This window comes from Saccharopolyspora sp. NPDC050642 (genome assembly GCF_040654735.1).
In the GTDB taxonomy this organism is placed as follows: Bacteria; Actinomycetota; Actinomycetes; order Mycobacteriales; family Pseudonocardiaceae; genus Saccharopolyspora; species Saccharopolyspora elongata.
Genome location: NZ_JBFAIN010000013.1, coordinates 1 through 55,808, shown reverse-complemented (window position 1 = coordinate 55,808; position 55,808 = coordinate 1). Strand labels below are relative to the sequence as shown.

Below are 55,808 nucleotides of genomic sequence, written 5' to 3'. Positions count from 1 at the left end.
TCTGTGCAGTCGGCTTCGGGCGACGCTTCGGTGTTCGTCTTTCGCATGTGGCGGCGCGATCTTGCGGCTGTGGAGTGGAAACCAGGACCTCGGCTGCTGGTGCACATCGCCGAAGACGGGAGCGCGGTGCCGGAGCAGCTGTCCTGGGTCACGCGGGACGGCGCGGAGTCCTCACTCGCCTTCGCGCCGGACATGAGCGATCGCTTCGGCCACCGCCGAGCGGACAGCGCCCACCTGATCCAGGTTCGCGGCGAGCTCGAAGGCCGGGAGGTCCTCGAGGACGCCGACGGTGTCCACGGGTTCGAGTTCACCACCGAAACCCTGAGCAAGGGGTGGCACCCGGCGGGACAGCTGCGGTTCCTCATCAACGACGGCGAGGAGTCGCCGCTGCAGTGGGTGGCGTGGCGAGACCGGTCGGGCGACGCGTACTCGGTCGGACTGTGGAAGCCCGGTTGGTCCGGCGAGTCCGAGGAATTCACGGTCGCCAGCTTGACCCTCAAGAAAACCGCCGCCGAATTCATGGGCTACCGCCAGCCGGCGGGCCACGACCCGGTCGCCTACCGGGGCACGCTCGTGGAGCCCCCCGGAATCGCCGCTGTTCGAGGAGGCGCGCGAACCGGTGGCGCTGGAGGAGGTTCCGGCCGGCACGCCGCACGTCTCCGCTACCGACGCGCTGACGACGCTGATGGACTCCGTCTCCTTCGCCAGTGGGTGCTGCCTACTCTGCGACGAGGTAGGGCACCTCTATGAGGAAGCGCTTCACCTCTACCGGCGCAGGGAGGCAGCGGACATCTCGTGCTGACCGCAGGGGTCAGGTGACCCGCTTCCAAACCAGCATCGGACCGTCGTCCCGCTGGATCTCGCCGGTGTTCACGAAACCCAACTTCTCCGCGACGCGCTGGGAAGGCTTGTTGTCGAGGTCGGTCAGGATCACCACTGCGCGCCCTGTCTCCGCCCGGTCCGCCCAGCCGACGGCCGCCCGCGCCATCTCCGGGGCATAGCCCAGGCCCCAGTGCTCGGGCCTGAACCGGTAGAACAGGTTGAGCATCGGCTCCTCGGCCACGACGTGGTGGCGCAGCCCGCCGAAGCCGATGACCTCGCCGTTCTCCGGCAGCACCACCGCCCAGTACCCGATGCCGTCCCGCTCCCAATGCTCCTGCCACTGGGCCAGCATCTCGGCCGCCTCCGCCGGGGACGGCGGCCCGACCGGGTTGAAGCGGTTGGTATCCGGATCGGACAGGATCGCCACTGCGGCCTGCAGGTCTTCCGCCTCCACCCGCCTGAGCAGCAGCCGGTCGGTGCGGATCTCCTCCGGTTTCGCGGTCATGGCCGCGACGGTAGCGATGAGGACCGACATCCGTGCGCGATCACCTTCGCCGACCGTTGGCCGGCCGCTGAAACCTACTGCTGGAAACAGCCGGAAACACCGTTAACGGAATAGACCCTCAGTGCACGTAGCAGGCGTGGGATCGCAAGCACGCCCATGAGAGCGAAGAGACCCACCCGTACCTCGTTGGCAAGCGGACTTGCGTCAGGAACGCAGGCCGAGCCCGTGCATCCGGGGCACACCTTGCACGAGTTCGCCGTGAACTTCGATGGGCTCTGCCCCTACCCGCGAACCCTGGAGAGGTTCGACAGGGAGCTGGAATCACTGCCGATTCGTTCGCCGTACCGAGCAACGGCGGCTCAGATCGCCGAGAAGCTGGCGCGCAGCAATCGTGATCCGCGGTGCAAGGTCTGCCAGCCGCCCCTACCTGGAGCATGGACCTCGGAGACGTCTGGGCACCCGGGAGCCGCAGCAGCCACGTCCTGATCGAGGATCACTTTGCGTTAACCAGACCCGTTGGCCGCGACAACACCGGCGACGTCATCCCTCCGCCCGAGGCTTGTGAATCGGACTCACTACCCCCAGCGATGACGGCTTCCCTGATCGGCCTCCCGGCGTGCCGGTGAACCCCGACTTCCAACGTCTCGTTGAGAGCCACCAGCGTCGGCAATCAGCCGATCAACAGCGCAGGCAGGACGCAGAGGACGAGCGGCAGCGCGAGAAGGCGGAGCGCACCTGGCGCGAACGTTGGTCGTTAGTTCGTGGGGCCACGAGTCGTACCACTCGAGCGCGGTCCCGACGAACGCGGCGAAGGCGATCCGCCGCGCCTCGGCATCGGTGACACGCGGTTCGTCGCGCATAGCAGCACTTCTCATCGGAACTCCGTTGCACAGTGGGAACCCGGTGATCCTGTGCGGTCAGCGTGCTCGCACCGACACCTCGGCACAATGACGAAATGCCGCTACTTCCCGGGAGCGGCTTGGGCAAATGCACACGAGCACCAGCGGCCAGTGATCGCCACGCAGGCCGCCGATGAGCACTCCCCCCGGTCGGCCGCTCGCACCGCACAATGAGGCGGACGACCTGGAAGATCGCGACGGAATGGGCGAACACACATGTCGGACGTCGATATCGCGCCGGGCGGCCCGCTGCGCGGCCTGGTGCACGCGTGCCTGGACGACCTGGACGAGCTGGTCGACGACTTCATCGCGGAGCTGAGCGCGATCGAGCCCTACGCCAGCGGCGCGGTGCCGAACGAGGAGCTGCGCGAGGACGCCGAAGCCAGCATCGAACTGCTCCTGCGCACCGCCGCGGGGCTGCCCGTGCCGCAGCGGCTCGGCGACACCTGCGAACGGATCGGGCGCAGGCGCGCGCACCTCGGCGTCCCGCTGGAAGTCCTGCTCCGCGCGGTGCGACTGGACTTCCGGGTGATGTGGTCGGCGTTCCTGCGCCGGGTGGACCGGTCCGAACTCCCGCTCCTCGTGCACAACACCGTTCGCGTCTGGGACGTGGTCGAGGAGTACAGCGCCCGGGTGCACCTGGCCTACGAGAACGAGGCCGCCGTGCTGGCCAGGGAACGCGACGACGAACGAAACCGCCTGGTGGATTCGCTGCTGGCCGCCGAGGGACGTGATCCGCAGGTCGTCGAGCAGGTCGCGCAGGCGCTCGGCATGAACGCGAAGGGCGACTTCCTGGTCGCGGCCGCCCCCGTCGACGCGCCGCGCCCGCTGCGCCAGGCGGCCGACCGGTTGCGGGCCACGTCCGTTCCGGCCCACCTGCAGGACGTCGACCGGCGCCAGGTGCTCATCGCCGAGCTGCCGAACCGGGCGCCGGGGACACCGGGGCGGTGGCTCGACTCCGTGCCGTGCGGCGTCGGGCCGATTGCGAACGGGCTCGCCGACGTGCCCCGGGCGCTGCGGATCAGCGTGGAAGTGGCCGCGACGATCAGCGGCGAGGACGGCCGGCCGCACCACCTCGTCGAACGGTGGCCGCATGTCGTCGGCGCCCGCCTGGGCGAGGTCGCGGCAGCCTTGCGGGACGAGGTGCTCCCCGCACCGGCCGCCGGCACGCCGCACGAGCGGGCTCGCATGCTGGAGACCGTGCGGGCATATCTCCGGTCCGGTTCGATCAACGCGGTCGCGAACGAGGTCTTCTGCCATCGCAACACCGTGCTCAACCGGCTGCACCGGTTCGCCGAACTCACCGGGCACGACGTGACCCGGCCGGAGCACGCCGCCGCGGTCCTGGTCGCCCTGGCCTGCCGGGAACGCGCGGACGGCGAGGTCGCCCCTGGCTGATCGGCTGCGCCGCGGCTTGTGCATACGCCCAAGGAAATCGCCGATTCCGGCGGCGGGCAGCAATTCCCCACGAGCCCGGGTTCGGGTCGAATGGACGGCACGAACGAGCCCCACCGACGATCACGACAACAGCGACGACTGGGATCCGGCCGATCGAGGATCCGAGGAGCCGCGAACCCGCCCAGAAGGACCTGATCATGAGAAGCGCCTCCGCCTCGCCGGCCCCGGACGAGCAGAACACCGCACTGCTGAAGGACTTCGCGACGCTCTCGGCATTCGGAGCCACACCGGGCGGCGGAGTCGATCGCCAGGCCGCCACCGCTGCCGACGGCGAACAGCGCGCCTGGCTGCACCGGTGGCTGACCAGCCACGGCTTCGAAGTGCACTACGACGGCGTGGGCAACCAGTTCGGCCTGTTCACCTTCACGCCGGGCGCGCCGTACGTCCTCAGCGGTTCGCACCTGGACAGCCAGCCGCTCGGAGGCCGATACGACGGTGCCTACGGTGTTCTGGCGGCAGCCCACGCCGCGCACCGAGCCGTCGAGCGCTGGAGGGCCTCCGGCGATTCCCCGCGCTACAACGTCGCCGTCGTCAACTGGTTCAACGAGGAAGGTTCCCGGTTCAAGCCGAGCATGATGGGCAGCGCGGTCTTCGCCGGGAAGCTGCCCGCCGAGACGGCGCTCGCCACGACCGACCCGGCGGGGACCTCGGTGCGGGCCGCGCTCCGCGAGATCGGGACGATCGGCGACTACGCCGGGCCGGAGTTGGCCGCATACGCCGAAATCCACATCGAGCAGGGGCGAGAACTCGAGAACGCGGGCACCACGATCGGACTCGTCGGCTCGACCTGGGCGGCGCGCAAGTACCAGGTGATCGTCCGCGGCGAGCAGTCGCACACCGGATCGACGATCATGGCGGACCGGCGCGACGCGCTGTTCGGCGCTTCCCTCCTGGTAGTGGCCGTGCGCGAACTGGCGGAGCGGGCCGCGGCCGTGCCGCTGCACACCTCGGTGAGCGAGATGTACATCGAGCCCAACTCGCCGGTGGTGGTGGCCCGCGAGGTGCGGATGCACGTCGACCTGCGATCCCCCGACGAGGCATTCCTCGACGACGCGGCCAAAGAGCTCGCCGAGTCCATCCCCGGCATCGAGGAGCGCGCGGCGGTCGACATCGAGGTCGTGCAGACGCACGGATGGGGTGTGGCGCCCTTCCCCCAGGCCGGGGTGGATCTCGCCGCCGAGGTGGCCGACGAGCTGGGGCTCCAGCACCGGACCATGATGACCATCGCCGGTCATGATTCGGTGAACATGAAGGACGTCACGCCCGCGGTCATGCTCTTCGTCCCCAGCGCCGACGGCATTTCCCACAACGAAGGCGAATTCACCCCCGATCACGACATCTGCGCGGGCGCCGACCTGCTGACCGAGGTGATCCACCGCCTCATGTCGGGCGCCCTGGAATCCCAGCGGTAGCGCCGGAAACGGCGAGACCCCGTCCTGGTGGACGGGGTCTCGCTGTCCTCTTCGGACCGGTTCAGCTCGTCAGAGGCGAGCTGACGCGGTCGGGATCAGGCGAGGTCGAACCGGTCGAGGTTCATGACCTTGTCCCACGCGGCGACGAAGTCGCGCACGAACTTCTCCTTCGCGTCGTCGCTCGCGTAGACCTCCGCGAGCGCCCGCAGCTCGGAGTTCGAGCCGAAGACGAGGTCGGCGCGGCTGCCGGTCCACTTGACCTCGCCGGAGTCGTCCCGGGCCTCGAAGGTCTGGGCGTCCTCCGACACCGGCTTCCACGTGGTGCCCAGGTCGAGCAGGTTCACGAAGAAGTCGTTGGTCAGCTCGCCCGGGGTGCCGGTGAGGACACCGAGCGCCGAGCCGTCGTAGTTCGCGCCGAGGACGCGGAGACCACCGACGAGCACGGTCGTCTCCGGGGCGCTCAGCGTGAGCAGGTTCGCCTTGTCCAGCAGCAGGTACTCGGCCGGCAGCCGGTTGCCCTTGCCCTGGTAGTTGCGGAACCCGTCCGCAGCAGGCTCGAGCGCGGCGAACGACTCCGCGTCGGTCTGCTCCTGCGACGCGTCGACGCGGCCCGGCGTGAACGGCACCTCGACGTCGTAGCCCGCGGCCTTGGCGGCCTGCTCGACGGCCGCAGCCCCACCGAGGACGATCAGGTCGGCCAGCGAGACCTTCTTGCCACCGGTCTGCGCGGCGTTGAACGACTCCTGGACGCCCTCCAGGGTGCTCAGCACCTTCGCCAGCTCGTCGGGGTTGTTGACCTCCCAGCCCTTCTGCGGCTCCAAGCGGATGCGCGCGCCGTTGGCGCCACCGCGCTTGTCGCTGCCGCGGAACGTCGAGGCCGACGCCCACGCGGCCGAGACCAGCTGCGAGACGCTCAGGTCCGAGTCGAGGATCCGGGCCTTCAGGGCGGCGATGTCCTCGGCACCGATGACCTCGTGGTCGACCTCGGGGAGCGGGTCCTGCCACAGCAGGGTCTCCTCGGGCACCTCCGGGCCGAGGTAGAGCGACTTCGGCCCCAGGTCGCGGTGGGTCAGCTTGAACCACGCCCGGGCGAACGCGTCGGCGAACTCGTCGGGGTTCTCCATGAAGCGCCGCGCGATCGGCTCGTAGACCGGGTCGTACCGCAGCGAGAGGTCGGTGGTCAGCATGCTCGGCGCGATCCGCTTCGACGAATCGTGGGCGTGCGGCACCGTGCCTTCGCCCGCGCCGCCCTTCGGCTTCCACTGCTTCGCGCCGGCCGGGCTTTCGGTCAGCTCCCACTCGAAGCTGAAGAGGTTCCAGAGGAAGTTGGTGGTCCACCTCGTCGGCGTCGAGGTCCACGTGACCTCGAGACCGCTGGTGATGGTGTCGGCGCCCTTGCCGGTGCCGAAGGAGTTCTTCCAGCCCAGGCCCTGCTCCTCGAGCGCGGCGCCTTCGGGGTCGGCGGCCAGGTTGCTGTCCGGCGCCGCGCCGTGGGTCTTGCCGAAGGTGTGACCACCGGCGATCAGCGCGACGGTCTCCTCGTCGTTCATCGCCATGCGGCGGAAGGTCTCGCGGATGTCGCGGGCCGCGGCGATCGGGTCCGGGTTGCCGTTGGGGCCCTCCGGGTTGACGTAGATGAGTCCCATCTGGACTGCGGCCAGCGGGTTCTCGAGTTCCCGGTCACCGCTGTAGCGCTCGTCGTCGAGCCACGTGGTCTCGGGGCCCCAGTAGACGTCCTCGTCGGGCTCCCAGACGTCCACTCGACCACCGGCGAAGCCGAAGGTCTTGAAGCCCATCGACTCCAGCGCGACGTTGCCGGCCAGGATCAGCAGGTCGGCCCACGAGATCTTCTGGCCGTACTTCTTCTTGACCGGCCACAGCAGGCGGCGGGCCTTGTCGAGGTTGACGTTGTCCGGCCAGCTGTTCAGCGGCGCGAAGCGCTGCTGACCGGCGCCGGCGCCACCGCGGCCATCGCTGATGCGGTAGGTGCCCGCGCTGTGCCACGCCATCCGGATGATGAGCGGCCCGTAGTGACCGAAGTCGGCCGGCCACCAGTCCTGCGAGGTGGTCAGGACCTCTTCGATGTCCCGCTTGACGGCGGGCAGGTCGAGGGTCTTGAACTCCTCGGCGTAGTCGAACTCCTCACCCAGCGGGTTGGCCACCGGGGGATTCTTCGCGAGGATCTTGAGGTTGAGCCGGTTCGGCCACCACTGGCGGTTCCCCCCGCCCTGGGTCGGGTGCGGCGCGCGCCCGTGCGCGACCGGGCACTTGCCTGCGCTCGCCTCCTTGTTGTCTCCAACAACGGCGTCAGGGCTGTCAGTCACGGGAGTTCCCTTTCAGGTTCAGCTGTTCTGTTCAGCGGCGGGGTCGGGCGAGCAGGAGGAGCACAGTCCCCAGTAGATGACCTCGGCCTCGTCGATCGTGAAGCCGTGGGCATCGGAGGCGGCCAAGCAGGGGGCCGCCCCCACCGCGCAATCGACATCGACGATGGCACCGCACGACCGGCACGCGAGATGGTGGTGGTTGTCCCCGACTCGCGCCTCGTAGCGGGCCACGGACCCCATCGGCTGGATGCGGCGCAGCAAACCCGCTTCGGTCAGCGCGCGCAGCACGTCGTAGACGGCCTGGCGGGAAACCTTCGGGAGTTCTCTGCGCACTACACCGACGATGGAGTCCGTATCGGCATGCGGATGCTCACGCACCGCGGACAGCACCGCGACCCGAGGCCGGGTCACGCGCAGCGCGGTCTTGCGCAACATGCGCTCAAGATCCGCCGTGGTCGTTGGCACGCGCAGAGCCTGCCGCATTTTCTGGAACTAATCAAGAGTGAGTCCCGCCTCGCCCACGGATCTCCGAAGCACCCGGACACCGGGAGTGGTCGAGATCATGCAAATCGCCCAGCCCGGCCGCCCCGCGAGGCGATCATCGCATCATTCCTAGCTCAGGAAGCAGGCATAGGCCTGTTCCGGGCAGCGGCTCGCGGGGATATGGCCACGACAAGTACCGCACGCAGGCCCGAAAGGTCGGAATCACACCGGTGATCGCTCGCCGCGGCGCGGAGCACGGCTCCGGGCTGGGCGTGTACCGGCGGGTGGTCGAGCAGACCTTCGCGCTGCTGCCCTGGTTCCGCCGATTTCCTACGCCTGGCGCGCGCAATCATCTGCTTCCGCCGACTGGTCGACCTGTCACTTCGCCAGGAGCTCCAAGAGCCTGTTGGCCCGGCCTGCTGCCGGCACCGCGGTTCGTCGACACGAACGGCGTCCGCCTCGCCGTCTACGAGGCGAAGCCGGAGCGGGTCGCCCGGGACGTCTGCGTCGTGCTCTGCCACGGCTTCCCGGAGCTGGCCGCCTCCTGGCGGCACCAGCTCCGGCCGCTGGCGGACGCCGGATTCCACGTGCTCGCGCCCGATCTGCGCGGCTACGGCCGCTCGACCGGCCCGGCCGACCCGACTGCGTACAGCATCGCGGAGACGACCACCGACGTCGCCGGGCTGATCGCGGACGCCGGCTACGACCGCGCGGTGGTGGTCGGCCACGACTTCGGCGGCATGATCTCGTGGTGGATGCCGCACCTGCACCCCGAGCGCGTGGCCGGCGTCATCACGCTCAACACGCCGTTCGGGTACTCCCGGGAGAACCCGCTGGAGAAGTACCTGGAGGCCTACGGGCCGCGCAACTACGTCGCGCACTTCCAGACCCCGGAGCTGCAGGCGCTCATGGAGCGCGACCCGGCGCGGACGCTCCGGTTCTTCTTCCGCCGCGACACCGGCGCCGGCACCACCCTCTCGCGCACCGGCCGGCACGATGCGGAGTCGATGAGCTTCAGCCACCTGCTCGCCGACGACGAGGCCACCTGGCCCGGCGAGGTGCTGGTCGGCGACGAGGAGCCGACCACTACGCCGAAGCCTTCGCGCGCACGGGGTTCGGCGGACCGCTGGGCTGGTACCGCAGCATCCCGGGGAACTGGCGGGTGCAGTCCGAGGTGTTCCCGGAGGGCGCCATCGCGAAGCTGACCGTGCCGGCGCTGATGATCGCCGCTCGCCGGGACGCGATCTGCCACCCGGACCTGAGCGACAACCTGCTCCAGTACGTCGAGACCCTCGAGCGCCGCATGCTCGACACCGGTCACTGGACGCAGCAGGAGGATCCGGAGGGCACCAACGAGATCCTCCTGGAGTGGCTCACCCGCCACTTCTGAACCGACGCCCCAGGGGTGAGCGCGCGGCACCGGACGGCGAGACCGGCCGGCGCCGCGCGCCAGGTCTCCAGTGAGCTCGAACGGCGCTGCAGCAGCACGCCACGCCACGCCACGCCACGCCACGCCACGCCACGCCGAAAAGTGTTGCGCTACAACAGAACAACGACCCGCGCCGTCGCCGAAAACGCCCGCGTCACCAACGTCGCGACCCCATGCGGCTAGGCCAGGAGCTCCCTGGCAAGCACTCCGCCCCACCACTGCTCGACTTGATCGGGCGACCAGCCGCGTTCCGCGGTGAGCGTGGTGTAGACGTCGACGTTGCACAGGGCCCCGTACACGTCGACGGCGGACTGCACGTCCAGGCCCTGCCGAAGGGTGCCGTCCGGCCAGGCGGAGAACGCCTGGATGCGGGTCTCGTCGCCGCGCCGGCGCCCCTCGCCGTAGGCCTCCGCCAGCTCGGGTTCGGTGCGCCCCGCCTCGCGTAGCAGCACGATGACGTCGCCCGCGCGCTCGAACAGCCGCCTGTCGTACGCCGCCATCGCCGCGAGCTGCCGCGCGTAGTCCTCCCCTGCGGCGTCGAGCTCGGCGACCATCTGGCCCACGTCGGCCGACATGTCCGCCGCATCCGCCAGGGCTCGGGTCAGCCCGGACTTGTTCCCGTACGCCGAATAGACCGTCGGCGCGGAGACTCCCGCCTCGCGCGCCACGTCCCGCACGGTGGTCGCCGCCCAGCCGCGCGCGACGAACAGCCTGCGTGCGGCGCGTGCGATCTCGGCCCGCGTCTCGTGCGCTTGCGCGGTGCGGCGCAACGAGTCGTACCGGCGCCGGCCTGGTTCTGGATCCATGGTGACCCTCGTCGTTTGTCGCTGTCTATATTGATTATATGTTGCGTAAAACCAATTCGTTCGCACGGGTCGGCGGCGTCGCCGGCATCGGCTTCGCCGCCACCATCGTTGGCAGCAACGCGATCGCCGCGCCCGCCGGCCTGCCGCTGACCGGCGCCGACATCGGCGAGGTCAACGCGTTCTTCGGTACGAAGACCGGCATCGTCGGGATCTCGTCCGCGCTCACGCCCACCGCTTGGGTCTTGGCCACGTTGTTCGGCGCGAGCGTGGTCGCTGCACTGCGTCGGTCCGAGCACGACCGGGGCGAAGCCTGGTCGCTGGTCGGACTGGCCGGCCTGATCCTGCAGAACGCCACGTTCGCCGGCGTTATAGCGATACGCCTCGCACTCGGAGCGACAACCGCGCAGGACAGCACGGCCAACTCGGGGCTGTGGGCGTTGCACGACGCGTTGTTCACCCTCAACGGCACCTTCCTGGCGCTTGGGCTGGTCGGTCTGTCCATCGCCGGGCTGCACGCCGGCCTCGTCCGGCCTTGGCACGGGGCGCTGGGCCTGTTGTCCGCCGCACTGCTGTTCAGCTCCGCGAGCCTCACGCCGGTGATCATGACCCAAGGCGGCCCGCTCGCCCTGCTCGGCCTGGCCGGGTGGCTGATGTGGGTCGGCTGGATCGTCCTCTACGGCGTCGAGCTCATCCGCCTCGCCCCGGCTCGCGTGCCCGCCTGACCTGCCCGGCGGGCGACCTCTCCGGCGAAGGCGAGATGACCCTCACCCCGTGCCCCGCTCGAGTTCCGGCCCCCGGGCCATCGTGCCGTCCTCGGCCATCACCTCGACCAGCACGCCGGCCGGGAAGCGGCCCGCGAGGACGGCGAGGTCGTGGGATGCCTCGGTGTGTCCGGAACGCTGCAGGGCGCCGCCCGGCCGCACGGCGAGCGGGAAGATGTGGGCCGGGCGGGCGAGGTCGTCCGGGCGGGTCGCCGGATCGCACAGGGCCTGGATCGTGTCCGCGCGGTCGAAGGCGCTGATCCCGGTCCGGCCCTCGCCGGGGAGGTCCACCGAGACGGTGAAGGCGGTGTCGTGCACGGCCGTCGAGTTGGCGTCCATGCGCGGCAGGGCGAGCTGGGCGATGCGCTCCTCCGACAGGGAGACGCAGATCAGGCCGCGGGCGTGCGTCGCCATGAAGTTGATGTCCTGGGCGGTCACCAGGTCCGCGGCCATGATCAGATCGCCCTCGTTCTCGCGATCCTCGTCATCGACCACGACGATCATCCGGCCGGCTGCGATCTCGGAAATGGCGTGCTCGACGCTGGAATTAGACATGGCCGAACATTGATACCGACCAGTTTGGTTTGTCAATTGACCGAACAGCGACCGGAATGCTTTTCGAAACGGGAATCCGAAGCCGGAGATCCTCCTCCGCGCATTGCCGCGAGCGGACACCGGACCGCGCTGCGCCGACAGGCGCGCTTCACCCCGACGCCGTCAGAATTCCGCCGACGGCGGGAAAACGCCGAACGCGGCCCGATCCGGGCCGCGCGGCACTAGACCATCACGCGCGCAGGCCGTCGACCACCATGCGCCCGAACTGCTCGCCGATCTGCCGCGGCGTGAGCCGGCCCTCGCCGCCCACTTCGAGCCACGTGTAGCTCCAGGCGCACATGCCGATGATGCCGAACGCCGTGATCCGCGCGGGGCCCACGTCCTTGAACACGCCCGCGTCGATGCCCCGCTGCACCAGGTCGACGACGGCGTTCTCGAACTCGTCGCGCTTCTGCCGGATCTCGCCGAACGACTTCTCGGACAGGAAGCGCTGCTCCTGCAGGAAGATCGAGATCTCGGACTTGTAGATGCCCAGCGGCTCCATCAGCACTTCGGTCACCATCTGCGCCAGCAGCTCGTCGAGCGGCGCGTCCCTGGCCAGCACCGCACGCGCGCGGTCCAGCTGGAAGTCGATGAACTTGTCGTGGATGCTGTGGAGCAGATCTTCCTTGGTCTGGAAGTAGTAGTAGAACGCACCCTTCGTGCGCCCGGCGGCGTCGACGATGTGCTGCACCGAAGTCGCGTCGTAGCCGTACTTCTCGAACAGCGCCACGGCGGTGTTCAGCAGCAGGGTCCGCGTGTTGTCCACGTCGCGGCGAACCTGCGAACCGCCGCCCGCGGCCCCACTCCCCCTGCGCGTTGCCATTACCCCGGGTCACTCCTCGTGCCGCTCCGCATCGACCACAACAAGCTCGCAGTTCACGACCGCGTTCCGAATGCCTGCAGCAGTTACATGCTAATCGGTCGGTATCCAAGGGACCAAAGCAGGTCCGGACCAGGCCATTCCTGGCACATGAAGTCGCGATCAGCGCCCGATCAGTCCCCGCACCCGCGCAAATCCGCCGGAAGCGCGCGGGCCACCGAATAGTCCGCGCAGCGGAATTCCCCTGCCGCGCGGGTCGCGGTCGGTCGGGCGGCGCGGCCCCGGTGACCAGCGATCACCACGGGCCGCCCGCCGTCGCGGCATTGCGGAGAACGCCGGCCGGAACAATTCCCGGGCGCGGGCCGGAATCAAACCAGGTTCTGGTTGTACCCGCGCGCGGAGCAGCGGGAGCACGTGCTCGCGCACCTGCTGCACGCCCTTGTGGGGGTCGAAGAAGCACAGGGCGACCTGCTCCACCCCCGCCTCCCAGCCGGTCGCGCCGCCGTACCCGCTCCACATGCCGGGAGAAAGAGAAACCATCGCGCGAGCCCGGCCGCGCTCCCCCAGCGGTTGTCACTCGTGCACAAACGGTCCGCCGATCTTGTGCCCGCGAGCCGTGGAACGGCGCGGAGCCGCGCCGTAGGCTTGTGCACCAGTTCACAGAGCAGGCCCGGAGGTGACAGCGTTGTCCCCACCTGCGTCGAGCGCGTTGTCCGCGATGACGAGCGACGCCGATCCGGAGATCAGGTCGCTGGTTTCCGAGACCGCGCGGCGGCTCAACGACCAGCTGCCCGGTCTCGCGCTGGACATGAGCGATCTGCTCGCGCACCGCATCGACAAGCTGGATTCCGACGGCTACCTCGTGCAGCTGCTGCTGGCCAGCGTCGATGCCAACATCAAGACGATCGTGCACGTGCTCACCAACCACATCCCGATCGAGCACCTGCAGCCGACCACGGCGGCGGTGGAGTACGCGCTTCGCCTGGCGCAGCGCGACATCCCCGGAAACTCGCTGGTGCGCGCCTACCACATGGGGCAGGACTACCTCATCCAGCGCGTCTACGACGAGGTGCGACGGCTCGACTGCTCCGCCGACACCCAATTGCTGGTGCTGCACCACATCTCGCGCGTGGTCTACCGGTACATCGACTGGATCTCGCTGTACGTCGTCGACGCCTACGAGGAGGAGCGCAAGCGCTGGAACAACACGCGCGGCAGCGTCCAGTCCTCGCTGGTGCACAAGATCCTCAGCGACGATCCCGTGCCCGCGGCGGCCTTCGAAGCCGAAACGGCCTACCGGCTGGGGCAGTTCCACATCGCCGCGATCATCTGGAGCCCCGACTCCTCCACCGATCAGCTGCGCACCCTGGGAGAACGCGCGCGAACCCTCGCGGTCCGCTGGAACTCGTGCGGTCCGCCGATCGTCACCGCGATCGATCGCGCCACGGTGTGGGCGTGGATTCCGCGCGGGAGGAACGCGGAGGCGATCGACATGGCCGATGTTCGCCGTTTCGCCGAGGAGGCGGGCGGTTGCCGCATCGCGCTCGGCCTGCCCGGCTGCGGAACCGCCGGATTCCGGCGCTCGCACGCGCAGGCCCAGGCCGCCCGCTCGGTGGCGTTGGCCTCGCCGGACGACCGGACGCCGCCGGCGGTCGGGTTCGGCGACCAGGGCGTCGCGATCGTGTCCATGCTCGCCAAGGACATCGACGAGACCCGGCAATGGGTGCGCGACGTCCTCGGCCACCTCGCCGTCGCCAACGAGCACGCCGCCACGCTGCGCGAGACGATGCGCATCTTCTTCCGCACCGGCGAGAACTACGCCCGGACCGCAGAACTGATGCACCTGCACCGGAACACGGTGAAGTACCGGATGAACAAGGTCTTCGGCGAGGGCAGCACGCCGACCTCCTACGACCGGATGGACGTCGCCCTCGCCCTGGAGGTCTGCCACTTCCTGGGAGAACGCGTCCTCCACCAGCCCGACCACCCCTGACTCCCCCAGGGCCGACTCCCCCGGGGTGCGGTCCTCCCGCAATTTCCATTGAAATTGAAGGTCCAATTTCAATGGAAATTGCGGGGGAACGACGGGCGGAGGGTCAGCGGCGGAGGTGGCGCAGTGCGCGGGCGGCCGCGTGCGCGCCGCACATGCCGTGGGCGCCCGGGCCCGGCGGGGTCGCCGCCGAGCACTGGAAGTGGCCCGGCAGCCCGACGTCGTAGGGTTGCAGGGTGGTGCGGGGACCGAAGGTCAGCTGCCGGACGTCCATCGCACCCGTCAGGATGTTGCCGCCGACGAAATTGGCGTTCTCCCGGGCGAATCCGGCCGGGGTGCGGACCGCGGTGCCGACGATCCGGTCGCGGAACCCGGGGGCGAACCGCTCGATCTGCGTGATGATCGCTTCGGTCGCGTCGCCGGTGTAGCCGTGCGGGACGTGCGCATACGTCCACAGTGGATGCACATCGCCCACCGAGCGCGTCGGGTCGGCGAGGTACTGCTGGCCGGTCAGCACGAACGGCCGGTCGGGCAGCCGCCCGGCGTGCACCGCCCGCTCGGCCGCGGCCACCTCGGCCGCCGTGCCGCAGACGTGCACCGAACCGGCCCGCCGGGCCTGCTCGGCGGTCCAGGGCACGCCGCCCGCGACCGCGAAGTCGACCTTGAAAGCGGCGGGCCCGTACCGGAACCGGCGGTAGGCGCGGGAGATCCGCGCGGGCAGCCGGTCGCCCAGCGCGTCGGCCACCGTGGTCGGCGCGACGTCCCACACCACGACGTCCGACGGCGGGAGCTGCGCCGCCGAGCGGACCGTGACCCCGGTCTCGATCTTCCCGCCGTGGTCGCGCAGCAGCGCGGCCAGCGCGTCCGAGATGGCGCGCGAACCTCCCTCGGCGACCGCCCAGCCGTTGCGGTGACCGGCGGTCAGGACGCCGAGCCCGATCGCCGAGGACAGCGGCAGGTCCAGCGGCCGGAACGCATGCGCGGCCACGCCGAGCCACAACGCTCGCGCCTGCTCGGTGCGGAACAGCCGCGCCAGCGCCGTGGCAGGCAGGAGCGTCGGGATGCCGAACCGGGCGAACCGCAGCGGATGCCGCGGCAGGCGCAGGAGCGGACGCAGGATGTCCTCGCTCAGCGCGTCGTAGCCGCGGGCCGGTCGCTCGAACAGCGCGCGCCAGCGGCGGCCGTCGGGCCCCAGTCCGCGGGCCGTCTCGGCCACCGAGCGGTGCAGGACGCCGGCGGTGCCATCGTCGAGCGGGTGCACGCAGTCGATCTCCGGCAGGCGCCAGCGCAGGCCGTAGCGGTCGAGTCCCAGATCGCGCAGGACGTGCGAGCCGACGGCCATCGGGTGGGTCGCCGAGCAGTGGTCGTGCAGCAGGCCGGGCACGATCGCCTCGTCGGTGCGAGTGCCGCCGCCGATCTCGTCGGCCGCCTCCAGCACGGTGACCTCAACGCCCGCCCTGGCCAGGACTGCGGCTGCGGTGAGCCCGTTGGGGCCACTGCCGATCACGATCGCGGTGCTCATCGGGGTTCCCTCCCGGGGTCGGTGTCGTGCGCTTCCTGGGCGGGCGGAGGGCGGGCCGGTCTCGCCCTCCGCCCCGGAGTCTTCCAGCCGGAAGACCGATCGGCCCGGCTGCGGTCAGGCGGTCGTGCGGAGCGCCGGGCCGGGCTCGCGGGTCCACGCGACGTCCAGCGGGATCGGCCCGTCCGGCAGCCACGGCTGGGCGGCCACCGCGTCGGAGACCTTCCAGGTGCCGCGCTCGATCACGCCGAGCGCGGCGTCGATCACCTTGTAGTGCTGGACCTTCGAGTGAATCGCCTGCGACTCCACCCACACCACGAGCCATTCGCCGGGGGCGAACCCGACGCGGGACTGCACCGCGCGGATCAGGTCCTCGTCGTGCAGGTGGCCGTCGCCGAAGTTGAAGCCGATCAGCGAGTTGCAGGCGAACTCGGCCTCGCGCACCGTGCGCCGGTCCAGATCGGGCACGTTCTTCAGCAGCACCGAGAACAGGCCGCGGCCCTGGCTGTGCATCGACCGCCAGGCGATCGTCTGCTGCATCGTGATCTCCGCGACGACCGGCGGATAGCCCATCGCCCGCAGCTGGTCGACCTGGTTCTCCGTCGGCCGGTGCGGCAGCGAGTTGAGCTTCTCCTCCGCGCCCGGCGCGAACACCCACAGCGCCGAGGCCCAGTTGCCCGCGTACTGCCGCATCGACGGCAGGAACGAGACCAGGTCGGGGCGCAGGTTGCCCAGGACCGGGAAGAACACCAGGGCGGCGACGATCGCGGCGGTCAGCCACGGCGAGGACATGTCGCCGACGCCGTAACCGTCCCAGGACGGGAAGCCGAGGAACAGGAAGATAGCGAGGTAGCCGAAGAGGATGTTCCACTCCAGCGGCACGGCCAGCGGGAACGTCGAGGTGATGAACAGGTGGAACACCACCATCAGCGCCACCCCGGCGAGCGTGAGCCAGTAGTTCGTGGACAGCAGCAGCACCAGCGGCGTGATGACCTCCACGGTGGTGCCGCCGACGTGCGCCATGAACGTCGCGAGGCCCGAGGGCCGGATGTCCCGCGGGAAGTCGCGGTAGTGCGCGCGCTTGACCCACTTGGCCGGCACGCACGGGCTGTTGGACACCATCGGCGGCACGACGTTGGTGAAGTGCAGGCCGAACTTCGACACGCCCGCGCCGATCCACACCGCGCAGATCAGCAGCTTCGCCGCGATGATCAGGTCGGTGAACGGCAGCGCGGCGAAGAACACCAGGGCCGGCAGGTACTGCTCGCCCCGCGCGGCCAGGAAAATCGTCTTGTCCCGCAACCCATTCAGCACGTAGAGCACGATCGGCGCGATCAGCAGCGCCGGGGCGACCAGGCCGGAGGTGTTGTCCGGGAGCACCGCGCTCAACGACGCGCTCGGCGCTCCGGGCAGCACGACGGCCGCCAGCACGCTCGCGAGGAACGCCAGGTACAGGGCGACGTCGAACGCCGTCCGGCGGTCACCACCGGTGAACGGCACCCGCCGCCACGGGCGCAGCCGGATCGTGCCCGGTCTCGCCCAGAAGAGCGCGCCGCCGGTCATCGGCTTGAACTTGCCGGCGATCGGGCCCCAGGACCCGGCGACTCCGAGCGCTTCGAGGAACACCGTCCACAGCACCAGCTTCTGGTAGACGATCGGCTCGTTCCACCAGTTCCCCACGTCCCAGAACGGCCCGACCCCGGAGGTCCAGGTCGCCACCGCCGTGCCGGCCAGGACATGCAGGAAGACCAGCTTGACCACGTAGGTCGCCGGGATCATCTTCGGCGACCCGAAGCCGAACTGCACCCAGTGCAGGGCCAGCGCCTTCAACCGCTCCCGGAGGGGCTTGTCCAGGAAGGTCTCCAGGTCCACGGGCGGGAAATCGCCTGTCTTGAACCCCATTGTTCTCACCTCTCAAGCGAACTCGTCCGGGCACGACGGATCGCGCCCGGAAACCGCGTTCGGGCGGGGAATGCCGACTGGGAATCGCCTACGCGCGCATGGCCAGCTCGCGGAGGCGCGGCTTGTCGACCTTGCCGACCGGGTTCTTCGGCAGCTCGTCGACCAGGTGGATCTCCACCGGGTGCTTGACCTTGGTGAGGTCTCGCCGGCAGCGTTCGAAGAGGTCCTCGGCGGTCGGGGACGTGCCCGGGTAGGCGACGACCCACGCCACCGGCACCTCGCCGTAGACGGGGTGCGGCGCCCCGACGACGGCCGCTTCGAGGACGTCCGGGTGCCCGTGCAGGACCGCTTCGATCTCCTTGGGGTACAGGTTCTCCCCGCCGCGGATGATCATGTCCTTGATCCGGTCGACCAAGGTGAGGTAGCCGTCCTCGTCGATCCGCCCGACGTCGCCGGTGCGCAGCCAGCCGCCGACGAGCGTCGCCGCGGTGTCCTCGGGGCGGTTCAGGTAGCCGTCCATGACGTTCGGGCCGGAGATGACGACCTCGCCCACCTCTCCGGTGGGCAGCGGCTCGCCGTCGGGGCCGAGCACCGCGATCCGCTGACCGGGCAGCGCCGGGCCGACCGTGCCCGGCTTCCGCACGCCGTCGACCGGGTTGCACGTCGACGCGCACGTCCCCTCGGTCAGCCCGTAGCCCTCGACCAGCACGAGGCCGAACCGCTGCTCGGTGCGTTCGAGCAGCTCCTGCGACACCGGCGCGGCGCCGCAGACGGCGAAGCGCAGCGAGCTCGTGTCGACGTGCACGGACTCCGGCAGCTCCGCCAGCCGCGCGTAAATCGTTGGCACGGCGGCGAAGTAGGTGGGCCGGTGGTGCTCGACGGCAGCCAGGAACGGCTCCGGGCCGAACCGTTCGAGCACGGTGAGCTGCCCGCCGGCCAGCATGCTGGCGAGGAAGCTCACGCAGATCGCGTTGACGTGGAACAGCGGCAGCACCAGCAGGCAGTGGTCGGCGTCGGTCAGTCCGAAGTGGTCGACCATCATCGACGCCATCGCGTGCAGGTTCGCGTGCGTCAGCATCACGCCCTTGGGCCGCCCGGTGGAGCCGCTGGTGTAGACGAGCAGCGCGAGGTCCTCGCCCCGCGGATCGTGCTGCGGGGGCTCGACCTCGGTGCCCGGCCGGGCGAGGTCGTCCACCGCGATCGACGGCAGCCCGCCCGATGGGGAGTCCGGCCCGGCGTTGACGACGAGCTTCGCACCCGAATCGGTCAGCTGGAACTCGGCCTCGTTCGCGGTGAAGGCGGGGTTGAGCGGGGTCGCGGCCGCGCCGAGCCGCCAGGCGGCCAGGAGCACCAGGAGCAGCTCGATGCGGTTGGGCAGCATCACGGCGACCACGTCCCCGACCCCGATCCCCCTACCCGCGAGCTGATCCGCGACCGCGTCGACCCGGCGCACGACCTCGGCGTAGCTGTGCTCGTGGCGCGCGTCGCGCATGCACGGACGCGTCGCGTCCCGGCCAGGCCGGGTCCAGGGCAGATATCCGAAAGTCACCATTCACCTCGCCATTGCGGTGTACGTGACCCGGAACACTAGGAGCGCCGCGGAGCCGCGCCCATATCCAGCGTCGCCGAAGACCCCCGGCGCCGTTGTGCACGATCGACAACCGGCCGCGCCCGTCCCGTCGGCGGTAGACAGTATTGTGCACAAGATATTATGTTGTCTGTCACGCTGCTGCGGGTGACGATGAGGTGGTCCAGCGTGCACAGCACTTCGCCGCGTCCCTCCGCGCCACCGCGACCCGACCGAACTCACCTACACCGGCCAGACCGCCATCTGCAACGGCGGCCCGCAAGCCCGCGCCACGCTGGAGGCCGCAGTCCAGTGATCGCGAACGATCCCCGACGCACGCGACGTGCGGCGGTCGTCGTCCGACGGCCACCGCCTGACGACGACCGCCCGGGCCCCCGGCTCCACCGCGCAGGGGGCCCGGACTCATTCCCGAATCCTGTTGAGCCGCAACGAGATCACGACCGCGGGCTGAGCCCCGTCACGGCGAGCCGGAACAGCCGGTCCGCTTGGGCCGCCGGGTCCGGATAGTGTTCGGTGGCCAAGGCGATGCCGACGATCAGGGTGATCAGGTCCGCAACGGAGACCCCGGACGTCACCGAGCCGTCCTGCACGGCGCGGCGCAGCAGCGGACCTGCCGCCTCTTCCAGCGCCGCCGAGCAGGCGTTCTCGTGCGCCGGGTCGGTCCCGGCACCGTCGTAGGCCAGCGCGGCCGCCAGCCCTCGGGCGGAGACGCAGTAGGCGACGACCTCGCCCAGCCACTCCAGCAGCGCGTCGCGACCGTCGCCTTCACCGGTCAGTTCCCGGGCCCGGACGCGCAGGGCCTCGATCCGTTCCCGGGAGACCGCCTCCAGCAGCGCGCGGCGGGTCGGGAAGTGCCGGCGCACGGTCGCCGAGCCGACCCCCGCGGTGCGGGCGATCTGTTCCAGGGAGGCGCCAGCGCCCTGGGCGGCGACCTCTTCCTCGGCCACGGCGAGGATGCGCGCGTAGTTGCGCCGAGCGTCCGCGCGCTGGTGCTCGGACATGGCATCACCTCCGTGCTTGCTAAGTGGCGGGCCCCGCCGTATCGTACCCGAGCGAAAACGGCGGGCCCCGCCGTTTAAGTTCCGAGCAGCCGAGGAGCACCATGTCCGCAGCTTCTGCACCCGTCCTGGTCACCGGCGCCACCGGCAGGCAGGGCGGGGCCACCGCCCGCGCCCTGCTGGCGGCAGGCGTTCCCGTCCGCGCCCTGGTGCGCGACCCGGCCACTGACCGGGCCAAGGCCGTCGAAGCGCTCGGCGCCGAACTGGTCACCGGCGATCTCCACGACCGCGATTCCGCGGCCCGGGCAGCCGATGGTGTTCGCGCCGTCTTCTCCGTGCAGATGCCCGGCATCACCGCGGAAGGCTTCGACTACGACGGGGAGATAGCCCAGGGCGTCAACCTCATCGAAGGCGCGAAGGCCGCCGGAGTGCCGCAGTTCGTGCACACGTCCGTCACCGGCGCAGGCCAGCACACCGGAACTCCCGGCTGGGCCGAAGGCCGCTGGGCGTCGATGGAACCCGTCCTGGGCGCCAAGAGCGCGATCCAGGACCACCTCCGCGCGGCCGGTTTCTCCCGCTGGACGCTGCTCAAGCCGGGCTTCTTCATGGAGAACTTCCTCCCGTCCGCGGCATTCCTGTTCCCGCGCGGCGTCGAGGGCGGACTGGTGAGCGTCCTGAACCCTGAAACCCGGCTGTCCCTGGTCGCGGTGGACGACATCGGCGCGGCGGCCGCCGCGGCCATCGCCGCGCCGGAGCGATTCCACGAGGTCGAGCTGGAACTGGCCGGCGACCACCTGTCGATGGCGGAGATCGCCGAGGTCCTCTCCCGCGCGCTGGGCACGCCGCTGTCCGCGCCGGACATGACCGAGCAGGAGGCACTCGCCGCCGGAATGCCGGCGATGGGCGCCTCGCACGAGTGGCTCAACGTGGCCGGTCAGCCGGGCCGGCCCGAGTACGCCAGGAACCTCGGCATCCCGCTCACCGGCTTCGAGCGGTGGGCGCACGAGCACATGCGAGCCGATGCCTGACGCGGTCGAGTGTCCAACTTCTTGGACAGTCGGGAATCCCGATCTCCCCTAGCGTCCACGACATGTCGCAGACGACCAACGAGGTACTCGCCCGGGGCTGGATCCGCGCGCTGTCGAACGTCGATGAGTTCTACGAGCTGTGCGCGCCGGGATGCGAGGTCTGGCACAGCAACGACGACAGGTGGATCACCGTCGAGGAGGCGGTCGACGCCGTTCACGGGCGCGGCGGCCTCCCCGAGTTCGACGACTCCCGCTACACGCTGACGGAGAAGGGCTTCTTCGTGCAGACCTCGGCGACGCCGGAAGCCGCGGGCGTGCGGGTCCACGTCGTCCAGGCGGTGGCGACGAAGGACGGAAAGGCGATCTCCGTCGAGGAATACGTCGGTCCCGAGATGGACATCGCCGCCTAGCCGGCCGGCGGTCGAGCACGACCGTCTTCGTCTCGAGGAAGGGCGGCAGGCCTTCGGTTCCGCCCTCCTGGCCGACGCCGACTGCTTGAAACCGCCGAAGGCGATGGAGAAGTCGGTTCGCGGCGGTCGTCCCGCCGAATCATGTTCTCTCCTCGGGCTTTCAGGTCGAGCGTGTTGCTGCGGACGGTTCGATGCGCGCGGCGTGCGGCACGTGCGACTGGACCGCAGGCTGGTGCTGATCCTGCTCGGCGTCGTCGCGATCACCGTGACCGCCGACCCGGCGCTCACCCTGGCGCCTGCCATCGCCGAGGCCCGCGGCGGCGGCACGGCCGCTGTGGGCGTCTTCGCGTCGGCGTTCGGCATCGGAGCCGCGCTCGGAGTGGTGCTGATGGGCCTGCTGGAGCGCTGGTTCCGGCTGCCTCAGCTGGTCACCGCGGGCCTGTGCGTGCTGGGCGCGTCCACGGCGGCGCTGGCGGTGCCGCTGCCCGTCGCGGCCCTCGTCGGCGCGTTCGCCGGCGCCGGGGCGGGGATGTCCGTGGCACTCACCGGCTTGACGGCGCTTCTCCAGGTCGCTGTGCCGGACTCGCTGCGCGGGCGCGTGATGAGCCTCTGGATGGCCGCCTTCGTCGGCACGCGCCCCTTCGCCGCCCTGCTCAACGGCGGCCTGGCGGACGCGATCTCCGTCCCGGCCGCACTGCTGGTCGCCGCCGCACTGGTCGCGGCAACCGCCTGGGCGTGCCGCCCCGGCCGCCTGCACGACGCCTCGGGGGCATGAGCGGACGGCGGATCGTCCCGGAGTCCGAGCCGCAACAGGGCTTCTCGGCACCGCGTCAGCTCCCGGTCCACAAGAGACGGTCATCGAAGGTCGTGCGCATCGGATTCCGCGCTGCACAGTGGACGGTCGGATCGGTGCGAGTCCGGCGCGCGTGTCGAGCGGGCGATGCGCGGCGAGTCCGATTACCCTGACCGGCGACAGATCAACGACACGCACCTGGCACGAGGCCGTTGCGATCCCGCCCGTCCGGGATCGGGTGTGCGGCGGCGCCGCGTTCCGAAGGTGGCGGATCCACCGTCCGCCACGACCGCCCGCACAGCACCAGCACGCCGGCGTCGCACGACGATTCCAAGCGGAGGGAACGTGCTCGAGATATCCACGCTGACCTGGGTGCTCACCATCGCGGTGATCGTCGGGCTGCTGGCGATCGACCTGATCATGGCGGCCGCGCGCCCGCACCGGGTCGGCTTCGCCGAGGCGAGCGCGTGGTCGGTTGCCTACGTCCTGGTGGCGGTCGTCTTCGGCGTCTGGTTCGCGATGCAGTACGGCGGCCAGGCCAGCACCGAGTACTTCGCCGGCTACATCGTCGAGAAGAGCCTCTCGGTCGACAACCTGTTCGTCTTCGTGATCATCATGACCACGTTCGCGGTCCCCGAGGAGCACCAGCACAAGGTGCTGACCTTCGGAATCGTGCTGGCGTTGATCATGCGTGGCATCTTCATCGCGGTCGGCGCGGCGCTGCTGTCGCTGTTCTCCTTCATGTTCCTGGTCTTCGGTCTGCTGCTGATCTACACCGCCGTGCAGCTGTTCCGGCACCGCGACGAGAATCCCGATGTCGAGGACAACGCCGTGGTCAAGGCGGCCCGCCGGGTGCTGCCGGTCTCGGACGAGTACGTGGGCGGCAAGCTCGTGGCGCGCGTCGGCGGGCGGCGGGTGGTCACGCCGATGTTCATCGTGCTGATCGCGATCGGCAGCGTCGACCTGCTGTTCGCCCTCGACTCCATCCCGGCGGTCTTCGGCATCACCGCGGAGCCCTACATCGTCTTCACCGCCAACGCCTTCGCCCTCCTCGGCCTGCGCGCGCTGTTCTTCCTGGTGAAGGGCCTGCTGGAGCGCCTGGTCTACCTCTCGGCGGGACTGTCGCTGATCCTCGCGTTCATCGGCGTCAAGCTGATCCTGCACTGGTTGCACGTGGACATCGACGAGCGCGTCCCCGAGATCCCGACGCCCCTCAGCCTCGGGGTGATCGTCGCGGTGCTGCTGGTCGTGACCGTGGCGAGCCTGATCAAGACCCGGCGCGACCCGTCCGCGAAGGCCCACCCCGGTTCCCTCCGGGCACACCGCACCAAGGCACCGGACGCGGACACCCCGACCGACCGGTGATGGGCCGCTGTCCCGGAATTCTCGGTACTTCCACCGGATTTCGGGGCAACCGTCCTTCCCGGTCACGGATTCTGAAGCGCCGGGAAGGCATCCTGCGTCATCCGGATCCGGGCCACCGGTGCGGTCGCACGGTGCGCTAGAGGGTCTGGGTGGCGAAGAGGAAGGCGGGCGGCTCTCCCCCGCCGTGGCATTCGACCGAGGCGCCGCTGACGTACGAGGCGAGGTCCGAGGCCAGGAAGAGCGCGACGTTGGCGACCTCCTCCGGCCACGCCATCCGCCCCAGCGGAATGGTGCGCTCGATGGCCTCGACGCTTCCGTCGTCGCCGTAGTGACCACCGGTCAGCTCGGTGCGGCACAGGCCGACGTTGATGGAGTTCAGCCGCACCTTCGGCGCCCACTCCACGGCCAGCGAGCGGGTGAGCGAGTCCAGCCCGGCCTTCGCCGCGCCGTAGGCCGCCGTGCCGGGCGAGGGCCGGAGGGCGCTGACGGAGGAGATGTTCACGATCGAGCCGCCGGCGTCCTGCTGCTGCATGGCGGCGTTCGCGACCTGGGCGACCAGCAGCGGCCCGAAGAAGTTGAGGTCCATGATCTTGCCGTGGAAGCGCGGTGACGCGTCCGCCGCCAGGGCGTACGGCGCGCCGCCGGCGTTGTTCACCGCCACGTCGATCCGGCCGTGCCGCGCGAGCAAGTCGGCCATCATCGCCCGGACCGACTCCTCGTCCCGCACATCGCACCGCAGGTGCGTCGTGCCCGCGGCCGGCTCGTCCGCTTCGGACCGCGCGCACGTCACCACCTGCGCGCCGGCCGCGACGAAGGCCGCGGCGATGGCCCGCCCGATGCCCTTGGTGCCCCCGGTCACCAGGACCACCCGTCCCGTCATGTCCAGCTGAACCGCCACGCGTCTCTCCGATGGGTCGAGTACCAAGCAGATGTTAGGGTACCAAGCAAATGATAGGTCAAGTAGCCCCGGAAGGTGGCACATGGGCATCACCTCGGACTTGCGTGACGACGGCATCCGCGTCGTCACGGTCGACTACCCGCCTGTCAACGCGCTCCCCGTTCGGGGCTGGTTCGACCTCGCCGCGGCGCTCGACGAAGCGGGCGCGGACCTGAACACCCACGTCGTCGTGCTGCGCGCGGAGGGCAAGGGCTTCAACGCGGGCGTCGACATCAAGGAAATGCAGCACACCGAAGGATTCGACGCCCTGATCGGCGCGAACCGGGGCTGCTACGCCGCGTTCAAGGCGGTCTACGAGTGCGCCGTGCCGGTCATCGCCGCCGTCAACGGGTTCTGCCTGGGCGGCGGCGTCGGCCTGGTCGGCAACGCCGACACGATCGTCGGCTCCGAAGACGCCTACTTCGGGGTGCCGGAGGTGGACCGCGGTGCCCTCGGCGCCGCGACCCACCTCGCCCGCCTCGTCCCGCCGCACCTGCTGCGCACCCTCTACTTCACCGGCCGCAACATCCCCGCCACCGACCTCGTCGGGCACGGCTCCGTCCTCGAAGTCGTCCCGCGCGACCGCCTCGACGAGGCGGCCCTCTCCGTCGCGGCCGAGATCGCCGCGAAGGACACCCGGGTCATCCGAATGGCCAAGGAGGCCATCAACGGCATCGACCCCGTCGACGTCAACCGCAGCTACCGGTTCGAGCAGGGCTTCACCATGGAGCTCAACCTCGCCGGGGTGGCGGACGAGCACCGGGACCGGTTCGCCGGCACCGAGAAAGCGAGGAGCGAATGAGCAAGCCCCGCGACAAGCGCATGACCGCGGACGACGTGGTCGCCCGGCTCGAAGACGGCATGACCATCGGCATCGGCGGCTGGGGCCCGCGGCGCAAGCCGATGGCGCTGGTCCGCGCGATCCTGCGCTCGAACCTGACCGACCTCACCCTGGTCTCCTGGGGCGGCGCCGACGTCGGGCTCCTCGCCCGCGCGGGCCGGATCCGCAAGCTGGTGTACGCGTTCGTCTCGCTCGACTCCGTGCCGCTCGAACCGAACTTCCAGCAGGCGCGGCAGAACCGGACGATCCCCGAGGTCGTCGAGCTCGACGAGGGCATGTTCCAGGCCGGGCTGCGCGCCGCCGCCCAGCGCCTGCCGTTCCTGCCCATGCGCGCCGGGCTCGGCTCCGACGTCATGGTGAACAACCCCGGCCTGCGCACCGTGACCAGCCCGTACCCCGCCGCGGACGGCGTCTTCGAGGAACTCGTCGCCGTTCCGGCGCTGCACCTCGACGCCGCGCTGGTGCACATGAACCGCGCGGACCCGCACGGCAACGCCACCTACCTCGGCCCGGATCCCTACTTCGACGACCTGTTCTGCATGGCGGCCGACAAGGCGTTCGTGACCTGCGAGCGCATCGTCGACACCGCGGAGCTCACCCGCGAAGCCGCCGTCCAGCGCCTGCTGATCAGCCGGATGATGGTCGACGGCGTCGTCGAAACGCCCAACGGGGCCCACTTCACCACGTGCACCCCGGACTACGAGCGGGACGAGAAGTTCCAGCGCGCCTACGCCGCCGCGGCCGCCGACCCGTCGGCCTGGGAAGCCTTCGAACGGCGCTTCCTGAGCGGCACCGAGGACGACTACCAGGCCGCCGTGAAGGCGTTCCACGAAGAGCAGGAGGCGTGAGGATGTCCGACGTGACGCGTGCCGAGATCTGCGCGGCGGCCATCGCCGACGCGTTCGCCGACGACGGCGAGATCTTCGGCAGCCCGATGGGACTGCTGCCCACCCTGGGCGTGCGGCTGGCCAAGCTGACGAGCAATCCCGATCTGGTGATCTCCGACGGCGAATCCCGCTTCCTCGCCGAGGTTCCCGCGCTCGGGGCCGGATCCGATGCGGTGGAGGGCTGGATCCCGTTCCGGAAGGTCTTCGACGTGGTCGCCTACGGCAAGCGGCACGTCATGATGGGCGCCACCCAGATCGACCGGCACGGCAACCAGAACATCTCGGCGATCGGCGACTTCGCGCAGCCGAAGCGCCAGCTGCTCGGTTCCCGCGGCGCCCCCGGCAACACCGCGAACAACCGCACCTCGTACTGGGTTCCGAAGCACGCCCCCCGGGTCTTCGTGGAACGGGTGGACATCGTCTCCGGCATCGGCCCGAAGCTGGCCGAGCAGGCCGGACCGGCCGCGGCCCGGTACAACGACATCCACCGCATCGTCTCGAACCTCGCGGTCCTCGACCTGGGCGGCCCCGACCGCACGTTGCGGCTGCGCTCGGTGCACCCGGGCGTGACCGTCGACGACGTGCGGGCGGCCAGCGGGTGCGAGATCCACGCCGACGACGAGGTTCCGGAGACCCGCACGCCCACCGACGCGGAGCTGACGCTCATCCGCGAGGTGATCGACCCGAAGAACCTGCGCGACCGCGAGGTCAAGCCGGAGGCCGCCCGATGAGCACCGAGCAGCTCCTGCGCACCCCGCTCAACGACCTGGTCGGCATCCGGCATCCGGTCGTGCAGACCGGCATGGGCTGGGTGGCCGGGCCGAGCCTGGTCGGCGGCACGGCGAACGCCGGCGGCCTGGGCATCCTGGCCAGCGCGACGATGAGCCTGGCAGAGCTGGAGCGGGCGATCATCGCGGTCAAGCGCCGCACCGACCAGCCCTTCGGCGTCAACCTCCGGGCCGACGCCGGCGACGCGCCGCAGCGCGTCGACCTGCTGATCCAGCACGGGGTGAAGGTCGCGTCATTCGCGCTGGCGCCGAAGAAGGAACTGATCGCCAAGCTCAAGGACCACGGCATCGTCGTGATGCCTTCGGTCGGCGCGCCCCGCCATGCCGAGAAGGTGGCGGCGTGGGGGGCCGACGCGGTCATGGTCCAGGGCGGCGAGGGCGGCGGTCACACCGGCTCGGTGCCCACCACGCTGCTCCTGCCGAGCGTGCTCGATGCGGTCGGCATCCCCGTCGTCGCGGCGGGCGGCTTCTTCGACGGCCGCGGCCTCGCGGCGGCTTTGTCCTACGGCGCGGCGGGAATCGGCATGGGCACCCGCTTCCTGCTCACCAAGGACAGTGCCGTTCCCGATGCTGTGAAGCGGCTGTACCTCTCCCACGACGTCAACGGGACCGTCGTCACCGACAAGGTCGACGGCATGCCGCACCGCATGCTGCGCACCCGGTTCGTGGAGGAACTGCAGGAGACGAGCATCCTGAAGCGGCTGGGGCCGACCATCCGGCGGACCCTGAAGTTCAAGAAGCTGAGCGGGATGACCTGGCGCGGGCTCGCCGCCGACGGCCGGTCGATGAAGCACGGCAGCGGCCGCTCCTGGTCGCAGATGGTGCTCGCGGCCAACACCCCGATGATGCTCAAGGCCGGCCTCGTCGAAGGCGACACGAACGCCGGCGTGCTCGCCGCCGGTCAGGTGGTCGGCGTCCTGGACGACCTGCCGACCTGCGAGGAGCTGATCGACCGGGTGATCACCGAGGCCGCCGAATGCCTGCGGAGGACCCAGAAATACGCGCTCTGAGAACCAGAGGCGGTGCCCACGGCTCAGTGGGCACCGCCTTCTTCGGGAACGCTCATCCGAAGGTGCCTTCGGCCCGGATTCCGACCTGCCGATCGGTTCAGCTGGGCCGGCTGATGGCCATCTTGGCGGCGAAGAAGCCCAGCAGGGTGCCGGATGCGAAACGCTGTGCCTGGAGCATGCGGGGGTGGCGGGCCAGATACCCGGCGAGCGCAGCGGCGGTGAGAACGATGAGGCCATTGATGGTCACGCCGACCACGATCTGCGCGGTTCCGAGTTGGAGGAACTGCCACCACGTCGCGCCCAGCGCGGGATCGACGAACTGAGGGATCAGCGCGGCGTACAGGAGCGCGATCTTGGGATTCAAGAGGTTCGTCAGCAGCCCCATGCCGAACAGGCGGGCCGCCGAGTGCGGGACCAGTTCGCGCGGTTCGAACGGCGACCCGCCACCGGGACGCAGGATCTGCCAGGCCATCCACGCGAGGTACGCCGCGCCCAGGATCTTCACCACGTGGTAGGCCTCAGGTACGGCCACGAAGAGGGCGGATAGACCGGCGGCGGCTGCGACGAGGTAGACGACGAATCCGAGGGCGACCCCGGCGAGCGACACGAGTCCGGCACGCCGCCCCTGCGAGATGGCTCGCGATGCCAGGTAGACCATGTTGGGCCCGGGGGTCAGCACCATGCCCAACTCCACCACCACGACGCCGAGCAACGAGGCGAGCGGTACGAGTTCCATGGAGCGAACGTATCGGGCGGGCAATCGCCTTGCCCAGCCGGCGTCTCGCCGCTCTTCGAGCGCCCAGTTCGCAGTTTCAATTGAAACTGCGACTTGATCACAGTTTCAATTGAAACTGCGAACCGACCGCGGGGAATTCGCCGGTACGGGCGGAAGATCCTCTGCAATCCGCCTGGATCAGGCGTTGCGGACGGTCAGGCCGCCGTCGACCGCGAGCACCGCGCCGGTGACGAACGAGGCCGCGGGCAGCAGCAGGGATACCGTGACGTGGGCGACCTCCTCCGGCTCTCCGTACCGCCGCAGCGCTGTGCGCCGCCGCGCGAAGACGGCCTTGTCCTCGTCCTGGATCCGCGCGGTCATGCCGGTGTTGATCGGGCCGGGGCAGACGCAGTTCACCGTGACTCCACTGGGCCCCAGCTCCACGGCGAGCGACCGCGTCAGGCCGATCACGCCGTGCTTGGAAGCGGTGTAGGCCGTGATCCCGGCCGTCGCGCCGAGCCCCTCGGTGGAGGCGATGTTCACGACCCGGCCCGCACTGTTGCGGCGCAGGTCCGGAAGGGCCGCCCGGACGAACCTGGGATACGCGGTCAGGTTGATCGCGAGCGTGGTCGCCCACGCATCGTCGAAGCCCTCATCCGCCAAACCGGCGTGGATGCTGACCCCGGCGTTGTTGACCAGGGCGTCGATCGGGCCGAGCGCCTCGCGGACCTCCGACACCGCGGCCGCGGGCGCGCTGGGATCTGCGACGTCCGCGACCACGGCGTGCACCTCAGCGCCTGCGCCGCGGATCTCTTCGGCAACCGCCGCCAGCCCGTCGGCGTCGCGGTCGACGATGCCGACGGCGGCGCCCTCGTCGGCGAGCAGGTGGGCCGTCGCCCGCCCCATCCCGCTCGCCGCTCCGGTCACGAGGGCGACGCTGCCAGCGACAGAACGGCTCAATCTGGTCAGTCGGGACATCGATGTCCTTCCGGTCGGGCGGGCGTCAGGATCGCTGCCGCGTGGCGAGCACCCGCTTCGTCTCGTCGGAGACCGGTGCGGCGAGCACCGCGGCCACCAGGTCGGTGAGGTAGTGGGTGAACAGGGTTTGTTCGCTGCGCGGGTCGTCCTTGGCGCGGCGGCTCAGTTCGAGGTGCGCGAAGTGGATGGCCGCGAACCGACGGTGCAGCGGCGGGCCGACCGCCTCGGGCGGCAGCATCGGCGCCACCAGTTCGAGCCAGCGGGCCAGGCTGCCCCCGGGGTCGTCGAGCACGATCGCGGCAGGTTCCCCCGGCTCGACCATCCGGTTGGTGCGGCCGAGCAGTTCCGCGGTGATCTGCAGGTACTCGCGGCCGCCTGCGGGATCCGACAGCTTCGCGATCAGGGGCAGGACCAGTGCGGACGCCAGCGCGCGCAGGTCGTCGCGGCCGGTCAGCTCGTACTGGTCGAGCAGCGTGTTGCGGCGTGCCCCGACGTCCCGCCCGTGCTCGATCAGCACCTCCCGGAGCAGGCCTTCCCGGTTGGTGAAGTGGTACTGCAGCGCAGTGGTGTTGCGCTGCCCGGCGGCGCGGGTGATCTCCCGCAGCGACACCGCGTAGATCCCGCGTTCGGCGAAGAGCCGGGTGGCCGCTCGGGTCAGTGCCGAACGCGCGTCCGCCGCGGGTTCGGCATCGCGTGTCGAGGTGTGGGTCATGGCGAGAACCTATCCGTGCCGCGATTCGCCGGCCGTGACCGCGCGGATCAGCTCGGTGCGGATCTGCCGCTTGAGGATCTTCCCGGAAGCGTTGCGCGGCAGCTCGTCCTCCTGCACCCAAACGTGCGCGGGGATCTTGAACCGCGCTATCCGCCCGTCCAGGAACGCGCGCAGTGCCTCGGCGGTCAGGGTGGTCCCGTCGAGGACCTGGACCAGCACCCCCACCTCTTCGCCCAGGATGTCGTCCGGGATGCCGATCACGGCGCAGTCGGCCACTGCGGGATGCTCGTGGATTGCGGCCTCGACCTCGGCGCAGTAGACGTTCTCCCCGCCGCGGATCAGCATGTCCTTGGCCCGGTCGACGATGTAGACGAACCCCTCTTCGTCGATCCGGGCGAGGTCGCCGGAGCGCAGCCAGCCGTCGGTGATCGCGTCGGCCGTGGCGTCCGGCCGGTTCCAGTAGCCCTTGACCACGTTCGCGCCCTTGATCCGCAGCTCGCCGATCTCGTCCGCGGGCAACCGCTGCTCGGTGACCGGGTCCACCACCTCGACGTCGCAGATCGCGACCGCGAGCCCGATGCTGTCCGGCTTGGTCAGGTAATCGAGTCCGCGGTTGGCCGTGGTCATCGAGGACGTCTCGGTGAGGCCGTAGCCGTTGGCCGGCGCCGCGCCGGGCAGGAGCTCGGTGGAGCGCTGCACGAGCGCCGGTGGCGCAGCCGCTCCGCCGGTTCCGACCGCGGTAAGGCTGGTCAGGTCGCGCCGCGCGAACTCGGGGTGCGCATAGAGTTGCGCGAGCATCGCCGGCACGCCGGTGAATTGCGTGACGCGCTCGCGCTCGATGAGTTCGAGCGCGGTGCCGGCGTCCCACTTGTGCATCAGGACCAGGGTGGCGCCTCGGTGGAAGGCACCGAGCAGCACCGAGTGGCAGCCGGTGCCGTGGAAGAACGGAACTGCCACCAGTGCCGTCGCCGGCACCGCCTGCGCCGCGGCCAGATCGGCGAGCGACCCGCCCTGCCGGAGCAGGGCCCGGGCCGCCGCGTATCCCACGCTGGTCACGTTGCCGCAGATGTTGCGGTGCGTGCCGAACGCGCCTTTGGGAGTGCCGGTGGTCCCGGACGTGTAGAAGATCGTGGCGTCGTCCTCGGGGTCGAGGTCGACATCGGGAAGCTCCGCGGCGGCGGGCACATCGCGGATGTCGCGGCTGCCGGCGGGCAGCGGCCCGGCCGGCCGCGCCACGATCGCGGCGATCCCTAGGCCCGGTAGCACGTCCCGCAGCCGGTCCATCCGTTCCTGGTCCGCGATCAGCACCTTCGCCCCGGAGTCGCGCAGCCCGAACTCCAGCTCGCTCGCCGACCACCAAGCGTTCAACGGCACCACGACAGCACCAGCGCACGCGGCGGCGAAGAAGGCGACCGGCCATTCGGGGAAGTTGCGCATGGCGATGGCGACCCGGTCGCCCTTCCGGATGCCGTGCTCGTCGACGAGCTGCCCCGCCAACCCGGCCACCTGCTGGAAGTGCTCGCGGTAGGTGACCCGCTCATCGCCGTGGACGAGGAAATCCCGCTCGGCGAAGGCCCGGGAGCTCTCGACCATGGCCCGCAAGCTGGCAGGCGCGTTCCGCCAGGCACGCACTCGCACACCGCGGATGTCGACCTCGACGGTCTCGAAAGGCGCGCCCGGAGCGGTCAGCTCTGCGCGGATGTCCTCGTGGTTCCTCATCGTTTCCACGTCCCCACCCTCGCCGGCTCGAACATTCCGTGAGATGGCTCGAATCTGCCTCGCCCGCAACGGAAAATCAAGTGCTTGTGCATCTAAGGCAGTCGCATTACGTTGGCGCCCGGCACCGAAACCCGCACCGGAGGAGACCGCCGTGGCCTGGGAATTCGAGACCGACCCCGAGTTCCAGCGGGAACTCGACTGGATCGAGGAGTTCGTCCGCGAGGAGATCGAACCGCTCGACCACATCATCGACCACCCCTACGACCTCGACGACCCGATCCGCGCGGAGCTGATCCCGCCGTTGCAGGAAACGGTCCGCGAACGCGGCCTGTGGGCCTGCCACCTCGGCCCGGACCTGGGCGGACCCGGGTACGGGCAGGTCAAGCTCGCCCTGATGAACGAGATCCTCGGCCGGGCGCGCTGCGCCCCGATCGTCTTCGGCGCCCAAGCCCCCGACAGCGGCAACAGCGAGATCCTCGCCCACTTCGGCACGCCGGCGCAGAAGGAGCGCTGGCTGCAGCCGCTGCTCGCCAACGAGATCGTCTCGGCGTTCTCGATGACCGAGCCGCAAGGTGGCGCCGACCCGAAGGTGTTCACCACCAGCGCGGTTCGCGATGGAGGGGGCACCTCCCGCTCGAGCGAAGCCGAGAGTGGGGGAGAATGGGTGATCAACGGGGAGAAGTGGTTCTCCTCCAACGCCCGCTACGCGGCGTTCCTCATCGTCATGGCGGTCACCGACCCGGACAACCCGCCCTACCGGCAGCAGTCGATGCTGATCGTCCCGACCGACGCTCCGGGCGTGGAGATCATCCGCAACGTCGGGCTCGGCGGTGACCCCGAAGGTGCGGGCTCGCACGCCTACATCCGCTACCGCAACGTCCGCGTTCCGGCCGACGCACTGCTCGGCCCGCGCGGCGAGGCGTTCATGGTGGCGCAGACCCGCCTCGGCGGTGGGCGCATCCACCACGCCATGCGCACCGTCGGGCTGATCAGGCGGAGCCTCGACATGATGGCCGAGCGAGCGCTCTCCCGCACCACCCAGGGCGAGCAGCTCGCACGCAAGCAGATGGTGCAGGAGATGATCGCGGATTCCTGGCTGGACCTGGAGACCTACCGGCTCCTGGTGCTGCGCACCGCGTGGCGCATCGACAAGTACCAGGACTACCGCAAGGTGCGCGCCGACATCTCCGCGGTCAAGGCGATGATGCCGCGCGTCTTGCGCGATGTGGCCTCCCGCGCGCTGCAGGTCCACGGCTCGCTCGGCGTCTCCAACGAGATGCCGTTCGCCGGGTACGTCACCCAGTCCTTCCACATGGGGCTCGCCGACGGCCCGACCGAGGTCCACAAGGCCACCCTGGCCCGGCAGGTGCTGCACGACTACGAGCCGTCCGACGACCTGTTCCCGACCCGCCACGAGCCGAAGTTGCGCGACCAAGCCCGCCAGAAGTACGCCGACGTGCTCAAGCGGCACGGACGGCTCCCGGCGTGAGCGCATCCCGACCATCCACAGTGGATCCCGCGCTGGTCGATTTCACCGCGCTCGCACGGTGGATGGACGACCAGGGCCTGCCGCCGGGCGACTTCACCGAAATCACGGAACTGACCGGCGGCACGCAGAACGTCATGCTGCGGCTGTGCAGAGGCGACCAGGTGTACGTGCTGCGCCGCCCGCCGCGACATCTGCGCAAGCGCAGCAACGACGCGCTGATCCGCGAGATGAGGGTGCTCGCGGCGCTCGCACCGACACCGGTCCGCGCCCCTGCGATCGTCGCCGGCTGCCCCGACCCGGAAGTCCTCGGCGGAGCGGTGTTCTACCTGATGGAGCACGTGGACGGTTTCAACGCAACGGTGTCGCTGCCGCCCCGCCACGCCGCCGATGCGGCCATCCGGCACGAGATGGGACTGGGTGCCGCCAGGGCCATCGCCGAGCTCGGCGAAGTCGACCACGTCGCGGTCGGCCTGGGCGACGTCGGGAACCCCACCGGGTTCCTCGACCGCCAGGTCGGCCGTTGGCTGGGCGAGCTCGACTCCTACGCGGCGTTCGACGGCTACCCCGGCCCGAACCTCCCGGGCGTCGCAGAAGTCGCCGACTGGCTGGACCGCAACCGCCCGTCGACCTGGCGCCCCGGTCTCATGCACGGCGACTACCACCTGGCCAACATCATGTATTCGCACGCGGGACCGGAGGTGGCGGCGATCGTCGACTGGGAGATGGTGACGGTCGGCGACCCGCTGCTCGACCTCGGGTGGCTGCTGGCCACCTGGCCGGAAACCGACGGCGGCCTGATCCGACCCTCCGCGATCGCGGACGCGGGGGGCCTGCCCAGCCGCGCCGAACTCATCGCCTGCTACGCCGAGCACACCAGCCGCGACCTAGCCGCCATCACCTGGTACCGCGTCCTGGCCTGCTTCAAGCTCGGCATCGTCCTGGAAGGAACCCACGCCCGCGCCTGCGCGGGCAAGGCACCGGCCGGCATCGGCGACCGCCTGCACGCGCACGCCATCGGCCTGCTCACCCAAGCCCGATCGCTGATATGAACCCCGGTTGGAGCGCGATCCCATGACCGACACGACCTTCGACCTGACCGGCAAGATCGCCCTCGTCACCGGTGGCAGCCGAGGCATGGGCCGCGCGATGGCCCACGCCTTCGCGGCCAAGGGGGCGGACGTGATCATCGCCAGCCGCAAGCTGGAAGCCTGCGAAAGCACGGCACGGGAGATCGAGGAGGAGCACGGCGTCCGCGCGCTCCCCGTGGCCTGCAACGTCAGCCACTGGGACCAGTGCGATGCCCTGGTCGAACGCGCCTACGCCGAGTTCGGCCGAGTCGACGTGCTGGTCAACAACGCCGGCCTCTCGCCGCTCTACCCCAGCCTCGACCAGGTCGGCGAAGCCCTGTGGGACAAGGTGCTCGCCGTCAACCTCAAGGGCCCGTTCCGGCTCACCGCACTGATCGGCACCCGGATGGCCGAGGGCGACGGCGGCGCGGTCATCAACATCTCGTCGATAGCCGCGATCCGACCGGCACCGATCGAACTCCCCTACGCCGCGGCGAAAGCCGGCCTGAACACCCTCACCGAAGGCTTCGCCCGCGCCTTCGGCCCCAAGGTCCGGGTCAACGCCATCCAAGCCGGGCCGTTCCTCACCGACATCTCCCACGCCTGGGACCTCGACGCCTTCGCCGAACGGGCCAGAACCTCGATCGCGCTGGGCCGCGGAGGCGAGCCCGACGAGGTCGTGGGAGCAGCTCTCTACTTCGCCAGTGCCGCGTCTTCCTTCTGCACCGGAGCAATCCTCCGCCTCGACGGCGGCGTCCACTGACTCCCCCGAGGAATCTTCCGGTCGACCGAACCCGCGATTGCGGGACGACCTTCAGGCCAGGTCGGCCGGTCGCACCCGCAGCTTGGCCGCGATGCCGGCCAGCGCCTGCTGATCGGTGGCGGTGAGCGGGTCGAGGACGAGCCGCCGCACCGCGCGCACGTGCGTGGGTGCTGCGGCGACGACCACCTCGTAGCCGGCGTCGGTGAGGGCGGCGACGGTGTACCGGCCGTCGTCGGGATCGGGCGAACGCTCCACCCAGCCCCGCTGCTCGAACCGCTTGACGACGTTGGACAGGCGCGAGAGGGACCCGTTGGCCAGGTAGGCCAGCTCGCTCATCCGCAGACGGCGCTCCGGGGCCTCCGAGATGTGGCTGAGGGCCAGGTACTCGAAGAGGGTCAGGCCGGCCTCCTGCTGCAGCGGCGACTCCAGCCGTCCCGGCAGCAGCAGGATCAGCGAGACCAGCCCGGTCCAGGCCTCCTTCTCATCCGGGTTCAGCCACGGCGTCTCGTCCGGGGCGTGCCCGCCTGGGGTTGCGGTGGTGGCCATGGCGGAACCCTACCCAGCGGCCATGACTTCACGCATGAAGTGAAACCGTGCTACGTTCACTTCACGCGTGAAGTGATCTAGGAAGGGTCGCCATGAGCAAGCCGGAGTTCTTCGCCACGCCCGGGTACGGCGCGAGGCAGCTGACCGACATGCACTACAACCAGGCAGTTCGCATCGGCGACCGCGTCGAGACCTCGGGCCAAGGAGGATGGGACGACGACTGGAACTTCCCCGAGTCCCTCGAAGACGAGATCGTGCAGGCCTTCGAGAACGTCGAGCGAACCCTCGCCACGGCCGGCGCCACGTGGCGCGACGTCATCGCCGTGAACTCCTACCACGTCCCCGAATCCGCCGAGTTCATCGGAGATGTCCACAACCGCGTCATGGTGGCGCAGTTCCGCGAGCGCATGGGCGACCGCGCGCCCATCTGGACCGAGCTCGGCGTTCCGGCCCTCGGCGCCCCGGGGATGCGCGTCGAGATCCGCGTGACGGCCATCGTCGGCTGACCGCCGGCCACCTCCGATGCGCCTGCCGACCGGACGCCCCCGGTCGGCAGGCGCCGGCGCTAGCCGAACGAGACCGTCCCACCGGTCAGCACGGCGCGCTCCGCGACCGCGGCGCCGAAGGCGACCGCGCTCGCGTCGGCTCCCCAGCACTCGACCGAGAGCCGGTCGCCGGGGAAGACAGGAGCGGCGAAGCGACCCTCCAACCGGCGCAGGTCGGCCGGATGGGCGCCGTAACGCCGCGCCACGGACAGGGTCGTGCCCGCCAGGGTGCACAGGCCGTGCAGGAACGGCCGCGGCTGCCCGGCCGCCTCGGCGGCTTCGGGATCGATGTGCATGTGGTGGCGATCCCCCAGCAACCGGTACAGCGCCGCCTGGTTCGGCGCGGTGGCGACGTCGAGCCGGTGGTCGGCCGCGGCTTCCGGCCGCTTCGGGCTCGACGGGCCGCGCTCGCCGCCGAACCCGCCGCAGCCGGGGGCGAACAGCGCCCAGGTGGCGACGAAGTAGTCGCTCTCCACCGCCACCTCGAAGATCGCCGCCGAGCCCTTGTCCCACACCTGCGCCACGGACGCGGTCATCGCCAGGGAACCCGAGCGAGGTAGCGGGGCGAGCACTTCGAGCCGCTGTGAGCCGTGCACGGCGGTGCGGGTGTCGAAAGCGCCCCGGGTGCCCAGTGCGTCGGGAGCCCACTGCGCGAGCGTCAGCGCGAAGGTCGGCAGGACGCGCAGCCGCTCCTCGAAGACCAGGTCCAGGTCCGCTGCGGCGGCGCCGACCGCCAGCGCGTAGAGGATCGCGTCCCGCTCGGTGTAGTCGACCACGCGGCTGCCGAGCTCGACGCCGCGCCATTCGCCCGCCGGGCGGGCCGTTTCCGCTGTCATCGCGCCGCTCCCACGACCAGGCCGCTGGTCGGCACCCCGGTTCCCGCCGTGACCACCACGTTCCGCACTCCCTCCGGTTGGTTGACCGAGGTGCCCCGGACCAGCCGGACGGCCTCGGCGATGCCGTTCATCCCGTGCAGGTACGCCTCGCCGAGCTGGCCGCCGTGGGTGTTGGTGGGCAGCCTGCCGTCCAGTTCGAGGTGACCGTCCCGGATGAAGTCCTTCGCCTCGCCCCTGGCGCAGAAGCCGAGCTCCTCCAGCTGCGGGAGCACCAGCGGGGTGAAGTGGTCGTAGAGGATCGCGGCCTGCACGTCGTCGGGGCGCAGCCCGCTCTGCGACCACAGCTGGTCGCCGACCAGTCCCAGCTCCGGGATTCCCGAGATCGACGGCCGGTAGTAGCTCGTCATCATGTGCTGGTCGGCGCCGGAACCCTGCGCCGCGGCGAGCACGTGGACCGGGGCGTGCGGCAGGTCCCAGGCGCGCTCCGCGGAGACCAGCACCAGCGCCTGACCCCCGTCCGTTTCCTGGCAGCAGTCCAGCAGGTGCAGCGGCTCGGCGATCCACCGCGACGCCTGGTGATCGGCCAGGGTGATCGGGCGCCCGTAGAACCAGGCGTTGGGGTTGGTGGCGGCGTGCTTGCGGTCCAGCACGGCGACCCGCCCGAAATCCTCCGAGGTGGCGCCGTATTCGTGCTGGTAGCGGCGCGCGAACATGGCCACCCACTGGGCGGGGGTGTTCAGGCCGTACGGCGTCATCCACGAGTACGCGGCCCGGTCGGCGCTGGTGTCCATCGCGCGGTCGGCCTGGCCCAGCCCGTAGCGCTCCCCCGACCGCTCGTTGAAAGCCCGCCAGCAGACCACGACCGACGCCAGGCCGGTGGCGATGGCGGCCGCGGCGTGCGCGACCGTGCCGCACACCGCCCCGCCGCCGTAGCCGACGCGGGAGAAGAAGGTGAGATCGCCGATGCCCGCGTTGCGGGCGACGTGGATGTCGGAGCTCGACTCCGCGGTGTAGGTCACCATGCCGTCGACGTCGGCGGGCGTCAGCCCGGCATCGGCCACGGCGGCGAGCACCGCTTCGGTGGCCAGCTGCAGTTCGCTGCGGCCGGACTTCTTGGAGAACTCCGTCGCGCCGATGCCGACGATCGCGGCCGAACGGGACAGCGCGCTCATTCGGATTCCTTCCGGGTACCGGGAAGCTGGACGTCGACCGAGCCGGTGATGTGCGCGCCGAGGCCGTTCTCGCCCCGGACCGAGACCTGGACGCGCCGGTGCGGCTCGTCCTTGCCGGTCACCGCGCCGCTGAGGACCATCGTGTCGCCCGGGTAGTTGGGCGCCCCGAGCCGGATCCGGATGGCCTTGACCACCGCGGCCGGGCCGGCCCAGGAGGTGACGAACCGGTCCACCAGGCCGTTGGTCGTGAGGATGTTCATGAACACGTCCTGGGAGCCGCGCTCGGCCGCCAGCCCCGGATCGTGGTGCACGTCCTGGAAGTCCCGGCTCGCGATGGCGGTCGCCACGACGAGGGTGCGGGTCAGCGGGATCTCCAGCTCCGGGAGGACTTCCCCGACGCGCACCGCGTCGAAGGTACGCGTCGGCGGGATCGTCACGAGGCCACCTCCTCGACAGCCAGGTGCTCGCCCAGGTCGGCGAGGGCCGCCTCGGCTCCGCCGAACGTGCCGGAGATCTGCTTGCCCCACAGGAAGAACCGGTGGGCCGGGTAGTCGACGTCGACGCCGATGCCGCCGTGCACGTGCTGGGCGCGGTGCACGACGTCCAGCCCGCTTTGGTCCGCCCACCACTTGGCCACCAGCACGGCGGCGCCGGCGTCGGGCGCCTCGTCGGCGAGCGAGGTGATCGCCTGCCACAGCGTCACCCGCATGGCCTCGATGTCGATGTAGCAGTCGGCCAGCTGGTGCTGGACCGCCTGGAAGGTGGCCAGGGGGCGGCCGAACTGGTGCCGCTCGCCGAGGTAGCCGGCGGCGAGCGCCAGGGCTCCTTGCGCGACCCCGGCCTGGATCGCCGCGAGGGCGGCGGTGGCGTGGCGAAGGGTCTGGCGGAGCGTGTCGCCGCCCGGATCGCCGACCGCGTGCCCGACGGCCCGGTCGAGGTGGAGGTGCCCGCTGAGGTCCCGGGTCGTGGTCTCGGCCTGTTCCCACCGCACGCCTTCGGCGTCCGCCTGCACCAGGAACAGCCCCGCTCCCCGGTCCGTGGTCGCGGACACGAGCATCGCGTCGGCGCCCTGCGGGGACGGCACGACCGCCTTGGTTCCCGTTAGCCGCCAGGCATTTCCGTCGACGGTCGCGGTGCAGGCCGGCGCGCCGGGCTCGGCGGGGGCGAACTCCTCCAGCGCCAGGGCCAGCCGCAGGCTCCCGTCGGCCGCCGACGGCAGGATCCGGCCGCGCTGCTCCTCGTCGCCGTGGGTGGCGACCGCCAGCGCCGCCACGCCCGCCGTCCACAGTGGAACGGGCGCGACGAACCGGCCCTGTTCCTCCAGCAGCACGCACAGGCCGGCGAGGCCGAGGCCCGCTCCGCCGTGCTCCTCGGGCAGCGCGATGCCCACCAGCCCGGCCCCGGCCAGGTCCGCCCAGAGGCGCTCGTCGACGCGCGTCTCCGACGCCTCCACCTCCCGGATCCGGTCGGTGGTGGCCCGGTCGGCGAAGATGCTGCGGGCCAGGTCCTGCACCGCGACCAGCTCGTCGCTGAGGTGGAAGTCCATTCGTGGTTCTCCTTCTCCGGCAGGTCAGGGCCGGTCGGTCGCGGGGCGGAACACGGGCAGCGTCAGCTCCGGGTCCGCTTCGAGCCAGTCGAGCCGGACCGGCATGCCGATGGCGACGTCGTCCGGGGCCACGCCCACCAGGTTGGTGATCAGCCGGGTGCCCTCCGCGAGTTCGACGACCGCGATCAGCAGCGGGTACTCGAACGCCGGGTGCGGCGGGTGGTGCGCGACCACGTAGCTGTAGACGGTGCCGCGCCCGGATGCCGGCACGGTGTCCCAGTCGAAGGACTGGCAGTGCGGGCAGCACGGGCCGGGCGGGTGGCGCAGCGTCTCGCAGGATCGGCACCGCTGGACGACCAGCCGCTGCTCCTTCGCCGCGGCGAACCAGAACTCGTTGTCCTGGTTCACGGCGGGCCGGGGCCGCAGCGCCTTCTTCGCCGCGGGCCGGAACCTCAGGGTGCGCCACTTCTGGGTCGCCACCGCGGTTCCGCTCGCGTCTCGGTAGGTGCGCACCGTGGTGACGAACCGCCCCGCGCCGAGCCCGGTGCGCTTCTCCGGGGAGATCGACTCCACGACCTCCTCGGTGCTGATCTCGTCGCCGGGCACCAGCTCGCGGTGGAACTCGAACTCGGAGTCGGTGGCCACCACCGAGGTGTAGCCGCCCTCCGCGAGCAGGGCGACGAGTTCGTCGAAGGGCGTCGGATCGCTCGCCTCCGGCGCCGTGGTGGCGGCGTAGCCCCGCATGGTCCACGCCTGCACCATCGAGGCCGGTGCGACGACGCCGTCGCGGCCCGTGGCCCGCGCGGCCTCGGCCGAGAGGTAGACCGGGTTGGCGTCGCCCATCGCCTCGACCCAGTGGCGGATCATCGGCACGTTGACCGGGTCCTGGCCCGGCCTGCCCGGCACGAGGACGCGCCCCGCGTAGGACTGGAGGCGCTGCTCGTACGCTGCCTCCGGGGTCACCTGCTCGTCGCTCATGCGCCCCTCTTCGCCCGGGGCAGGCCGAGGCCCTGGGTGGCGACCATGTCGCGCAGCACCTCGTTCACGCCGCCACCGAAGGTGTTGACGATGCCCTGCCTGGAAAGTTGCTCGATCTGCCCGCCGAGCACGGCCTCCGGCGAATCCGGGCGGATCCGGCCGGCCGCGCCGAGCACCTGGGTCAGCGTGCGCTGGACGTCGATGTGGGTCTCGGTTCCGTACGTCTTCGCGGCACCGGCGGTCGCGCCGGTCAGCGTGCCCTCCGCGACGGCCGTGGTCATCTTCCAGTTCATCAGGCGCATCGCTTCGAGCTTCGCGTAGGTACGGGCCATTTCCCGCCGCACCCAGGGCTTTTCGGCGACCCCGGTGCGCTTCGCCCAGGCCAGCACCTGCTCCCAGAGCTGGATCATCCGCCCGCCGAGCGCGGCCAGACCGACGCGCTCGTGGTTGAGCTGGGCGGTGATCAGCCGCCATCCGCCGTCGACGTCGCCGACGACGTCGCGGGCCGGGACGCGGATGTCGCTGTAGTAGGTGGCGGTGACCACCATCCCGCCGACGGCCTGGATCGGGCTCCAGGAGAAGCCCGGTGCACCGGTGGGCACGATCAGGATCGAGATGCCCTTGTGCTTGGGCGCTTCCGCGTTGGTGCGGGCCGCGAGCCACACGTAGTCCGCGGTGTTCGCGCCCGAGGTGAAGATCTTCTGCCCGTTGACCACGAACTCGTCGCCGTCGCGCACCGCCCGGGTCTTGAGCGAGGCGAGGTCGGTGCCCACGTCGGGTTCGGTGTAGCCGATGGCGAAGACGACGTCGCCGCTGAGGATTCCGGGCAGGTACGCCTTCTTCTGCTCCTCCGTGCCGTACTCCATCAGCGTGGGGCCGACGGTGTTCACGGTGACGAACGGGAACGGTAGCCCGGCGCGCTGCACCTCGTCGAAGAAGACGTACTGCTCCTCGATGGACCGGCCCTGGCCGCCGTACTCGCGCGGCCAGCCGATGCCCAGCCAGCCGTCGCGGCCGAGCATCTTGACGACCTCCCGGAACCCGTCCCCGCCGACGCCCTCCTCCCCTACTCGTCTGCGTTCGTCCGCGGGCAGCAGCCCGGCGAAGTAGCCGCGCAGCTCCTGCCGGAGCCGGCGCTGCTCGGGTGTTTCGCGCAAATCCATCGGGAGTCCTCGTTCCTGGGCTCGGTGCGGCCGGTCCCGGCCGGTGGTGCGGCGGCGGAAGGTCAGGGCAGGAAGCGCAGCCGGCCGTTCGCGGCGAACTGCTCGCGGAGGGACTCCTTGTCCGCCGCGGTCATCGGCTCGTACGACGGCTCACCGCGACCGGCCCACCAGTACACGTCGTCGGTGGTCCGCCAGCCGTCCGCCTGCATCTCCTTCTTGCGGAGCTTGTTCGAGCCGGTCGTGGGCAGCTGGTGCGACACGCGGATGTAGCGCGGCGCGCCCTTGGCGCCCAGATCTTCCTGCGCCGCGAGGAAATCCGGCAGGCCGAGGCCCTCGAAGCTCATCCGCTCGGAGATCTCGACGGCCGCCATCACCTGGTCCCCCGAGCGCGGGTCCGGCACCGCGAAGACGCCGGCGGCGACGACATCGGGGTGGCGGCGCAGGATCCGCTCGGTCAGCAGCGCGGAGATGTTCTCGCCGTCCACCCGGATCCAGTCGCCCGAGCGGCCGGCGAAGTAGAAGTAGCCCGCCGGATCGACGTAGCCGAGGTCGCCCGTCCAGTACCAGCCGTGGCGCACCCGCTCGGCGTTGGCCGCCGGATTCTTGTAGTAGCCCTCGAACTTCGCGGCGCCCTCGGTGTTGACGATCTCGCCGATGGCGAGCTCGGCGTTGAGCACCCGGCCGTGCTCGTCCAGCTTCGCGGGCGGGCACGTCTCACGGGTCTCCGGGTTGACGACGCGGACGCCCGCGTGCGCGGGCACCCCGAGCGCCGCGGGCGGCCCGTCCGGGGCCTGGTTGATCATCCCGGCGCCTTCGCTGGACCCGTAGCCCTCGTACAGCGTCGCCGCGAAGCGGCGCTTGAACTCGGCCTGGTCCTCCGGCGACGCCTCGGTGCCGAAGCCGTGCGTCAGCGTGTTGTCGGCGTCGTCCGGCCGTTCCGGCTGGCCGAGGATGTAGCCGAGCGCCTTGCCGACGTAGGTGAAGTACGTTGCGCCGTAATGGCGAACGTCGTCCAGGAAGCCCGACGCGGTGAACTTCGGCGTGAGCACGACGCACGCCCCCGCGAGCAGGGCGGGCGCCCAGAGGGCCATCAGCGCGTTGCCGTGGAACAGCGGCATGCAGCAGTAGCAGACGTCGTCGCGGCCGATGCGGTACTTCGCGGTGTTCTGGTACGCCAGCCCGACGAGGCGCCCCTGGGAGCAGATCGCGGCCTTCGACGCGCCGGTGGTCCCGGAGGTGAACAGCAGCAGCATCCGGGTCGCGGCCGTGACCGACGGGTCCTTGGCCGGTTCGGGCCGGCTCGGGAGCCGCTCGGCGTACTCCGCCGAATCCACGAGCAGGAAGCGGTCCCGCGCCACGCCGATGTCGAGGCCGTCGAGGATCTCCAGCCCCGCCGCGTCGGTCACCACCAGCTGGAGGTCGGTGTTGCGCACCTCCTCCTCCAGGTAGGCGCCGCGGCGGGTGGGGTTGATGCCCACCACCGTCGCGCCGCTGAGCGCCGCGGCGCACAGCCAGAGGATGAACTCCGGGACGTTGTCCAGGAGGATCCCGACGTGGAACGGCCGGTCCTCGTCGCGCAGCCGCCGCAGCAGGTCGGCGCGGGCGGCGCTGTCCCGGACGACCTCGTCCCAGGTCCAGGTCCGCTCCCGGGAGCGAAGCCCCGGACGGTGGTCGCCGATCCGGTCGAGCAGCAGGTCGGCGATGGTCTCTCGTCGCTCGGTCATCGGTCCTCGCCGCTTCAGGAGACGTAACCGGCCTCGGTGCCCCAGGTCGCGGAGCGCGTGGTGCTCCGGTCGACCAGGACGCAGCGCGTGCCGGTGAAGTTCGTTGGCATGCAACGGTTGTTGTGGTTGCACAGCGACCGGACGCCCGCGTCGGCCTCGATCCGGTTCACCAGGTCGGGCTCGCGGAGCAGGGCGCGGGCCATCGCGACGAACTCGAAGCCCTCGGCCATCGCCTGGTCCATGATCCCCCGGTTCGTGATGCCGCCGAGCAGGATCATCGGCAGCTTGACGGCGGCCCGGATCTGGCGGGCGTCCTCGAGCAGGAAGCCGTCCCGGTAGGGGTACTCCCGCAGCACCTTGTTCCCGACCAGCTTCACGCCGAGCTTGATGGGCTGGGGCATGACGTCGGCGAACGCCTCCAGCGGCGCGTCGCCCTTGAACAGGTACATGGGGTTGCTCAGCGAGCTGCCCGCGGTCATCTCCAGGGCGTCGACCGTGCCGTCGGACTCCAGCCAGCGGGTCACCGCGATCGCCTCGTCGAGCCAGAAGCCGCCCGGCACGCCGTCGTCCATGTTCATCTTGGCGATGATCGCGATCCGGTCGTCGACGGCCTCGCGGACGGCCGTCATGATCTCGCGCGCGAACCTCGCCCGGTTCTCCAGGCTCCCACCGTAGGAATCGGTGCGGTGGTTGAGCTTCGGGCTCAGGAAGGAGCTGGCCAGGTAGTTGTGGCCCAGGTGCACCTCGACCGCGTCGAAGCCCGCCTCGATGGCCATGCGCGCCGCCCGGGCGTGATCCCGCACGATGCGGCGCAGATCGTCCCGCGTGGCCTCCTTGGCGAAGCTGAGCGTGGTCTTGTGGAAGTGCCGGCTCGGCGCCAGCGCGGGCGCGCCGTTGCCCTTGGGGTTGGCGACCGGGCCGCCGTGCCCGATCTGCGCCGACGCGGCGGCGCCCTCGGCGTGGACCGCGGCGGTGAGCTTCTGCAGGCCCGGCAGCGATTCCGGGGTCCACAGTATCTGGTGCCGATCGGTACGCCCTTCGGGAGACACCGCGCAGTAGGCGACCGTGGTCATGCCCACGCCGCCGGCCGCGTGCCGGACGTGGAAGTCGAGGAGATCCCGGGTGACCCTGCCCTTGTGGCTGAGGCCTTCGTAGGTGGCGGCCTTGATGGTCCGGTTCCGGAGGGTCAGGGGGCCGATCCTGCCGGGGCTGAAGACGTCCGGGACGGTCCTGTCGGTGGTGGTCACGAATGCTCCTGTTCGGTTTCTGCGCGGACGGTAGGTCGCCGGGGAGGTCCCGCACCCCGGCCGTCCCGCTCATCGGGAGGGACGGGTCAGCCGAAGAACGCCTGGCCGCCGTCCAGGGGCACGGTGGCCCCGGTCAGGTAGCGCATGTCCGGTCCGACCAGGGCGACGACCGCGCGCCCGATGTCCGCCTCGCACTCGCCGATGCGGCCGAGCGGGATGGACTTGACGAACTCGGCGGCCTCCTCCGGGTTCTTCGCCACCCATGCCTCCAGCCCCGGGGACAGGGCGTGGGGCGCGATGGAGTTCGCGCGGATCCCGTCGCGCCCCCACTCCGCCGCCGCGGTCCGGGTGAGCGAGCGCAGGGCCTGCTTCGCCGCGGCGTACGCGCCGTAGGTCGTGGGATCCCAGCGCACCATCGCGGAAGTGACGAGGTTGACGATGGAGCCGCCGCCGCGGGCCTTCAGGTGCGGGTGGCAGGCCTTCATGAAGGCGAAGGCGGCGAACGGCGCGGTCCGGAAGCCCCGCTGGAAGTCGTCGTCGCTCATCGACAGCAGCGGCCCGTAGTGGCCGGTGTAGGCGTTGTTGACGAGCACGTCGACGCCGCCCATCGTGCGGACGACCTGCTCCACCAGCGGCGGGATGGCGGCGGTGTCCGCCACGTCGACCGTGAACGGCACGGCCTCGGCGCCGCGTTCGCGGATCAGCTCGCAGGTGGCGCTCAGCTTCGCCTCGGTGCGGCCGACCACCGCCACGGACGCGCCCTCCCCGGCCAGCGCGAGCGCGATGCCCTGCCCGACGCCTTGCCCTGCCCCCGTGACCAGTGCGACCTTGCCTTGCAAGATGCCCATGCGGCGACTCCCAGATGACGTGTGCTGCGCCTGCTCCGCAAAGGGTGGGGCGGATCGCGGCGGAGCCGAGCGGACCGTCCCGCTCAGCGGGAAGACGGGCGAGCGGGCGTCCCGATGAACGGAAACCTGCGGCTGTTGTCCGCACCGGGTGCCGCACGATTTGATGCGCTCAACGTCCCGGTCAGCAGCTGGAGGAACGCCCACACATGAGCACAACCGAACCTGCTGCCGTCATGACCGCCCTGACCGGGCCTGGCGGCGCTTTCGAACTCGCCGAAGAAGACGTGCTCGGCGCACGGCTGCCGGTGTTCAAGAACCGGGCCGGGTCGCTCGCCGAGATCCTCGCCGGTTCCACCGCGCACGGCGACCGCGACTACATCGTGACGGCCGACCGGCGGATCTCCTTCCGCGAGCACGCCGAGCGGGTCGCCGCGCTGGCCGCCGCCTTGCGCGAGGAGTTCGGCATCGGCAAGGGCGACCGGGTCGCGATCGCCGCCGCCAACACGCCGGAATGGATCCTCGCGTTCTGGGCCACGATGGCCGTGGGCGGCATCGCCGTCGGGTTCAACGCCTGGTGGTCGGCCCGCGAGCTGGACCACGGCGTCGGCCTCGTCGAGCCGCGCGTGATCGTCGCCGACGCCAAGCGCGCCGCCCTGCTGGAGAACGGCTCCGTGCCGCTGCTCCGCATGGAGCGGCAGGTCGGCGACCTGGTCCAGCGGTACGCGGGCGCGCCGCTGCCCGCCGTGGAAGTGGCCGAGGACGACCCCGCGATCGTCCTGTTCACCAGCGGGACGTCCGGCCGCCCCAAGGGAGCCGTCCACTCGCACCGCAACGTGTGCTCGGTCGTCGAGTACCACCGCATGAACGACGCCCTCGCCGCGGCGCTCCGCGACCCGGTCGACCCGCAGGACCGGCGATACCTGCTGGCGCTGCCCCTGTTCCACATCGCCAGCCTGCACAACCTGGCGGTGCCGAGGCTCGCGACCGGCAGCACCGTCGTCATGCACCAGGGCACCTTCGACGTGGACGCGGTGCTCGGCCTGGTGGCGCGGGAGCGGGTGACCAACTGGGGCGCGGTGCCGACCCAGGCCCACCGGTTGCTGGAGCACGGCGACGTGTCCAAGTACGACCTCTCCGCCCTCACCGCGTTCTCGCTCGCCTCCGCGCCATCGTCCACGGCGTTCAAGCAACGCCTGCGGGAGAAACTCCCCTTCGCGGAGAAGTCCCTTGTGGACAGCTACGGGATGACCGAGACCTGCACGGCGCTCACCGCCGCGAGCCCGGCGGACCTCGCCGAGGCGCCGGGCACCCTCGGCCGGCCGATCGTCGGCGTCCAGCTCGAGATCCGCGACCCGCTCGGAATCCCCTTGCCGGACGGCGAAGAGGGCGAGGTGTGCGTCCGCAGCGCCTACAACATGCTCGGCTACTGGAACGATCCGAAGGCGACGAGCAACACCATCCGGGAGGACCGGTGGCTGCACACCGGCGACATCGGCGTGGTCGAGCGGGGCAGGTTCCGGCTCAGCAGTCGGCGCTCGGACCTGATCATCCGCGGCGGAGAGAACGTCTACCCGGCGGAGGTCGAGGGCGTCCTCGCCGAGCACCCGCAGGTCCAGGAGTGCGCCGTGCTGGGCGTCCCGCACGCCGACCTCGGCCAGGAGGTGTTCGCGGTGGTGGTCACGGATCCCGGCAGCGGGCTCACCGAGGAGGAGCTGCGCGACCACGCCCGGGACCAGCTGGCCTACTTCAAGGTGCCGTCGCGCTGGCGGATCACCCACGACCGGCTGCCGCGCAACGCCACGGGCAAGGTGATCCGAACCGCGGTCCGCAAGGACGTCTAGACCGGCGGAGCACGAAGCCCCGGCCGTTCCGCTCCGGCTGGACGACCGGGGCCTTCGCACCCGGATTTCCCTGGGCTCGCGCGCTGATCATCCGACGACGCCGGGCATCGTCCCGAGGTTCAGTTCGGCCGGCCGGTGCGAGCGTCGCGGGCGAAAGTACTGATGAGGAGCTCGGACAGCATGCGTGCGTCCGCGCTGAACGCGATGTGCGCGTTGGGTTCCTGCGGCGTGTCCAGGCGGGTGTCGATGACCGTTCGGCCGATGGTGAGCGAGCTGGCCGTGTCCACCGCGACGGGCAGGTGCCGCGTGGTGACGACTTCGGGCCGCACGAGGTAGGCCGTGCAGAGCACGTCGTGCACCGGTGCCGCGTGCTCGATCGTCATCGCCGACGCGTAGGCGTCGATCCGGCGCCTGATGATCCGGGCGGACGCGATTCCTGCTGGGGTCGCGAGGTTTTCGAGCGCATCGCAGTCCTCCAGCGTGATCAACGCTTGGTGGGTCGCGTCCAGCGTCACGAGGGTGAGGCGATCGAAGCCAGCCGAGAGGACGACGGCCGCCGCTTCGGGGTCGGCCCAGACGTTGAACTCGGCGGACGCGGTCACGTTGGTGACACCGTGGCCACCGCCCATGACGACCAACTCGTCGACGGCTTCGGTCAACGACGGGTCGATGGCGAGCGCAGTGGCGATGTTGCTCAACGGACCGACCGGGACCAAGGTGAGCCGCTCGGTGGTCGATCGCAGCGTTTCCACCAGGTACTCGACGGCGCCGGTGTCCCGAACCTTGCTGTGCGGGGCCGGAATCGGCAGCTCGCTGCCGTGCGGGTCCTGATCGGTGTCCCGTTCGAAATGCCTCCCCCCGGGAAAACCCCGGCGGGCGACGGGCCTCGACAGGCCTGCGAAGACCGGGATGTCCGGCCTCCCGATCCAGTCCAGGACCCGCAGCGTGTTGTCCGTGGTGTTCTCGAGCGGAACGTTGCCGTTGACCGTGGTTATGCCTATCAGATCGAGATCGGGGTGCAGCGCGGCGAACATGATGGCGACGGCATCGTCCGTGCCGGTGTCGACATCGAGGATGATCCTGCGGCCCATGGAGAAATCCCTTCGACTCCGGTTCGCACCGCGTCGGCGAACCAGCGCCCAGTAGATCAAGAACGGGAACGGCGCCGATCACGCCTCCCGTCCAAGCGGTGCCGCGGCCTCCACAGCCAGGGTCTGCACGCGGTCGGGAACGCGCCGCCTGCGCGGCTTCCAGGCCGGCGATGCGGCCGAACCACCATCCACACTGGACCGATCCGCAGACCGGAAGGGCTCCCGATCTCGGGTGAGATCGGGAGCCCTTCCGGTCCGGGTCAGCGCGGTCGCGGCAGGTGCTTCGCGATGAACAGGCCTTCGGCCGACACGCAGACCTCGCCCCGGGCCGTGATCGCGCCCGTCGTGCGGACCTTGCGCCCGTCGACCGCGACCTGCTCGCCGGTGACGGTCAGCGGCTCGAACAACGGGGTCGGCCGGTGGTAGCGCAGCGTGAGCTCGGCCGTCATCCCCGACTGACCCGCCCAGTGGTTCGCCACGCCGAGGGTGTGGTCGAGCAGGAGCGCCGAGATCCCGCCGTGCACGTGCCCGGGCGGCCCCTGGTACGGCAGGCCCAGCGCCACCACCCCCTCGACCGAGCCGTCGTCCTTCCCGGTCAGGTGCAGCGGCGGCGCGATCGCGTTCTCGGGCCCGGTCACGGGGTCGTGGCGGGTGATGCCCTCCCCCGACCACATGTCCACCATCCGCTGGTCCATCGCGGGCGCGTGCTCGTCGAGGTGGTCCGCGACGGCGTTGAGCCGGTCCGCGACCTCCTTCATCTCCGCCGCCGACCCGTCCCCGGCGTGCAGCAGCGACGCGATCACCCGGCGGGCCGCCGACACCGCGGCATCGACGCCCTCGTTGCGGGGCGCGGCGGTCAGTTCCAGCGGCTGTTCCTGGGCGGCGGTCACGACGCCACCTCCGCGGTGGCGTGCGTCAGCACCGGCGCGTCGCCGCGCTCGGGGCACGTCGAACGCAGCACCAGCCGCCCGCCGTCGCGCCACACCGCGGTCCGGATGGTCTCCCCCGGCAGCAGCGTGCCGGCGAATCGCACCTCGAACGCGCGCAGGCGGGCGGCGTCGCCGTCGAGCAGCCCGTCGACGATCGCCTTGGCGACCAGCCCGTAGGAGGCCAGGCCGTGCAGGATGGGCCGGTCGAAACCGGCCGCCCGGGCGAAGTCCGGATCGGCGTGGAGCGGATTCATGTCGCCGTTGAGCCGGTAGATCAGCGCCTGGGCGGGCGTCGTGGGCGACTCCAGCACGACATCCGGTTCGCGCTCCGGCAGTGCGGCCGCGACGTCCGGTCCCGGTTCTCCGCCGAACCCGCCCTCGCCGCGCGCCCAGATCTGCATGGTCGTCGTCCACAGCGCCGCGCCATCGCCGTCCGCCGCGGTCGATTCGAGCACGATCACCGCCGCCTTGCCCTTGTCCCACACGTCCGCGACGCGGCTGGTGACGGTGGCCGTGCCGGACGCGGGCAGCGGCCGGTGCACGCGGAGCGCCTGGCCCGCGTGCAGGATCTTGCGGAGGTCGATGTCGATCCCGGGCAGCGCCAGGCCCGGCGCGGCGCTGTCGCCCGCGGAGATTCCCTGCCCCGCCACCATCGCGAAGGTCGGCAGCACCCGGAGGCCGCCCTCGTAGGTGTAGGGCAGCTCCGGCTCGGTGTCGGCGCGGGCGCCGGCGCCGAGCGAGAGGTGGTAGAGCAGCACGTCCCGCCGCGTCCACGAGATCTCGCGGGTCGCGGGCCGGGCGTTCAGCGCCTCGTCGAGGTCGATGGCCATTCTTGCGTTTCTCCTGTGTGCGTCAGGTCAGGACTTGGGTCGGGGTTCCGGGTCGCGCGGGAGCCCCAGCAGCCGCTCGCCGACGATGTTGAGCTGGACCTCGGTGGTGCCGCCCGCGATCGACAGGCACCGGGTGTTGAGGAACTTCCAGGTCGCGCCGGGGGAATCCGCGGACGGCCGCTGGCCGTTGAGCAGCGCCGCGGGCCCCTGCCACTCCACCGCGGTCTCCCACACCTGCTGGATGTGCTCCACGCCGAGGAGCTTGGCGATCGACGACTCCGATCCCGGCTGCTGCCCGCTCAGCGAGCGGATCGTCTGGCGGAGACCGAGCAACGCGCCCGTCTGGGCGTCGGAGAGGATCTGCCCCAGAACCGCGAGGCGGTGGTCGTCGGCTTCCGCGGCCGCCAGTTCGAGCAGCGCTTCGCCGCCCGAGCCCAGCGACGAGTCGTGCGAGAGCGCGACGCGCTCGTTGGCCAGGGTGGTTCGGGCGAGCTTCCAGCCGTCGCCGGGCTCGGCGACCAGCATGTCGTCGGGCACGAAGACGTCGTCCAGGAACACCTCGTTGAACAGGGCATCGCCGGTCAGCTCGCGCAGCGGCCTGATGGTGATGCCCGGGGCGTCCATGTTCAGCAGGAAGTACGACAGTCCCTTGTGCTTGGCCGCGTCCGGGTCGGTCCGGGCGAGGAGGATGCCGTAGTGCGCCTCGCGGGCCATGGAGGTCCACACCTTCTGGCCGTTGATCTTCCAGCCTCCGTCGACCTTCTCCGCCCTGGTGGACAGGCCGGCCAGGTCGGATCCCGCGCCCGGCTCGGAGAACAGCTGGCACCAGGTGATGTCCCCGCGGAGCGTGTCCGGGAGGAACCGGCGCTGCTGCTCCTCGTCGCCGTGCTGGATCAGGGTCGGGACCACCCAGTTCCCGATCACCATGTCGTGGGCGCGCACCTGCGCGGCCCGCATCTCCTCCGCGATGGTGAGCTGCTCGACGGCGTCGGCGCCCCGGCCCCACGGCTTCGGCAGGTGCGGCGCGGTGTAGCCGTGCTCGGCGAGGTAGGCGATGCGCTCCTCGCCCTGCAGGGCGGCCGCCTCGGCGAGCTCTGCGCGCACCACCGCCCGGATCTCCTCCGCCTCCGGCGGCAGATCCACCGAAACCGCGCGGCGGGTGCCGTCCAGCGCCAGGCGCGCCACCCGCTGGTGCCAGTGGCCGGTCGCGCCCAGGAGCAGCCGCGACGTCTGCGCGCGGCGCAGGTAGAGACCCGCGTCGTGCTCCCAGGTGAACCCGATGCCGCCGAGCACCTGGATGCAGTCCTTCGCGGTGCTGAACCCGGCCTCGATGCCGGTGGCTCCCGCGACGGCGACGGCCAGCTCCACCTCGTCGGCGGCGTCCTGCGAGTCTTGCGCGCGGGCGGCGTCCCAGGCGCAGGCCCGGGCGGCCTCGGTGCGGGCCAGCATGCGGGCGCAGCGGTGCTTGACGCCCTGGAACTGCCCGATCGGCCGGCCGAACTGCTCCCGCACCCGGGCGTACTCGGCGGCGGTCGTGGTGCACCAGTCGGCGACGCCGCACGCCTCCGCCGCGAAGAGCGTGGCGGCGAGGTCGTGCGGCCGGTGCGGCGCGACGCCGAGGACGTCCTCGGCGGGCACCTGCGCGCGGGAGACCGCGACCTCTGCGAGCCGCCTGGTGAGGTCGTGGCTGGGCACCTCGGCGACCTCGGCCGCGGAGCGCGGCAGCACCACCCACGCCTGCTCCCCCTCCAGCGCGATTCGGAGGACGAGCACGTCCGCGAGGTGCGCGCCGAGCACCGGCTTGGCGGTCCCGGAGACGAGGAGGCCGCCGTCCGCGGTGCGCTCGGCGGTGAAACCGTCGCTGAGGGCGAGCGCGCCGGTCGCCGTTCCGTCCGCGAGCGCCGGGAGGTGCGCCTGGTGCCCCGCCTCGCGCAGTACCGCACTGGTGAGCACGGTCGGCAGGAAGGGACCGGGCGCCATGCAGCGGCCGAGTTCTTCGAGAACGACCGCGAGTTCGAGCAGCCCGTAACCGGCGCCGCCGACGGCCTCCGGCAGGTGCAGTCCGAGCAGGCCCTGTTCGGCCAGCTGCTTCCAGAAGGGCGGCAGCTGCTCAGCGTCGGCATCGACCGCCGCGCGCACCTCGGTCTCGGTGATGTGGCGGCCGGCGAAGGCCCGCACGGAGTCCCGCAGGTCGCGGTGCTCCTCGCTCAATCCCAGAGTTCCTCGTGTCATCTCAGATCCGTTCGACGATGGTGGCCGTGGCGTGCGCGCCGCCGGCGCACATGGTGATCAGCGCGGTGGAGCGGTCGCTGCGTTCGAGTTCGTGGACGGCCTGGGTGATCAGCCGGGCGCCAGTGGAGCCGACGGCGTGCCCGAGCGCGATCGCGCCGCCGTTGACGTTGACCTTGTCCATGTCGGCCCGGTGCACCTGGGCCCACGACAGCACGACGGACGCGAAGGCCTCGTTGATCTCCACCAGGTCGATGTCGCCGAGCGCCATGCCCGCCTTCTCCAGCACGTGCGCCGTGGCGTGCACGGGGCCGTCGAGGTGGTAGTACGGGTCGGAGCCCACCATCCCGGAGGCGACGATCCGGGCCCGCGGCCGCAGGCCCTCCGCCTCGGCCCGCTCCCGGCTCATCAGCAGCACGGCCGCCGCCCCGTCGCTGATCTGCGAGGAGTTGCCCGCGGTGTGGATGCCGTCGGTGATCACCGGCTTGAGCTTTGCAAGGCCCTCGGCCGTGGTCTCGCGCAGCCCCTGGTCCCGGGTCACCGGGGCGGTTTCGCCGGTGGGGCCGTCCTCGGCCAGGACCGGCGCGTCGACGGGGATGATCTGGCCGTCGAAGCGCCCCTCGGACCAGGCGACCGCCGCCTTCTGCTGGGAGGCCGCGCCGAGCGCGTCGGCGTCGGCGCGGGTGATGCCGCGGTTGCGGGCGATCCGCTCGGCGGCGGTGAACTGGTCGGGCATGTCGATCGACCAGGAGTCCGGCACCGGGATGCCGGTGCCCGGCGCCAGGGCCGCACCGAGGAAGACGCGGCTCATCGCCTCGACGCCGCAGGCGATCCCGATGTCGACGGCGCCGCCGGCGATCAGCCCGGCGACCAGGTGCACGGCCTGCTGGGACGAGCCGCAGGCGCAGTCGATGCTGGTGCACGCGGTGGTGTGGGGCAGGCCGGCGTGCAGCCAGGCGTTCCGGGTGACGTTGTTGGACTGCTCCCCCACCTGCGTCACGCAGCCGCCGACGACCTGGCCGACCTTCGCCGGGTCCAGGCCGGCCCGGTCGAGCACGCCCCGCTGGGCGAGGCCGAGGAGTTCGGCGGGATGCAGCCCGGACAGGGCTCCGTAGCGCTTGCCGACCGGCGTTCGACCGGCCTCGACGATGACGGCCTCGGGCATCTGGCTTCTCCATCCGCATGCGGGACGACGCGCCCCCACATCACTAGAATTCATTATCTATCCGCATTGAAACACCACCACAACGAGAGCGGACCGCATCAGGCTCGCTCAGTGGGACTGGGGCGCGCTCGACAGAAGAATGAATACTAGTTTTCGGCCCGAGACCGGGCACGGCCGTGCCGGGACCGTCGGATGCAGGACAAGGAGCACGCAATGAGCGACAGCACGCTGGAGGGCCGCACCGCGGTCGTGACCGGCGCCGGCGCAGGGCTCGGGCGCGCGGAAGCGCTCGCGCTCGCGGCCCACGGGGCCAACGTGGTCGTGAACGACATGGGCCCGGCCGCCGAGGACGTCGTCAATGAGATCAAGTCCGCGGGCGGCGACGCGGTGGCGGTGACCGGCGACGTGGGCGACTGGTCCACCGGCGACCGGCTGGTCGAGGCGGCCGTGGACACCTTCGGCGGCTTGGACGTCGTGGTGAACAACGCGGGCGTCCTGCGGGACACGATGATCTTCAACCTCACCGAGCGCGACTGGGACGACGTCATCCACGTCCACCTCAAGGGCCACGCGGCCGTCTCGCGCGCCGCGGCGGTGCACTGGCGCAACGCCAGCAAGGCGGCGGGCGGGCCCGTCTACGGCCGCATCGTGAACACCACATCGGAAGCGTTCCTGTTCGGCGCCGCGGGGCAGCCCAACTACTCGGCGGCGAAGGCCGGCATCACCGCGCTGACCCTGTCGAGCGCGCAGGGGCTGTCGCGGTACGGGGTTCGCACCAACGCGATCTGCCCGCGGGCGCGGACCGGGATGACGGCCCACGTGTTCAGCGCCGATCCGAACGGGGGCGACCTGGACATCCTGGCGCCGGAGCGGGTGGGCGCGTTCGTGGCCTACCTGGCCTCGCCGGCGGCGGACGAGATCAACGGTCAGGTCTTCGTGGTCTACGGCGACATGGTCGCGCTGCTGGCCGCGCCCACGGTGGAGCGGAAGTTCACGGCGGCGGCGGGCGCCTTCAGCGTCGCGGAGCTCGACGACCAGCTCACGCCGTACTTCGCGGGCCGGAGCCCGTACCAGACCTACGCGGCCTACAGCGTCGCGGAGCTGGACACCACGGGAGTGCAGAACATCGCGCCCCAGAAGAAGTAACCGCCACGACCCGGTCCGGCGATTTCCATCGAGCGTTTTCCAGTCCCTGTGCGGAATTCCTGTGCCCGGCTTGACGTCCCGGTGCACCAGGCCGCGTTCGTGCGCGGCCTGCAGCGCCCGTCCCGCCTGCTCCAGCATGTCCAGCGTGTGGTCGGTG

The 55,808-nt window shown here is 70.9% G+C and carries 52 protein-coding genes and 1 pseudogene; 22 read left to right on the top strand and 31 right to left on the bottom strand.

The features are described from left to right. Window positions 1–3 precede the first annotated feature (3 nt). Window positions 4–750, top strand: a complete 747-nt coding sequence (locus AB0H93_RS21270; protein WP_358574696.1) for a hypothetical protein — start codon at window positions 4–6, stop codon at window positions 748–750. 61 nt (window positions 751–811) lie between these two features. On the opposite strand, the gene AB0H93_RS21265 is transcribed toward AB0H93_RS21270, so the two are convergent. Next, complete coding sequence (locus AB0H93_RS21265; protein ID WP_358303355.1) at window positions 812–1,327, bottom strand: GNAT family N-acetyltransferase; 516 nt, start codon at window positions 1,325–1,327, stop codon at window positions 812–814. A 1,115-nt stretch (window positions 1,328–2,442) separates the two neighbouring features. Between AB0H93_RS21265 and AB0H93_RS21260 the strand changes: the two genes are divergently transcribed. Continuing rightward, complete coding sequence (locus AB0H93_RS21260) at window positions 2,443–3,624, top strand: helix-turn-helix domain-containing protein (protein ID WP_358574695.1); 1,182 nt, start codon at window positions 2,443–2,445, stop codon at window positions 3,622–3,624. 197 nt (window positions 3,625–3,821) lie between these two features. Then, window positions 3,822–5,096: a M20 family metallo-hydrolase gene (locus tag AB0H93_RS21255; protein WP_358574694.1), complete on the top strand. Its 1,275-nt coding sequence runs from the start codon at window positions 3,822–3,824 to the stop codon at window positions 5,094–5,096. Between the two features lie 95 nt (window positions 5,097–5,191). Here the strand turns inward: AB0H93_RS21255 and katG are convergent, their stop codons facing one another. Both katG and AB0H93_RS21245 read right to left on the bottom strand, forming a co-directional pair. Beyond that, complete coding sequence (gene katG / locus AB0H93_RS21250; RefSeq protein ID WP_358574692.1) at window positions 5,192–7,420, bottom strand: catalase/peroxidase HPI; 2,229 nt, start codon at window positions 7,418–7,420, stop codon at window positions 5,192–5,194. Window positions 7,421–7,438: 18 nt separating this feature from the next. Then, the gene (locus tag AB0H93_RS21245) at window positions 7,439–7,855 is read right to left on the bottom strand and encodes a Fur family transcriptional regulator (RefSeq protein ID WP_358574691.1); all 417 of its coding nucleotides are present in this window, start codon (window positions 7,853–7,855) and stop codon (window positions 7,439–7,441) included. Between the two features lie 221 nt (window positions 7,856–8,076). Between AB0H93_RS21245 and AB0H93_RS21240 the strand changes: the two are divergent. From AB0H93_RS21240 to AB0H93_RS21230, 3 genes and pseudogenes are all read left to right on the top strand, one after another. Beyond that, window positions 8,077–8,229, top strand: a pseudogene (locus AB0H93_RS21240) (IS5/IS1182 family transposase); the annotation flags it as partial. A 183-nt stretch (window positions 8,230–8,412) separates the two neighbouring features. Beyond that, the gene (locus AB0H93_RS21235) at window positions 8,413–9,108 is read left to right on the top strand and encodes an alpha/beta hydrolase (RefSeq protein ID WP_358574864.1); all 696 of its coding nucleotides are present in this window, start codon (window positions 8,413–8,415) and stop codon (window positions 9,106–9,108) included. After that, complete coding sequence (locus tag AB0H93_RS21230) at window positions 9,066–9,293, top strand: hypothetical protein (RefSeq protein ID WP_358574690.1); 228 nt, start codon at window positions 9,066–9,068, stop codon at window positions 9,291–9,293. The genes AB0H93_RS21235 and AB0H93_RS21230 overlap by 43 nt, the downstream gene beginning before the upstream one ends. Before the next feature lie 218 nt (window positions 9,294–9,511). On the opposite strand, the gene AB0H93_RS21225 is transcribed toward AB0H93_RS21230, so the two are convergent. Next, a complete protein-coding gene (locus AB0H93_RS21225; protein WP_358574688.1) occupies window positions 9,512–10,138 on the bottom strand; it encodes a helix-turn-helix domain-containing protein in 627 nt (208 codons plus the stop codon). A 38-nt stretch (window positions 10,139–10,176) separates the two neighbouring features. On the opposite strand from AB0H93_RS21225, the gene AB0H93_RS21220 reads away from it, so the two are divergent. Next, window positions 10,177–10,860 carry a hypothetical protein gene (locus AB0H93_RS21220; protein ID WP_358574686.1) on the top strand — a complete coding sequence of 228 codons (684 nt, stop codon included), beginning with the start codon at window positions 10,177–10,179 and terminating at the stop codon, window positions 10,858–10,860. Window positions 10,861–10,902: 42 nt separating this feature from the next. Here the strand turns inward: AB0H93_RS21220 and ribB are convergent, their stop codons facing one another. The 3 genes from ribB to AB0H93_RS21205 all read right to left on the bottom strand — a co-directional run bounded on the left by ribB (window position 10,903) and on the right by AB0H93_RS21205 (window position 12,856). Then, complete coding sequence (gene ribB / locus AB0H93_RS21215) at window positions 10,903–11,454, bottom strand: 3,4-dihydroxy-2-butanone-4-phosphate synthase (protein WP_358574685.1); 552 nt, start codon at window positions 11,452–11,454, stop codon at window positions 10,903–10,905. A 229-nt stretch (window positions 11,455–11,683) separates the two neighbouring features. Next, window positions 11,684–12,319 carry a TetR/AcrR family transcriptional regulator gene (locus AB0H93_RS21210; protein WP_358574684.1) on the bottom strand — a complete coding sequence of 212 codons (636 nt, stop codon included), beginning with the start codon at window positions 12,317–12,319 and terminating at the stop codon, window positions 11,684–11,686. Between the two features lie 159 nt (window positions 12,320–12,478). Then, window positions 12,479–12,856: a hypothetical protein gene (locus AB0H93_RS21205; protein ID WP_358574682.1), complete on the bottom strand. Its 378-nt coding sequence runs from the start codon at window positions 12,854–12,856 to the stop codon at window positions 12,479–12,481. Between the two features lie 145 nt (window positions 12,857–13,001). Between AB0H93_RS21205 and AB0H93_RS21200 the strand changes: the two genes are divergently transcribed. Continuing rightward, window positions 13,002–14,309: a helix-turn-helix domain-containing protein gene (locus AB0H93_RS21200; protein WP_358574681.1), complete on the top strand. Its 1,308-nt coding sequence runs from the start codon at window positions 13,002–13,004 to the stop codon at window positions 14,307–14,309. Window positions 14,310–14,412: 103 nt separating this feature from the next. Here AB0H93_RS21200 and AB0H93_RS21195 read toward each other — a convergent pair whose 3' ends face one another. From AB0H93_RS21195 to AB0H93_RS21180, 4 genes are all read right to left on the bottom strand, one after another. Next, window positions 14,413–15,828 (bottom strand): NAD(P)/FAD-dependent oxidoreductase, encoded by a 1,416-nt coding sequence (locus tag AB0H93_RS21195; protein ID WP_358574680.1) that lies wholly within the window; start codon window positions 15,826–15,828, stop codon window positions 14,413–14,415. A gap of 114 nt (window positions 15,829–15,942) precedes the next feature. Continuing rightward, window positions 15,943–17,727, bottom strand: coding sequence for a DUF3556 domain-containing protein (locus tag AB0H93_RS21190; RefSeq protein ID WP_358574679.1), 1,785 nt, complete (start codon window positions 17,725–17,727; stop codon window positions 15,943–15,945). An 88-nt stretch (window positions 17,728–17,815) separates the two neighbouring features. Then, window positions 17,816–19,219: an AMP-binding protein gene (locus tag AB0H93_RS21185; protein WP_358574678.1), complete on the bottom strand. Its 1,404-nt coding sequence runs from the start codon at window positions 19,217–19,219 to the stop codon at window positions 17,816–17,818. Between the two features lie 530 nt (window positions 19,220–19,749). Beyond that, complete coding sequence (locus AB0H93_RS21180) at window positions 19,750–20,316, bottom strand: helix-turn-helix domain-containing protein (protein WP_358574677.1); 567 nt, start codon at window positions 20,314–20,316, stop codon at window positions 19,750–19,752. 101 nt (window positions 20,317–20,417) lie between these two features. Between AB0H93_RS21180 and AB0H93_RS21175 the strand changes: the two genes are divergently transcribed. From AB0H93_RS21175 to AB0H93_RS21160, 4 genes are all read left to right on the top strand, one after another. Then, window positions 20,418–21,341, top strand: coding sequence for an NmrA family NAD(P)-binding protein (locus AB0H93_RS21175; protein ID WP_358574676.1), 924 nt, complete (start codon window positions 20,418–20,420; stop codon window positions 21,339–21,341). A 62-nt stretch (window positions 21,342–21,403) separates the two neighbouring features. Further along, a complete protein-coding gene (locus tag AB0H93_RS21170) occupies window positions 21,404–21,751 on the top strand; it encodes a hypothetical protein (RefSeq protein ID WP_358574675.1) in 348 nt (115 codons plus the stop codon). A gap of 202 nt (window positions 21,752–21,953) precedes the next feature. Beyond that, the gene (locus tag AB0H93_RS21165; RefSeq protein ID WP_358574674.1) at window positions 21,954–22,526 is read left to right on the top strand and encodes an MFS transporter; all 573 of its coding nucleotides are present in this window, start codon (window positions 21,954–21,956) and stop codon (window positions 22,524–22,526) included. A 363-nt stretch (window positions 22,527–22,889) separates the two neighbouring features. Next, window positions 22,890–23,909 carry a TerC family protein gene (locus AB0H93_RS21160; protein WP_358574673.1) on the top strand — a complete coding sequence of 340 codons (1,020 nt, stop codon included), beginning with the start codon at window positions 22,890–22,892 and terminating at the stop codon, window positions 23,907–23,909. 136 nt (window positions 23,910–24,045) lie between these two features. Here the strand turns inward: AB0H93_RS21160 and AB0H93_RS21155 are convergent, their stop codons facing one another. Next, window positions 24,046–24,807: an SDR family oxidoreductase gene (locus AB0H93_RS21155; protein WP_358574672.1), complete on the bottom strand. Its 762-nt coding sequence runs from the start codon at window positions 24,805–24,807 to the stop codon at window positions 24,046–24,048. 82 nt (window positions 24,808–24,889) lie between these two features. Between AB0H93_RS21155 and AB0H93_RS21150 the strand changes: the two genes are divergently transcribed. The 4 genes from AB0H93_RS21150 to AB0H93_RS21135 are packed head-to-tail and all read left to right on the top strand — an operon-like array spanning window position 24,890 to window position 28,372. Further along, complete coding sequence (locus tag AB0H93_RS21150; RefSeq protein ID WP_358574671.1) at window positions 24,890–25,648, top strand: enoyl-CoA hydratase family protein; 759 nt, start codon at window positions 24,890–24,892, stop codon at window positions 25,646–25,648. Continuing rightward, window positions 25,645–26,535 carry a CoA-transferase gene (locus tag AB0H93_RS21145; RefSeq protein ID WP_358574670.1) on the top strand — a complete coding sequence of 297 codons (891 nt, stop codon included), beginning with the start codon at window positions 25,645–25,647 and terminating at the stop codon, window positions 26,533–26,535. Before AB0H93_RS21150 ends, AB0H93_RS21145 begins: the two co-directional genes overlap by 4 nt. A 2-nt stretch (window positions 26,536–26,537) precedes the next feature. After that, window positions 26,538–27,305, top strand: a complete 768-nt coding sequence (locus tag AB0H93_RS21140; RefSeq protein ID WP_358574669.1) for a CoA-transferase — start codon at window positions 26,538–26,540, stop codon at window positions 27,303–27,305. Next, a complete protein-coding gene (locus tag AB0H93_RS21135) occupies window positions 27,302–28,372 on the top strand; it encodes a nitronate monooxygenase (RefSeq protein ID WP_358574668.1) in 1,071 nt (356 codons plus the stop codon). The genes AB0H93_RS21140 and AB0H93_RS21135 overlap by 4 nt, the downstream gene beginning before the upstream one ends. Window positions 28,373–28,469: 97 nt before the next feature. Here AB0H93_RS21135 and AB0H93_RS21130 read toward each other — a convergent pair whose 3' ends face one another. From AB0H93_RS21130 to AB0H93_RS21115, 4 genes are all read right to left on the bottom strand, one after another. Then, a complete protein-coding gene (locus tag AB0H93_RS21130) occupies window positions 28,470–29,108 on the bottom strand; it encodes a LysE family translocator (RefSeq protein WP_358574666.1) in 639 nt (212 codons plus the stop codon). Window positions 29,109–29,285: 177 nt separating this feature from the next. Beyond that, window positions 29,286–30,014: an SDR family NAD(P)-dependent oxidoreductase gene (locus AB0H93_RS21125; protein WP_358574665.1), complete on the bottom strand. Its 729-nt coding sequence runs from the start codon at window positions 30,012–30,014 to the stop codon at window positions 29,286–29,288. 76 nt (window positions 30,015–30,090) lie between these two features. Further along, entirely contained in the window at window positions 30,091–30,777 is a 687-nt protein-coding gene (locus tag AB0H93_RS21120) for a helix-turn-helix domain-containing protein (RefSeq protein WP_358574663.1), read from the bottom strand. A gap of 9 nt (window positions 30,778–30,786) precedes the next feature. Continuing rightward, window positions 30,787–32,496, bottom strand: a complete 1,710-nt coding sequence (locus AB0H93_RS21115) for an AMP-binding protein (protein ID WP_358574662.1) — start codon at window positions 32,494–32,496, stop codon at window positions 30,787–30,789. A gap of 151 nt (window positions 32,497–32,647) precedes the next feature. On the opposite strand from AB0H93_RS21115, the gene AB0H93_RS21110 reads away from it, so the two are divergent. Genes AB0H93_RS21110 through AB0H93_RS21100 form a run of 3 tightly spaced genes read left to right on the top strand, consistent with a single transcriptional unit; the run spans window position 32,648 to window position 35,815 of the window. Further along, window positions 32,648–33,985, top strand: coding sequence for an acyl-CoA dehydrogenase family protein (locus AB0H93_RS21110; RefSeq protein ID WP_358574661.1), 1,338 nt, complete (start codon window positions 32,648–32,650; stop codon window positions 33,983–33,985). Continuing rightward, a complete protein-coding gene (locus AB0H93_RS21105; RefSeq protein WP_358574660.1) occupies window positions 33,982–35,034 on the top strand; it encodes a phosphotransferase family protein in 1,053 nt (350 codons plus the stop codon). The genes AB0H93_RS21110 and AB0H93_RS21105 overlap by 4 nt, the downstream gene beginning before the upstream one ends. Before the next feature lie 22 nt (window positions 35,035–35,056). Continuing rightward, on the top strand, window positions 35,057–35,815 hold the full coding sequence (locus tag AB0H93_RS21100; RefSeq protein WP_358574659.1) for a glucose 1-dehydrogenase: 759 nt from the start codon (window positions 35,057–35,059) through the stop codon (window positions 35,813–35,815). Window positions 35,816–35,866: 51 nt separating this feature from the next. Here the strand turns inward: AB0H93_RS21100 and AB0H93_RS21095 are convergent, their stop codons facing one another. Next, window positions 35,867–36,361: a MarR family transcriptional regulator gene (locus tag AB0H93_RS21095; protein WP_358574658.1), complete on the bottom strand. Its 495-nt coding sequence runs from the start codon at window positions 36,359–36,361 to the stop codon at window positions 35,867–35,869. A gap of 92 nt (window positions 36,362–36,453) precedes the next feature. On the opposite strand from AB0H93_RS21095, the gene AB0H93_RS21090 reads away from it, so the two are divergent. Further along, complete coding sequence (locus AB0H93_RS21090; RefSeq protein ID WP_358574657.1) at window positions 36,454–36,867, top strand: RidA family protein; 414 nt, start codon at window positions 36,454–36,456, stop codon at window positions 36,865–36,867. Window positions 36,868–36,926: 59 nt separating this feature from the next. On the opposite strand, the gene AB0H93_RS21085 is transcribed toward AB0H93_RS21090, so the two are convergent. The 9 genes from AB0H93_RS21085 to AB0H93_RS21045 all read right to left on the bottom strand — a co-directional run bounded on the left by AB0H93_RS21085 (window position 36,927) and on the right by AB0H93_RS21045 (window position 46,420). Beyond that, window positions 36,927–37,742, bottom strand: coding sequence for a MaoC/PaaZ C-terminal domain-containing protein (locus AB0H93_RS21085; RefSeq protein WP_358574656.1), 816 nt, complete (start codon window positions 37,740–37,742; stop codon window positions 36,927–36,929). Beyond that, window positions 37,739–38,914 carry a lipid-transfer protein gene (locus AB0H93_RS21080; RefSeq protein WP_358574655.1) on the bottom strand — a complete coding sequence of 392 codons (1,176 nt, stop codon included), beginning with the start codon at window positions 38,912–38,914 and terminating at the stop codon, window positions 37,739–37,741. The genes AB0H93_RS21085 and AB0H93_RS21080 overlap by 4 nt, the downstream gene beginning before the upstream one ends. Continuing rightward, window positions 38,911–39,351, bottom strand: coding sequence for a MaoC family dehydratase (locus tag AB0H93_RS21075; protein WP_358574654.1), 441 nt, complete (start codon window positions 39,349–39,351; stop codon window positions 38,911–38,913). The genes AB0H93_RS21080 and AB0H93_RS21075 overlap by 4 nt, the downstream gene beginning before the upstream one ends. Then, the gene (locus AB0H93_RS21070; protein ID WP_358574653.1) at window positions 39,348–40,460 is read right to left on the bottom strand and encodes an acyl-CoA dehydrogenase family protein; all 1,113 of its coding nucleotides are present in this window, start codon (window positions 40,458–40,460) and stop codon (window positions 39,348–39,350) included. The genes AB0H93_RS21075 and AB0H93_RS21070 overlap by 4 nt, the downstream gene beginning before the upstream one ends. A gap of 24 nt (window positions 40,461–40,484) precedes the next feature. Next, window positions 40,485–41,438, bottom strand: a complete 954-nt coding sequence (locus tag AB0H93_RS21065; protein WP_358574652.1) for an OB-fold domain-containing protein — start codon at window positions 41,436–41,438, stop codon at window positions 40,485–40,487. Next, window positions 41,435–42,601: an acyl-CoA dehydrogenase family protein gene (locus AB0H93_RS21060; protein WP_358574651.1), complete on the bottom strand. Its 1,167-nt coding sequence runs from the start codon at window positions 42,599–42,601 to the stop codon at window positions 41,435–41,437. The genes AB0H93_RS21065 and AB0H93_RS21060 overlap by 4 nt, the downstream gene beginning before the upstream one ends. 62 nt (window positions 42,602–42,663) lie before the next feature. Beyond that, window positions 42,664–44,325 (bottom strand): AMP-binding protein, encoded by a 1,662-nt coding sequence (locus AB0H93_RS21055; protein WP_358574649.1) that lies wholly within the window; start codon window positions 44,323–44,325, stop codon window positions 42,664–42,666. 14 nt (window positions 44,326–44,339) lie between these two features. Continuing rightward, window positions 44,340–45,572 (bottom strand): NADH:flavin oxidoreductase, encoded by a 1,233-nt coding sequence (locus AB0H93_RS21050; RefSeq protein WP_358574648.1) that lies wholly within the window; start codon window positions 45,570–45,572, stop codon window positions 44,340–44,342. An 86-nt stretch (window positions 45,573–45,658) separates the two neighbouring features. Next, a complete protein-coding gene (locus AB0H93_RS21045) occupies window positions 45,659–46,420 on the bottom strand; it encodes an SDR family oxidoreductase (RefSeq protein ID WP_358574646.1) in 762 nt (253 codons plus the stop codon). Window positions 46,421–46,626: 206 nt separating this feature from the next. Here AB0H93_RS21045 and AB0H93_RS21040 point away from each other — a divergent pair, with 206 nt between their 5' ends. Beyond that, complete coding sequence (locus AB0H93_RS21040; protein WP_358574644.1) at window positions 46,627–48,261, top strand: class I adenylate-forming enzyme family protein; 1,635 nt, start codon at window positions 46,627–46,629, stop codon at window positions 48,259–48,261. A 119-nt stretch (window positions 48,262–48,380) separates the two neighbouring features. On the opposite strand, the gene AB0H93_RS21035 is transcribed toward AB0H93_RS21040, so the two are convergent. The 5 genes from AB0H93_RS21035 to AB0H93_RS21015 all read right to left on the bottom strand — a co-directional run bounded on the left by AB0H93_RS21035 (window position 48,381) and on the right by AB0H93_RS21015 (window position 54,505). Then, entirely contained in the window at window positions 48,381–49,352 is a 972-nt protein-coding gene (locus AB0H93_RS21035; protein ID WP_358574643.1) for a nucleoside hydrolase, read from the bottom strand. A 260-nt stretch (window positions 49,353–49,612) separates the two neighbouring features. Continuing rightward, window positions 49,613–50,242: a PaaI family thioesterase gene (locus tag AB0H93_RS21030; protein WP_358574642.1), complete on the bottom strand. Its 630-nt coding sequence runs from the start codon at window positions 50,240–50,242 to the stop codon at window positions 49,613–49,615. Beyond that, window positions 50,239–51,111: a MaoC/PaaZ C-terminal domain-containing protein gene (locus AB0H93_RS21025; RefSeq protein ID WP_358574641.1), complete on the bottom strand. Its 873-nt coding sequence runs from the start codon at window positions 51,109–51,111 to the stop codon at window positions 50,239–50,241. The genes AB0H93_RS21030 and AB0H93_RS21025 overlap by 4 nt, the downstream gene beginning before the upstream one ends. Before the next feature lie 27 nt (window positions 51,112–51,138). Continuing rightward, on the bottom strand, window positions 51,139–53,343 hold the full coding sequence (locus AB0H93_RS21020; protein ID WP_358574639.1) for an acyl-CoA dehydrogenase: 2,205 nt from the start codon (window positions 53,341–53,343) through the stop codon (window positions 51,139–51,141). A 1-nt stretch (window position 53,344) separates the two neighbouring features. Continuing rightward, a complete protein-coding gene (locus AB0H93_RS21015; RefSeq protein ID WP_358574637.1) occupies window positions 53,345–54,505 on the bottom strand; it encodes a steroid 3-ketoacyl-CoA thiolase in 1,161 nt (386 codons plus the stop codon). A gap of 213 nt (window positions 54,506–54,718) precedes the next feature. Here AB0H93_RS21015 and AB0H93_RS21010 point away from each other — a divergent pair, with 213 nt between their 5' ends. Continuing rightward, window positions 54,719–55,651, top strand: a complete 933-nt coding sequence (locus AB0H93_RS21010) for a 3-oxoacyl-ACP reductase (RefSeq protein ID WP_358574636.1) — start codon at window positions 54,719–54,721, stop codon at window positions 55,649–55,651. Window positions 55,652–55,808: the final 157 nt, after the last annotated feature.

Bases quoted from the DNA above. Each gene is read 5' to 3' on its own strand.
- AB0H93_RS21265 (WP_358303355.1), bottom strand. From the start codon at position 1,327: ATGACCGCGAAACCGGAGGAGATCCGCACCGACCGGCTGCTGCTCAGG.
- AB0H93_RS21260 (WP_358574695.1), top strand. From the start codon at position 2,443: ATGTCGGACGTCGATATCGCGCCGGGCGGCCCGCTGCGCGGCCTGGTG.
- AB0H93_RS21255 (WP_358574694.1), top strand. From the start codon at position 3,822: ATGAGAAGCGCCTCCGCCTCGCCGGCCCCGGACGAGCAGAACACCGCA.
- AB0H93_RS21245 (WP_358574691.1), bottom strand. From the start codon at position 7,855: ATGTTGCGCAAGACCGCGCTGCGCGTGACCCGGCCTCGGGTCGCGGTG.
- AB0H93_RS21225 (WP_358574688.1), bottom strand. From the start codon at position 10,138: ATGGATCCAGAACCAGGCCGGCGCCGGTACGACTCGTTGCGCCGCACC.
- AB0H93_RS21220 (WP_358574686.1), top strand. From the start codon at position 10,177: ATGTTGCGTAAAACCAATTCGTTCGCACGGGTCGGCGGCGTCGCCGGC.
- ribB (WP_358574685.1), bottom strand. From the start codon at position 11,454: ATGTCTAATTCCAGCGTCGAGCACGCCATTTCCGAGATCGCAGCCGGC.
- AB0H93_RS21210 (WP_358574684.1), bottom strand. From the start codon at position 12,319: ATGGCAACGCGCAGGGGGAGTGGGGCCGCGGGCGGCGGTTCGCAGGTT.
- AB0H93_RS21205 (WP_358574682.1), bottom strand. From the start codon at position 12,856: ATGGTTTCTCTTTCTCCCGGCATGTGGAGCGGGTACGGCGGCGCGACC.
- AB0H93_RS21195 (WP_358574680.1), bottom strand. From the start codon at position 15,828: ATGAGCACCGCGATCGTGATCGGCAGTGGCCCCAACGGGCTCACCGCA.
- AB0H93_RS21190 (WP_358574679.1), bottom strand. From the start codon at position 17,727: ATGGGGTTCAAGACAGGCGATTTCCCGCCCGTGGACCTGGAGACCTTC.
- AB0H93_RS21185 (WP_358574678.1), bottom strand. From the start codon at position 19,219: ATGCGCGACGCGCGCCACGAGCACAGCTACGCCGAGGTCGTGCGCCGG.
- AB0H93_RS21180 (WP_358574677.1), bottom strand. From the start codon at position 20,316: ATGTCCGAGCACCAGCGCGCGGACGCTCGGCGCAACTACGCGCGCATC.
- AB0H93_RS21175 (WP_358574676.1), top strand. From the start codon at position 20,418: ATGTCCGCAGCTTCTGCACCCGTCCTGGTCACCGGCGCCACCGGCAGG.
- AB0H93_RS21170 (WP_358574675.1), top strand. From the start codon at position 21,404: ATGTCGCAGACGACCAACGAGGTACTCGCCCGGGGCTGGATCCGCGCG.
- AB0H93_RS21150 (WP_358574671.1), top strand. From the start codon at position 24,890: ATGGGCATCACCTCGGACTTGCGTGACGACGGCATCCGCGTCGTCACG.
- AB0H93_RS21145 (WP_358574670.1), top strand. From the start codon at position 25,645: ATGAGCAAGCCCCGCGACAAGCGCATGACCGCGGACGACGTGGTCGCC.
- AB0H93_RS21140 (WP_358574669.1), top strand. From the start codon at position 26,538: ATGTCCGACGTGACGCGTGCCGAGATCTGCGCGGCGGCCATCGCCGAC.
- AB0H93_RS21135 (WP_358574668.1), top strand. From the start codon at position 27,302: ATGAGCACCGAGCAGCTCCTGCGCACCCCGCTCAACGACCTGGTCGGC.
- AB0H93_RS21130 (WP_358574666.1), bottom strand. From the start codon at position 29,108: ATGGAACTCGTACCGCTCGCCTCGTTGCTCGGCGTCGTGGTGGTGGAG.
- AB0H93_RS21120 (WP_358574663.1), bottom strand. From the start codon at position 30,777: ATGACCCACACCTCGACACGCGATGCCGAACCCGCGGCGGACGCGCGT.
- AB0H93_RS21115 (WP_358574662.1), bottom strand. From the start codon at position 32,496: ATGAGGAACCACGAGGACATCCGCGCAGAGCTGACCGCTCCGGGCGCG.
- AB0H93_RS21100 (WP_358574659.1), top strand. From the start codon at position 35,057: ATGACCGACACGACCTTCGACCTGACCGGCAAGATCGCCCTCGTCACC.
- AB0H93_RS21095 (WP_358574658.1), bottom strand. From the start codon at position 36,361: ATGGCCACCACCGCAACCCCAGGCGGGCACGCCCCGGACGAGACGCCG.
- AB0H93_RS21090 (WP_358574657.1), top strand. From the start codon at position 36,454: ATGAGCAAGCCGGAGTTCTTCGCCACGCCCGGGTACGGCGCGAGGCAG.
- AB0H93_RS21085 (WP_358574656.1), bottom strand. From the start codon at position 37,742: ATGACAGCGGAAACGGCCCGCCCGGCGGGCGAATGGCGCGGCGTCGAG.
- AB0H93_RS21080 (WP_358574655.1), bottom strand. From the start codon at position 38,914: ATGAGCGCGCTGTCCCGTTCGGCCGCGATCGTCGGCATCGGCGCGACG.
- AB0H93_RS21070 (WP_358574653.1), bottom strand. From the start codon at position 40,460: ATGGACTTCCACCTCAGCGACGAGCTGGTCGCGGTGCAGGACCTGGCC.
- AB0H93_RS21065 (WP_358574652.1), bottom strand. From the start codon at position 41,438: ATGAGCGACGAGCAGGTGACCCCGGAGGCAGCGTACGAGCAGCGCCTC.
- AB0H93_RS21060 (WP_358574651.1), bottom strand. From the start codon at position 42,601: ATGGATTTGCGCGAAACACCCGAGCAGCGCCGGCTCCGGCAGGAGCTG.
- AB0H93_RS21055 (WP_358574649.1), bottom strand. From the start codon at position 44,325: ATGACCGAGCGACGAGAGACCATCGCCGACCTGCTGCTCGACCGGATC.
- AB0H93_RS21045 (WP_358574646.1), bottom strand. From the start codon at position 46,420: ATGGGCATCTTGCAAGGCAAGGTCGCACTGGTCACGGGGGCAGGGCAA.
- AB0H93_RS21040 (WP_358574644.1), top strand. From the start codon at position 46,627: ATGAGCACAACCGAACCTGCTGCCGTCATGACCGCCCTGACCGGGCCT.
- AB0H93_RS21035 (WP_358574643.1), bottom strand. From the start codon at position 49,352: ATGGGCCGCAGGATCATCCTCGATGTCGACACCGGCACGGACGATGCC.
- AB0H93_RS21025 (WP_358574641.1), bottom strand. From the start codon at position 51,111: ATGGCCATCGACCTCGACGAGGCGCTGAACGCCCGGCCCGCGACCCGC.
- AB0H93_RS21020 (WP_358574639.1), bottom strand. From the start codon at position 53,343: ATGACACGAGGAACTCTGGGATTGAGCGAGGAGCACCGCGACCTGCGG.
- AB0H93_RS21015 (WP_358574637.1), bottom strand. From the start codon at position 54,505: ATGCCCGAGGCCGTCATCGTCGAGGCCGGTCGAACGCCGGTCGGCAAG.
- AB0H93_RS21010 (WP_358574636.1), top strand. From the start codon at position 54,719: ATGAGCGACAGCACGCTGGAGGGCCGCACCGCGGTCGTGACCGGCGCC.